This window comes from Kitasatospora sp. NPDC058478, assembly GCF_042720345.1.
In the GTDB taxonomy this organism is placed as follows: Bacteria; Actinomycetota; Actinomycetes; order Streptomycetales; family Streptomycetaceae; genus Kitasatospora.
In genome coordinates this window covers 1-56,214 of the sequence record NZ_JBHXML010000031.1, presented here as the reverse complement: position 1 = coordinate 56,214, position 56,214 = coordinate 1, and the positions used below count along the sequence as shown (strand labels likewise).

Here is a 56,214-nt window from a genome sequence, read left to right as displayed (position 1 = left end):
GGACGCGCCCCCGTGGGCCGGTGCCGGGCAGGGCCTACGGCACGCCCAGCTCGAAGATGACGTACCCCGCGTACCAGCCGGAGGCGACCGCGCCGAACCCCAGCACCGCGGCCAGCACCGGCCAGCTGAGCTTGCGCATCGCCACCGCGAGCGCGATCAGCAGCGGGAACGCCGGCAGCAGGTAGCGCGAGACGTTGCCGAAGATGCCGAGGCTCCCCAGCACCGAGACGATCGTGGCCAGCGTGTAGGCGGTGAGCACCAGCGGCGGGCGCAGCCGGATCAGCAGCACGATCAGCACGGGCAGGGTGAGCACGATCAGGGTGGCGAAGAGGTCCGGCACCGGGAACGCGAACGGGTAGTCGTTGCGGCCCAGCAGTACGCCGCGGATCGCGTGCCAGGTGCCCTGGCCCCAGTCGAAGTAGTGCAGCCAGGCGTCGTGCTGGAGCCGGAAGTAGCCGCCCCACTCGCCCATCCGCCAGCCCACCCAGGCCACGTAGCCGAGCAGGCCGACCGGGGCCAGCAGCATCGCGGTCAGCGGGCGCAGGACGCCGCTCTCGCGCCGGTACAGCTCCACCAGCGCGGCCAGGCCGACCGCGCCTATCAGCGCCGCGGCGGTCGGCCGGTTGAGCCCGGTGACCAGGGTGATCACCCCGGCGGCGACCCACTGCTTGGTCATCACGCAGTAGCAGGCCCAGGCGGCCAGCGCGACGAAGGTGGAGTCCGAGTAGACCGCCCACTCGGCGCCCGAGCCCGGGGCGATCGCCCAGATCCCGGCCGCGATCACGCCCGCCCTGGGGCCGGCCATCCGGTCCACCACGGCGTAGATCCCGGCGGCGGCGAACAGCGAGGCCACCACCGACACCAGCATCCCGGCGCCGTACAGGCCGAGGCCGGTGACGTCCGAGGTCATCCGCATCAGGCCCGGGTAGAGCGGGAAGAACGCGGCGGAGTTCTGCTCGACGGAGAAGCCGACCGGGCCGTTGGGGATCGTGACCAGCGCCGGGTGGTAGCCGAACTGGGCCACCTGCTGGTACCACCAGCCGTCCCAGGTGGCCAGCACGTCCCAGGGGTTGGCGCCGCCGCCGAACCGGGCCGGCTTCTTGAGGTAGTCGCCGGAGAAGGAGAGCAGCTTCATGAAGACGGTGAAGCCGATCAGCTTCAGCACCGCGTAGCACCACACCGCCGGCCCGAACCGGACCACCAGGGCGCGGGCGCCTTCCCGCCAGCCGCTGCCGGGCACGCCCCCCGGATCATCGCTGCGCTGCTCGGGCACGTCGGAGGCGACGGCCGGTATTGCGTTCATTCGGACTGGACCCCACCCTGCTGGACGTGGACGATCGTCCGCCGAGTCTAGGGCCTGCGCATCGGGGCCTGGTGTGGACCAACCGACCCGATCGCGTACGGCGCGGGGCGGCCGGGGATACTCGGAGGATGGCCGATCACAGCACGCGTACCGCCTACACCGTGGAGTCACTGCTCGCGGTGACCGTCGACGTGTTCAACGAGCGCGGCTACGACGGCACCTCGATGGAGGACCTGTCCCGGGCGGCCGGGATCTCCAAGTCGTCCATCTACCACCACGTCCGCGGCAAGGAGGAGCTGCTGCGGCTGGCCGTCGGGCGGGCGCTGGACGGGCTGTTCGCGATCCTGGCCGAGCCGGCGGCGGTGCGGGGCCCGGCGGTGGAGCGGTTGGAGCACGTGGTGCGCCGCACCGCCGAGGTGCTGCTCGCGGAACTGCCGTACGTGACACTGCTGCTGCGGGTGCGCGGGAACACGGTGACCGAGCAGTGGGCGCTGGAGCGGCGCCGGGAGTTCGACCACCAGGTCGCCGAGCTGCTGCGGGCGGCGGTCGCGGACGGTGCGCTGCGCGCGGACGTCGAGCCGCGGTTGGCCACCCGGCTGCTGTTCGGGATGATCAACTCGATCGTGGAGTGGTACCGGCCGGGCCTCAAGGGCACCGACGGCGTCGCGGACGCGGTCGTCCACCTGGCCTTCGACGGGCTGCGCGCGCGGTAGCCGCCACCGGCCGGCCGGTGGCCCGGCCGTCAGTCCGGGGGGACCTGGTCGGTCTCCTCGAAGATCAGCATGGTCCGGGTGCCGAGCACCTGGGGGATGGACTGGATGCTGCCCAGCACCAGCTCCCGCAGCGCGTGGTTGTCCGCGGTGTGCACCAGCAGCAGGACGTCGAAGTCTCCGCCGACCAGGGCGATGTGGGCGACCCCGGGGAGCTCCAGCAGCTGCCCCCGGACCGTGCGCCAGGAGTTCTGGACGATCTTCAGGGTGATGTACGCGGACGCGCCCTGACCTGCCCGTTCGTGGTCGACGCGGGCGGTGAAGCCGCGAATGATGCCGTCCTCGACCATCCTGGAGATCCGGGCGTAGGCGTTCGCCCGGGACACGTGCACCCGCTCGGCCACCGAGCGGATCGAGGCGCGGCCGTCCTGCTGCAGCAGCCGCAGGATCGAACGGTCGACCCGGTCGAGTCTGGACATCTGTTCAGCCGACATGACCCCCCACCCTCGCCGATTGGACACACTGCCACCAGTCGACCGCCGCTCAGGCCGAATGTCCACCACCTTGTCACGCTTCTGGTCAAGATGAACAGACGACCGAACAATCGGTAGGGAGCCCCCGCCACCCCAGGAGGTGCCCCGAGATGACCGTTCTCGACCACAGACACCACACGGCGGTGCCCGGCTGGACCCCCGGGGCCACCGCCCCGCGGACCGACCCGGCCCCCCTGCTCCCGGACGCCTCACCGGTCCGGGTGCTCGGCACCCCCGCGCTGGAGAAGTACGACCCCGCACTGCTGCGCGAGCTGTACCGCCGCCTGGTGGTCGGCCGCCGCTTCAACCAGCAGGCCACCACCCTGACCAAGCAGGGCCGGCTGGCCGTCTACCCGGCGTCCACCGGCCAGGAGGCCTGCCAGGTCGCCGCCGCGCTGGTGCTCGGCGAGGCCGACTGGCTGTTCCCCAGCTACCGCGACACCCTCGCGGTGGTCTCCCGGGGCGTCGACCCGCTGGAGGCGCTGACCCTGCTGCGCGGCACCGCCCACACCGGCTACGACCCGCGCGCCACCCGCACCGCCCCGCTCTGCACCCCGCTCGCCACCCAGGCCCCGCACGCCGTCGGGCTGGCGCACGCCGCCCGGCTGGCCGGCGAGCCGGTGGTCGCACTGGCCATGCTCGGCGACGGCGGCACCAGCGAGGGCGACTTCCACGAGGCGCTGAACTTCGCCGCGGTGCTCCAGGCACCGGTGGTCTTCCTGGTGCAGAACAACGGCTACGCGATATCCGTCCCGCTCAGCGCGCAGTCCGCCGCGCCCACCCTCGCCCACAAGGCCGTCGGCTACGGCATGCCGGGCCGGCTGGTGGACGGCAACGACGCGCCCGCCGTGCACGGCGTCCTGACCGAGGCGGTCGAGCGGGCCAGGACCGGCGGCGGCCCGACCCTGGTCGAGGCGCTCACCTACCGGGTCGAGGCGCACACCAACGCCGACGACGCCACCCGCTACCGCACCGATCCGGAGGTGGCCGCCTGGCGGGAGTACGACCCGATCCTGCTGATGGACCGCTCGCTGCGCGAACTCGGCGTCCTGGACGACGCGCTGGTGCAGTCGGCGGCCGACGAGGCGGAGGCGCTGGCGGCCCGGATGCGGGCAGAGTTCCACGCCGACCCCGAGCTGGACCCGATGGCGCTGTTCACCCATGTCTTCGCCGAGCCGACCCCGCAACTGCGGGAACAGGCCGCCCAGTTGTCCGCCGAGCTGGCCGCCGAGGCCGAGGTGCAGCACTGATGAACCAGACGGCCACACCGACCCGTACGGCGACCATGGCGCAGGCGCTCAACGCGGCGCTGCGCGACGCCCTGCGCGAGGACCCGGCGGTGCACGTGCTCGGCGAGGACGTCGGCGCGCTCGGCGGCGTCTTCCGGATCACCGACGGGCTGACCGCCGAGTTCGGCCCCGACCGCTGCCTGGACACCCCGCTGGCCGAGGCCGGCATCCTCGGCACCGCGATCGGCATGGCGATGTACGGGCTGCGCCCGGTCGTCGAGATGCAGTTCGACGCCTTCGCCTACCCGGCGCTGGAGCAACTGTTCTCGCACGTCGCCAAGATGCGCAACCGCACGGCCGGGCGGCTCCCGCTGCCGATCACCGTCCGCATCCCGTACGGCGGCGGCATCGGCGGGGTCGAGCACCACAGCGACGCCTCCGAGGCGTACTACGCGGCCACCCCCGGCCTGCACGTGGTCACCCCGGCGACGGTCGCCGACGCGTACGGGCTGCTGCGGGCCTCGATCGCCTCCGACGACCCGGTGGTCTTCCTGGAGCCCAAGCGGCTCTACTGGGGCAAGGACGGGTTCGACCCGGCCGCGCCGGTCGAGCCGATCGGCCGGGCCGTGCTGCGGCGGGCCGGCACCTCCGCCGTGCTGATCACCTACGGGCCCTCGCTGCCGGTCTGCCTGGAGGCGGCCGAGACGGCGAAGGCCGAGGGCTGGGACCTCGCGGTGCTGGACCTGCGCACCCTGGTGCCGTTCGACGACGAGACGGTCTGCCGGGTGGTGCGCTCGCTCGGCCGGGCCGTGGTGGTGCACGAGGCGAGCGGCTTCGGCGGCACCGGTGCGGAGATCGCCGCCCGGGTCACCGAGCGCTGCTTCCACCACCTGGCCGCGCCCGTGCTGCGGGTGACCGGCTTCGACATCCCGTACCCGCCGCCGATGCTGGAGCACCACCACCTGCCCGGGGTGGACCGGATCCTGGACGCGGTCGCCCGGCTGCAGTGGGAGGACCGAGGATGATGCCCGTCGTGCGCGAGTTCCGGCTGCCCGACCTCGGTGAGGGACTCACCGGGGCCGAGGTGGTGCGGTGGCTGGTCGAGGTCGGCGAGGTGATCGCGGTCGACCAGCCGGTGGTGGAGGTGGAGACCGCCAAGGCCGTGGTGGAGGTGCCCTGCCCGTACGGCGGGGTGGTCACCGCCCGGTACGGCGAGGAGGGCGAGGAGATCGCCGTGGGCGCGCCGCTGGTGACGGTCGCGGTGGCTCCGGCGGACGGGGCCTCGCTGCTGGCCGAGGCGGCGGCCGGGATGCTGGCCGAGGCGGCGGCGGAGGTGGAGCGGCCGCTGGTCGGGTACGGGGTCGCCGAGCCGGGGAAGGGCGGGCGGCGGCGCCGGGTGGGGGGTGCTGTTCCTGTTGCTGTTCCGGTTGTTGTTGCTGCTCCCGCGCTGGTGGTGCGGACCGTTCCGGGCGTGGTGCCGGTGATCTCGCCGCTGGTGCGGCGGCTGGCCCGGGAGCAGGGGGTCGACCTGGCCGCGCTCTCCGGCAGCGGCCCGGACGGGCTGATCATGCGTGCGGACGTCGAACGGGCGGTCGCGGTGAAGGCGGCGGCCCCGACGGCTCCGGCGCCGGTGGCGCGGGAGGGCGTCGTCCCGCTGCGCGGGCTGCGCAAGGCGGTGGCCGAGAAGCTCAGCCGCAGCCACCGGGAGATCCCCGCCGTGACCTGCTGGGTGGACACCGATGCCACCGAACTGATGTTGCTGCGGCGGCAGTTGAATGCCGACCCGGGCCCGAAGGTGAGCGTGCTGGCGCTGCTCGCCCGGATCTGTACGGTCGCGCTGGCCCGCTTCCCGGAACTCAACTCCATTATGACGGAGGACGGTTCGGGCATCATCCGGCACTCGGCGGTGCACCTGGGCTTCGCCGCGCAGGGCGAGCGGGGTCTGGTCGTCCCGGTGGTGCGGGACGCCCACGCCCGCACCACCGAGCAACTCGGCGAGGAGCTGGGCCGGTTGACCGAGGCGGCGCGCGACGGCTCGCTCACCCCGGCCGAACTGACCGGCGGCACCTTCACGTTGAACAACTACGGGGTGTTCGGCGTGGACGGCTCCACCCCGATCCTGAACCACCCCGAGGCGGCGATGCTCGGGGTCGGCCGGATCGTCGCCAAACCCTGGGTGCACGAGGGGGAGTTGGCGGTGCGCGAGGTCGTGCAGCTGTCGTTCACCTTCGACCACCGGGTCTGCGACGGCGGGACGGCGGGCGGCTTCCTGCGGTTCGTCGCGGACTGCGTGGAGCGGCCGGGGACGCTGCTGCGGCAGCTCTGAGCACGGCTCGGTCGCCCTGGGTGGCGTGCTCCGCACCCAGGGCGACGGGGCGCGAATCGAGGGAGAGTAGCGCGTCCCGGGCCCGGGTGTCCGGGCTTCGCGTGATTTGTCGGATGAGCAGGTCGGGCGTGCCACGCTGCCTAGGCGTCAGCAGAGACAAGCCAGGTGGCGACGCAGGCCGGCCGGAGGCGAAACGATTCTCTTGGGTACTCGAAACGTTGCGGTGAAGTCCCGCAGAACACTTCTGGTCCGCACCGGGCACGGCTCGGCGGGCGCCGCCTCCGTCCCGGGCCTGCCGGAGCTCCCGGCGGACATGGCGGCGGACCCGACGGCAGACCCGATGGCGCACGTGACGGCTGAGGTGACGGTGGCCGGGATGGCAGCCGCGATGGCGTCCGGGGCGGGGCCCGAACGGCCGCCGATGCCGCTGGACCCGCCGGACCTCCCGCCGCAGATCCCGGCCGAGGCGCCGACGGCCGTCCTCCCGGCGGTGCCCGCCCTCCCGTGGGTGCCCGCCCCGCCGGTGCAGCCGCCGGCCGTCCCCGCGCCCGGCTACCCGGAGCCGCCTGCCGAGCCGCCTGCCGTCCCCGCGTTCCGGCCGCTGTTCACCGATGCTCCCGGCCTCAACTGGGCTGGACCCGGCGACAGTTGGACCAGGGCCTGGGCCGCGCAGGAGCCCGCCGAGGGCCGGCCGACCCAACTGTCGGCCCCGCTGCCCGCCCCGCTGCCCGCCCCCGACCGCAGCGCCCCCGACCGCGGCGCCTCCGCCGTCGAACAGCCGCTCACCGTACGGGACGTGGAGCTGATCCGGGCCAGCCTGGCGGTCGTCGAGCCGGTCGCCGACCGCGCCACCGCGCACTTCTACGCGCTGATCTTCCTGCACCACCCCGAGGTCCGGGCGCTCTTCCCCGCCGCCATGGACGTCCAGCGGGACCGCCTGTTCCGCGCGCTGCTGGCCGCCGCCCGCAGCGCCGACGACCCGGCCGGCCTGCGCGTCCACCTCGGCGCGCTCGGCCGCGGCCACCGCCGGTACGGCACGCTGACCGGCCACTACGGCCCGGTGGGCGAGTGCCTGGTGCAGGCGCTGGCCAGGTACGCGGGCAGCCGGTGGGACGCCGAGACCGAGCTGGCCTGGCGCCGGGTCTACCGGCTGGTCTCCTCGATCATGATCGAGGCCGCCGAGGACGCCGCCCGCACCTCGCCGCCCTGGTGGCAGGGCGAGGTGGTCCGGCACGAGCGCCGCACCCGGGACGTCGCGGTGATCACCGTCCGGCCGGACCAGGCGTACCCGTACCGGGCCGGGCAGTACACCAGTCTGGAGACGCCCTGGTGGCCGCGGGTCTGGCGGCACTTCTCGTTCGCCTCGGCCCCCCGGCCGGACGGGCTGCTGACCTTCCACGTGAAGGCCGTCCAGGCGGGCTGGGTGAGCAACGCGCTCGTCCACCGGGCCGCGCCCGGGGACGTCCTGCGGCTGGGCCCGGCGGCCGGCACGATGACCGCCGACCACGTCGCCGGCGCGGACCTGCTCTGCCTCGGCGGCGGCACCGGCATCGCGCCGATCCGCGCGCTGGTCGAGGAGGTGGCCGAGCGCGGCACGCCGGTCGGCGCCGTCGACGTGTTCTACGGGGCCCGCCGCGCCGCCGATCTGTACGAGCTGGACGGGCTGGACGAGTTGGCCCGGCGGCTGCCGTGGCTCACGGTGCGGCCGGTGCTCTCCGGCACCGGGCCGGCCGAGGGTGCGCTGACCGGCGAACTCCCTGAGGTGGTAGGGCGGTTCGGGCCGTGGGCCGGGCGGGAGGCGTTCCTCAGCGGGCCGCCCGCGATGGTCCGCCGGGGCGTCGGGGTGCTGCTGCGCTCGGGCGTGCCGGCCGAGCGGATCCGGCACGACCTGGTGGGCGACCTCGCGGCGGGGTGAGTGGGCGGCGGGGTGAGTGGGCGGCGGGGTGATCGGTCGGTCAGCCGAGGTCCGGGGCGAGCAGCGCGCGGACGCCCTCGATGTTGGCCGCCAGGTACGCCCGCAGCCGGGGCGGGACGACGTTGACGGAGGTCACCCCCTCGCGGGTGAACGGCAACCGGACCACCTGGTACTCGCCGTTGGGCTCGTCCACCTCGGGGCCGTGCCGCCGGCTGAGGTCCATCGAGGCGAGCCGGCAGGCGAAGAAGTGCTGCACCTTGACCCCGTGCGGGTGGAGCAGGGTGCCGTCGTCATGGTGCGTGTGGCTGATGGTGTCGACGAAGGCGGGCACCACGTCGACGATCTTGCCGCCGAGTTCCTCGTCCACCTCGCGGTGCAGCGCCTCGACCACGGTGCGGTCGCCGCGTTCGACCCCGCCGCCGGGAGTGATCCAGTACGGCTGGGGCGAGCCGGGCCGGACCCGCCGGATCAGCACGATCGAGGCCGGGCCGTACGGGTCGTCCGGGTCGAGCTCCAGCAGGATCGCCCGCGCGGTGCGCTTCACCACCGGGCGGGGCGGCGGGGTTCGGTTGTCGGGGCCCATGGCGACCTCCGGGGCTGGAGCGTTGTGCGGGAGTCTCCCGCGGGACGGTCCGGCCGAAACCCGCCCGAACCGGTGCGTCCGTTCGGGGGCGGGGAGTAACTGCGGATAGATCTTGGATAGCGAAGGTGAATCTTGAACTGATCTTCCAAATGTCGATCGATTCTGATATTTACCTTCGAATCGAAGGATTTTGCCGAGTGATCGCTGTAAGAGTGATTGCAGGGAGGTCATCCCTGTGCTGCAATGAGCCACTATCGGGCAGATCGGAGGGCTTCGCTCCGGATGCCCTTTCTGTGCATTGACTCGGGCTGGGGGATGGACGTGGCCATGGATCAGATCGCAGAGCCGTCCAGGACGGTCCGCACCGGGCGCGTCGCCAGGTCGCCGACGCCCACCTCGCCGCCCGGCAGCCCGCCGACGCCCACCTCGCCGTCCACCTCGCCGTCCACCTCGCCGGGCAAAGGCCGCGGCCCCACCCTGATCGGCTCCGTCCAGCGGGCGCTGCGGCTGCTGGAGGCAGTCGGGGGATTCCGGCAGGGCGCCACCGCCAAGCAACTGGCCCGCGCCGCCGGACTGCCGCTCGGCACCGCCTACCACCTGCTGCGCACCCTCACCCACGAGGGCTACCTCCGGCGCTCCGACGGCCGGTTCTTCTACGGGGAGTCGGTCAACGGCATAGGCCGGGCCGACGACCGGCAGTCCGACCGGCACGACCTGCGCACGCGGATGCAGCGGTTACGGGACGAACTCGGGGCCCCGGTCTACTTCGCGCTCTACCGGGACGGCGAGATCCACGTGGTGGACGTCGCCGACGACCCCGGCCGCCCCGCCGTCCAGCCCTGGGCCGACCTCCGTGCCACCGGCCACGCGCACGCCATCGGCCAGTGCCTGCTCGGCCAACTGTCCGAGGAGGAGCGCCGTGACCACCTCGCCCGCCACCCGCCGGTCGGGCTCACCCCCTCCACCGTCACCGGCGAGGCCGCCGTCCTGCGCCGGCTCGCCTCGCTGCGGCCGACCATGCCCGTCCTGGAACGTCAGGAGTACGCGCTCGGCACCGTCTGCGCGGCCGTCCCCATCACCGTCGGGCCGATGGTCGCCACCATGGCCCTGTCGCTGCCGGTCGAACAGGCCGACCGGCTGACCGTCGTCGCCGGCCAACTGCGGCGCAGCGTGGGCGCGATGGGCCCGTCGTTCGTCCTCTGACGCTCCTCGCGCCGGTACGGATCCCGTCCGTTCACCATTTGAAAAAGCACACCTTGTCCACTACGTCCCCAAACGTGGACGATGGTGATCTAACAGGGATTGGTTGCACAAAACCGTCAGAAACCGCCACCCACCCAGCAATTGACGATCCCGGTCCCGCGCCCGAAGCCCCCCGCATCCGAAGCCCCCCGCCCCCACCGCACGGCCCACCCGGCCGCCCCCCACGCCCCACGAGAGGTACTGGCGCCATGCAGCACAGCACAGTCCAGGGACACCTGGTGATGAACCTCGTGGTCTCGCACGAGCTCTCCTTCCGCATCGTGGTGGACCTGGAGTACGAGCCCGGCGACCCGTACGCCGTCCGGTTCACCTTCCACCTGCCCGGCGACGAACCCGTCACCTGGGTGTTCGCGCGCGAGCTGCTGCTCGACGGCATCAGCCGGCCCTCCGGCGAGGGCGACGTGCACATCCACCCGATCGGCGAGGAGCTCACCGAGGTCTGCATCGTGCTGCACTCCCCCGAGGGGGACGCCCTGCTGCGGGCCTCGGCGCCGCCGCTGGTCGCCTTCCTGGCGCGCACCGACCGGCTGGTGCCGATGGGCCAGGAGATCACCGGGCAGGAACTCGACGCCCAGCTCGCGGACATCCTCCGGGGATGTGAGAACGCGGGGTGAGCGGTGGCCGCGCCGCCGCCACCGACGAAGGGGCCCGCGCCGGGTGAACCACCCGGGCGCGGGCCCCTCTCGTGTTCGGCCGGTCGGTGACCGGCCAGGTCGGGTTCGGCCAGTCGGTGCCCGGCCACGGCCGAGGTCAGTCGTCGTCCAGGGCCAGGTGCAGCCCCCACGAGACCAGGCTGATGATCAGCGAGCCGAGCAGCGCCGGCACGAAGCCCGTGACGTTGAAGTCCAGGTGCAGCTTCCCCGCGGCCCAGGAGGTCAGCCACAGCATCAGGGCGTTGATCACGAAGGTGATCAGCCCCAGGGTGAGGATGAACAGCGGGAACGAGAACAGCTTGACCAGCGGCTTGATCAGGAAGTTGACCAGGCCGAAGACCACGGCGACGGCGACCACCGTCAGGGCCTTGTGTCCCAGGTCGGCCTTGCCGCTCGCGAGTTGGATACCGTTGACGATCCAGGCGGCGACCCAGATGGCCACCGCGTTGATCACTGTCTTGATGAGGAAACCCTTCATGACGCCCAAGCCTGGCAGGCCCCGCCGCCCCGGGGGAAGCTCTCCTCGGACATGTTGGCGCTCCCGCCGGACATCTTGGCGCCCCCGGTCCGGCGCCCGTGGTGTTGAATGCCCGTGGCCCGCACGGTGGATGGACGAAGGAGGGGAGCAGCGGTGAAGCTGTTCCGGTTGGACGAACTGGACGTCGAACGCGCGGCGAACGACGGCGCGTACCTGCGCTTCCTGCGCGAACCGCGGATGTCCGCCGGGCTCTACGCGCTCTCCCCCGGCGACACCGACCCGCAGACCGCGCACGACCAGGACGAGATCTACCAGGTGATCAGCGGCCGCGCCGAACTGACCGTCGGCGCCGAGACCGCCACGGTCGGGCGCGGCACCGTCGTCTACGTCCCGGCCGGCACCGAGCACCGCTTCCACCACGTCACCGAGGAACTGCGGGTCCTGGTGGTGTTCTCCCCGCCCGAGGGCTGACCGTCTGCGGACCGACCGGGAACCGGCCGGGGACCTGCCGGGGACTGACCGTCCGTGGGCCGGCCGCGGCCGACCGTCTAGGGTCCTGGGCATGAGCAAGAGCCTGACGGAAGAACTCTGGGCGGCCATCGAGCCGGTGTACGCCGAGATCCTCGCCCACCCCTTCATCGGCGGCCTCACCGACGGCACCCTGCCGCGTGCGGCCTTCCGCCACTTCGTCGTCCAGGACTCGCACTACCTGCGCGACTACGCCCGCGCGCTCGCCGTCTGCGCCGCCAAGGCGCCCGGCGAGGAGGACGTGCGGGCCTTCGCCGACGACGCGGTCGGCGCGCTGGCCGCCGAACAGGGCATGCACGCCGAGTTCCTGACCGCCTTCGGCGGCAGCGCCGAGCAGGCCGCCGCCGAACCGGTGCTGCCCACCACCCGGGCCTACACCAGCTACCTGCTGGCCACCGTCTATGGCGGCTCCTTCGCCGAGGCCGTCGGCGCGGTGCTGCCCTGCTACTGGATCTACGCCCGGGTCGGCGAGGCGCTGCTCGCCCAGGGCTCCCCCGACCCGCTGTACGCCAAGTGGATCGCCACCTACGGCGACGAGGCGTTCCAGTCCGTCGTCCGCCGGGTGCTGGCGCTCACCGACCGCCTCGGCGAGGAGATCTCCCCGGCCGAACGGCGCCGGGTCGTCGAGCACTTCACGACCACCTCGCGCTACGAGTGGATGTTCTGGGACGCCGCCTGGCGCGGCGAGCGCTGGCCGGTCTGACCGCTGGTCGCATGGGGTGCGGGGCCCTTTCCGGGGGTCGTCCCCGATGCCCGTACCCGGGTCTCCCCGGGGCCCCGGGTCGGGGTGATCTAGGGGTTCTCTCCGGGCCATCGGGCCTCGTTCCGGCACTCGTGTCCCCGTACGATCGAAGTACCGAAAGCAAGCGGGATGCGGCACCGGACGGCAGCCGACCCCACGGGGAGAGAAGGAACGGTCATGGCTGAGCTCTGGAAGTCGCTGCCCTCCTGGGTGCGGAACATCGTCATCCCGGTGCTGGTCCTGGTGCTGCTCTGGAACATCGTGGGATTCGTCTTCGGTGTCGTCGGCGCCCTGCTGAGCATTCTGATCAAGGTGCTGGTCGTCGCCGGCATCGCCGCCGCCGTGGTGGTCCTGGTGAAGAAGGCCGCCAAGGGCTGAGCAACCGCCCGAGGCCCGGCCCCCTGGACGGGGGCCGGGCCTTCGGCGTTCCCGGCGCGGCGTCCGGCCGGCCGGAGGCGTGCTGGACCTGCGGCGATCGGCTCGCTACGGTGTTGGGCGTCATGTGCAGGCAACACCGCCTGCCGACGCGGGAGCTCGGAGCACCGGGCTGAGAGGGCGCTGACCGGGACGTCGACGGACGGACCGACGGCTGCGTCGACCGCAGGAACCTGACCGGGTAATGCCGGCGTAGGGAGTTTGAGGTCAGATGACCACGTTCGAAGCACAGCCGCAGCCTGCCCGCAGCACCGGGAACAGCGGCACCGAGGCCGGCGGCAGCGAGACCGGCGAGGCCGCCACCGCCACCGCCTCCGTCACCAGCGCCGGCACCGGCTACCCCACCCCGGCCTGGCGCAAGGCCTACCGCGAAGGGTCCCGGCCCGACCTGCGGGTCCCGTACCGCGAGGTGCAGCTCACCAACGGCAGGACCGTCCCGCTGTACGACACCTCCGGCCCGTACACCGACCAGGCCTACGAACCCGACGTGCGGCGCGGCCTGCCCGCCCTGCGCGACGCCTGGATCCGCCTGCGCGGCGACGTCGAGGAGTACGACGGCCGCGAGGCGCGCCCCGAGGACGACGGGATCAAGCACACCTCGCCGCGCGGCGGGAACCTGCGCAACCTGGACGCCGTCTTCCCGGGCCGCCCGCGCCGCCCGCTGCGCGGCCGCGGCGGTGCCGCCGTCACCCAACTCGCCTACGCCAAGCGGGGCGTGGTCACCCCCGAGATGGAGTTCGTGGCGCTGCGCGAGGGCCTCGCCCCCGAGTACGTGCGGGCCGAGGTGGCCCGCGGCCGGGCCGTCATCCCGGTCAACGTGAACCACCCCGAGGTGGAGCCGGCGATCATCGGCACCAACTTCCTGGTGAAGATCAACGCCAACATCGGCAACTCCGCCGTCACCTCCTCGATCGAGGAGGAGGTGGAGAAGATGACCTGGGCCACCCGTTGGGGCGCCGACACCGTCATGGACCTCTCCACCGGCCGCAACATCCACACCACCCGCGAGTGGATCCTGCGCAACTCCCCCGTGCCGATCGGCACCGTGCCGCTCTACCAGGCCCTGGAGAAGGTCGACGGCAAGGCCGAGGACCTGAGCTGGGAGGTGTACCGGGACACCGTCATCGAGCAGTGCGAGCAGGGCGTCGACTACATGACCGTCCACGCCGGCGTCCTGCTCCGGTACGTCCCGCTGACCGCCCGCCGCAAGACCGGCATCGTCTCGCGCGGCGGCTCGATCATGGCCGCCTGGTGCCTGGCGCACCACCAGGAGAACTTCCTCTACAGCAACTTCGAGGAGCTCTGCGACATCCTCGCGCGCTACGACGTCACCTTCTCGCTCGGCGACGGCCTGCGCCCCGGCTCCATCGCGGACGCCAACGACGAGGCGCAGTTCGCCGAACTGCGCACCCTCGGCGAGCTCGGCCGGATCGCCCGCGAGCGCGACGTCCAGGTGATGATCGAGGGCCCGGGCCACGTCCCGATGCACAAGATCAAGGAGAACATGGATCTCCAGCAGGAGATCTGCGACGAGGCGCCGTTCTACACCCTCGGCCCGCTCACCACCGACGTCGCCCCCGGCTACGACCACATCACCTCGGGCATCGGCGCCGCGATGATCGCCTGGTGGGGCACCGCGATGCTCTGCTACGTCACGCCCAAGGAGCACCTGGGCCTGCCCAACCGCGACGACGTCAAGACCGGCGTGATCACCTACAAGATCGCCGCCCACGCCGCCGACCTCGCCAAGGGCCACCCCGGCGCCCAGGACTGGGACGACGCCCTCTCCGACGCCCGCTTCGAGTTCCGCTGGGAGGACCAGTTCAACCTGGCCCTCGACCCGGAGACCGCCCGCGCCTTCCACGACGAGACCCTCCCCGCCGAACCCGCCAAGACGGCCCACTTCTGCTCCATGTGCGGCCCGAAGTTCTGCTCGATGAAGATCAGTCAGAAGATCCGCGCCGAGCACGGCGAGGGTTCCAGTGCCGTGGAGACCGAGTTCGACGCCGAGGCCCTGGCAGGCATGGCGGAGAAGTCCGCCGAGTTCGCCGCCCAGGGCAACCGGGTCTACCTCCCCCTCGCCGACTGACGTCGTTCTGTCGAAGCGCTGCTCCGGGTGTCTCGCTGTTCCTGTGGCAGCGCTTCGGCATGCCTGGGCCACGGCGCCGCACTTGGGCCACTGGGGGATCCGGTCGCCGAGCTAGTATTACGTGGTAGTGGTAATACGTGCTACTTCGGAGGCGGGAGATGCGGCTCAACAGCAAGGGGCAGGTCACGATCCCTGCGGATCTTCGCGAGAAGTGCGGCCTGCGTCCCGGGGATGAGGTGGACGTCATCGAGGAGGACGGCGTCCTGCGGATAGTGCGTCGGGCAGGCCACGGCACCAGGGGGCAGCGGGCGGCCCGCCGGATGAGGGGAAGCGCCGCGGGCGGCATGTCCACTGACGAGATCATGGAGCTGTTGCGTGGCGAGTAGCCGGTTGAGGCTGGTCGAACCGGGCCGGGCGCGGCCGGTGACGCTGGTGGACTCCTGCGTGCTGCTGGATCTGATGACGGACGACGAGACCTGGGCCGATTGGTCGGAGGCCGCGCTGTCCAAGGCCCAGGACGAGGGCGAAGTGGTGATCAACCCGATCGTCTACGCGGAGGTCTCGGTGGCATACGCCGCGATCGAGGACCTTGACGCCGTCCTTCCGGCCGAGGACTTCGGGCGGGAGCCGCTCCCCTACGAGGCGGGGTTCCTGGCCGGCAAGGCATTTCTGCTGTACCGCAAGCGCGGCGGGCAGAAGACCGCACCGTTGCCGGACTTCTACATCGGTGCGCATGCGGCGGTGCGCGGCTACCGGTTGTTGACCCGTGATGCCACGCGCTACCGCACGTACTTCCCGACCATCGAGTTGATCTGCCCCTAGTCGGGCTGCCACTGGCCGACTGAGGCTGCCGTGCACGGCGAGCCCTCCCCCGGGTGCGGGGGAGGGCTCGCCGCGCGAACCGCGCGGGCTTGACTGTCTGCATTGTGCAGGCATCGGCGCTAGAATGCAGATATGACAGCGCTCACCATCCGGGACGTCCCGGACGACCAGATCCAGACCCTGAAGGTCCGCGCCGCCCAGGCCGGCAAGTCGCTGCAGGCGTTCATGCAGGACCTGATCGCCAGGGAGGCGTCCAGGCCCACGATGGCGGAGATGATGGCGCGGTTGGACCGCGAGACCACCGCCCGTGTCAGTGCCGCCGACGTCGTCGCGGCCATCGACGAGGGGCGAGCCGGGCGTTGATCGTCATCGACTGTTCCGCCCTGGTCCTGGTCCTCACGGCGCACGGCCCGGACGGGGAACTCGTCCGGGGCCGGGTGGCCACGGCGGGGGACGTCTACGCCCCCACCCTCCTGGACTACGAGATCCAGTCGGCCCTCCTCGGCATGCAGCGGGGCGGCAAGCTGACCGAGCGGGAAGTGGAACGAGCGGTCGCCGCCTACCGGATGCTTCCCATTGCCAAGCGGGAGACGCTGGCGTTCTGGGACAGGGTGAAGAAGCTGCATGCCAACCTCAGCGCCTACGACGCCCAGTACGTCGCCCTGGCGGAGGCCCTCGGCGTACCGCTGATCACCAGTGACGCGAGGATCAGGCGCAGCGGCGCGGCGAAGTGCGACATCGAGGTCTTCGCCTCGACCGGCCCCTAGCCGGAGCAGCGCGCCTCAGCGGTGCCCGGCGGGGCGGTGCGGGTCAGGCGAGGGCGGGGGCGGGTTCGAGGAGGCCGGTGGCGCGGTCGGCGGTGAGGATGCCGAGGATGTAGCCGTCGTCGTCGACGACGGGCCAGACCGCCATGCGCTTGACCCGCATCGCGATCGCGGCCAGGGCCAGGCCCAGGCCCGGCCAGGCGAACGGGCCGCGCTGGTGCGCGGTGGTGCTGATCGAGGTCCGCTCGGTGGTCCGGGGGTGCTCCAGGAAGGGGTGGAGCCCGGTGCGGGTGACCAGCCCCTCGCACCGGCCGTCGTGGCCGCGGACGAGCAGGTACTCGACGTGGGCGCCGCGCAGGATGTCGTTGGCCTGGTCGACGGTGCTGTCGTCGGCTATCTGGTACTCGCAGGGCTCCATCGCGTCGGCGACCGTGAGGCCGTGACCGGTGCGTGCCGCCTGCGGGGCGTGAGTGGTCACGGTGGTCACCGCTTCCCGTCCCCGGGTGCCCGGCCGGAACGGCCCGGACGACCCTTCACCCAGAACGAAGCCGGAACGGGTACCGGGATGCGGAATGCCCTGGATGTCTTCGAGCGTACTCCCGTGACGGGAGGCCCGTCGGAGGGTGCCGCGGAGTACCGTTGGGAGACAACCGAGGACATTCCGTATACCGGTACCGGCGCTGGTGTCGCCCTAGGTCATGACAGGTCCCTGCGGACCGGACGGGCGGCTTCTGATGCTGCCGATCCCCCTCCCTGTTCCCGCCACCCCCGGGCCGTGGTCCGTGCCCGGTGTCCCGCTGCTGCCACGTCTGGTGCTGGAGCCGACGATGTCGCGGGGCGGGGTCTTCGACGGCGCCTGGTGGCCGCGTTCGAACCGGGTGCTGGCCGAACTGCCGGACTTGGTCACCGCGCTCGGCGCCCACCTGGGGCGCATCATCCGGGTGGGCCTCGACACCTCGGCCTGGGACGGCGTGCCCCGGTCCGTCGTGGTGAACGGCCTCCTGATCAGGGTCAACTGGCTCACCAGCAGCCACGCGACCATCAGCGTCACCCGCGGCTTCCAGGACCACTTCCTCCTCCTGGTGGTGCCGCCCCGTACCGACCCGGAGAAGGCCTCCACGGCGATGGCGGGGGCGTCCGCGACCGGGAACCACACCCCGGCGGCCGAACTGCTGACCTCCTGACGGCTGTTGCCCACCGGCACCCGGTGAACCGAGCCGGAAGACGACGGTCTGCACCCGGGGGGAACCGGCTCCCCCGTGCGGGGGAGCAGCGGCGCACCACCGGACGTCGTACCGGGGTATGACGGTTGATCCGGCCCCGTGGTGTGACGACCGCCCGGTCGGTGTCACGGGAGGGTGAGGCCAACAGCCGAACGAGGGTGAGGAGCCCGAAGATGTCCGCGATCCGCCGTCAGACCAGCACCGCCGCCCGGGCCTTCCTGGCGTTGCCGGCCGGGGTGGTGGGGGCGGCGCTGGTGCTCGCCGGCCGGCCCGGTCGGGCCGCGCGGTGGCAGGCGTGGGTGTCCGGGGGCCGGGGCTGGACCGGTGGCCGGGTGCTGGGGCGGGCGGCGCTCGGGTTGCCGTTGGACGCGGCGGCGTTCCTGCTGGTGGGGTACTCGCTCTTCAACTCGGTGCGGAACTTCGGGTACCCGGTCTGGTACCTGGACACGGACTACCACCAGGCCTGGGGCGGCCCGACCATGGCCGGGGTGTGGGCGGTGCATGCGGCCGGCTGGGGGCTCTGCCTGTACGTGCTGCTGCGCTGGCCGGTGGGGTGGCTCGCGCGCGGCCAGCGGGCGCTGGGCGAGCGGCTGCTGGGCGGACGGCCGCCGGTGTCCGGTGTTCAGGTGACGTCGTCGGGGCTGGTGAAGGCGGGGCTGGTGTAGCCGGGGGCGGTGAAGTCGGGGGCCGGGGTGGGGACGGTGCCGGGGCTGGTGAAGTCGGGTGAGGTGTAGTCGGCGGTGGGGACGGGGCCCGGGCTGGAGAAGTCGGGTGAGGTGTACCCCGGGCTGGTGAAGTCGGGGGCGCCGGCGGGGACGGCGGGCAGGTGGGTGTGCAGGTAGGGGAGCAGGCCGTGGTCGCGCAGCGCGGTGCGCCATTCGCGGCGGGCGTCGGCGAGTTCGGCGGCGAGTTCGGGGTCGGTGCCGGCCGGGGCGGCGGCGCCGCCGTCGCGTATGGCGGTGAGGACGAGTCCGATGATGCCGATGGCCATCGCGGCGACTCCGGCGGCGAGGGCGACCCAGCCGGCGGTGACGAGGCTGCGGGCGAGGGTGAGGTCGGGGTTGGCGGCGCGCAGCAGGTAGCCGATGAGCAGCAGGACGAGGGCGGCGGTCCAGGCGAGGACCGGGGTGAGCACGGTGAGGACGGGGAAGAGCCCGGCGCCGCCGTTGGCGGAGCGCAGTTGGGTGAGCAGTCCGGGGGCGATGGGTTCGGCGCCCGGGGGCGGCGGGGGTGTGGTGCGCAGGGTCTCGCGCAGCCGGGTGTAGTGCGCGTACTCGGTGGCGGCCGCGGCGGCGATGGCGTCGGCGTCGCGCAGGGCGCGGATGCGCAGCTGGTCGGTGGTGAGCGCGCCGGGTGCGCGTAGGGCGGTGAGGACGGTGCGGTCGCGCAGGGCTTCGGCGAGGAGGCGCTCGTATTCAGGGCGGTCCTCGGCGAGCAGCGGCGGGGGGTTGGTCATGGGGACCCCGTTCATGCGGACCCCGGTTCGCTCCGCCCCAGGGGCCGCGGGGCCCTCAGGGGCGCCGAAACGGGCGCGGAGGCGGGCCGCCGGACGGGCGGCCGGGTGTGGTGTGCCTCATGGTAGGGGCGGGCGCGGCCGTGCTGACAGTCGGTTTCCGGAATTTCGCGCCCCGGCCCGCGCGCGTGCGGTGGCCCGGGCGCCGGGAACGCCCGTTCGACCGGCCCCGGTTCGCGGGCCTCAGTTGACGGGGAGTCGGGCGACGAGCAGGCGCCCTTCCATGGTGACACCGCCGTCCATGGCCACCGCGAGGTCGTCGGCGTAGACGTAGGGGCCGGGGATGTGCGGCGGCTGGCCGTCGTCGGCGTGCACCGCGCCGGTGAGGTACGGGATGGGGCTGTGCCCGTGCACGATGCGGGTGCCGCCGTAGGTGTCGAGGAGTTCGTGGACGGCCGTCGGGCCGGCGTCGCCGCGGAAGGCGAAGCGCTTGGTGAAGCGGCGGAAGCAGTCCCACCACTCGTCGACGCCCTCGTCGGCGAGCAGGCTGTGGACGGCGTCGTTGACGTCGGGGATGGACTCGCCGTACTCCAGGTACGCGGTGGTGTCGGAGTGCAGCAGCAGGTGGCCGTCCTCCAGCGCGATGGCGGGCAGCCGGGAGAGCCAGCTGATGTGGTGGCCCTCCAGGCGGTCCAGGTCGTGCTGCTGGCCGCCGTTGAGCCGCCAGGCGGCGAGGAAGGAGGCGGTGCCGGCGGTGGACTGGACGGGTTCGTCGCCGTACCGGGCGGCGCCGAGGAAGAGCAGTTCGTGATTGCCCATCAGGGCGCGGCAGTAGCCGCCGGCGGCGGCGGCTTCGGCGGCGAGCTGCATCACGAGGTCGATGACGCCGATGCCGTCGGGGCCGCGGTCGGTGAAGTCGCCGAGGAACCAGATCCGGGAGCGGCCGGCGGACCAGTGGCCTTCGGCGTCGATCAGGCCCTGGTGGCGCAGCTCGGCGCGCAGTTCCTCCAGGTAGCCGTGCACGTCGCCGACGACGTAGAGCGGGCCGGGGGGCTCGCCGGGGCCGGGGGCGGGGTACGGGTAGCTGGGTGCGGAGGGGTCGGGCAGCGGCGGGCCGAGTTCGATGGTCGGCGGGTCGTCGCGGCCGGGGGCCTGGTGGGCGGGGGCCTGGTGGCCTGGGGACTGCTGGTCGGGCAGGGTCGGCTCGTAGCCGGGGTGGTCCTGGTGGGAACCGGGGTGGTCCTGGTGGAAGACCGGGGCGTTCTCCGGGGCGTGCACGGTGTGGTCCTGCCCGTCGGCGGGCCAGTGCTGCTCCAGGTAGCGGGCTCCGCCGTAGCCGCTGTAGGTCTCCGCTTCGTACGGCGTGCCGGGGTAGCCGGTGGCGGGCTCCGGTTCGTAGTAGGTGCCGTACGGCAGCACGTCGAGGTCCGGCTGGTGGCGGGGGCCTGAGTCGGGGTGTTCAGGCCCGGGGAAGCGGTCCTCGGGTGTCATTCGCCCATCATAGGAAGACCACTCTCCCGGCGTCGTCACCTGGTGGGTATCCAATCCTCCGGAGCGTCAGCCGGGCCGTCCCGCAAGGTCCGTTTTGTCCCGGCTCGGTATGGTCTAGACCTCGCCCGGGGGTCGGGGAGGGCTGACGGTGGTGCGCGGGCTCCGGCGCTGGGAGGACGCGCGGACGATCAGCTCGGTCGGCATCAGGGTGCCCGGTGGCGGGCCGGTGCCGGCGGTGCGGAAGCGCGGCGGGAAGAGCCGGGCGATGTCGACGCCCGTCCCGGAGTCGACGCCCTCGATGGCGTCGATGAGCAGGTTGACCACGGTGGTGCCGATCCGGCGGGGCTTGAGGGAGAGCGTGGTGATCGGCGGTTCGGTGGTGGCGTAGACGTCGCTCTCGCTGCAGCAGACCAGCAGCAGGTCGTCGGGGACCCGCAGGCCGTAGCGGCGGGCGGCGGCGAGCAGGTCGGTGCCGTTGGGGTCGAACAGGCCGTAGACGGCGTCGGGCCGGTCGGGGCGGGCGAGCAGCCGGTCGGCGGCGACGGCGCCGGCGGCCGGGTCGTGCGCGGGGTAGGCCTCGTAGACCGGCTCCTGGCCGACCTTGGCGCACCAGCCGAGGTAGGCCTCGGTGGAGAGCCGGGTGTAGGTGTCGGTGCTGGTGCCGGTGAGCAGGCCGATGCGGCGGGCGCCGGCCTCGGAGAGGTGGTCGAGGATGCCGAGCACGGCGGCCTCGTGGTCGTTGTCGACCCAGGCGGTGACCGGGCAGTTGCCGGGCTTGCCGTCGCTGACGACCGGGACGCCGGACCGGTACAGCTCGCTGACCAGGGGGTCCTGGTCGGGCGGGTCGATCACCACGGTGCCGTCCAGGGCGATGTTGCCCCAGACGTCGTGGCGGGAGGAGGCGGGCAGCACCACCAGCGCGTAGCCGCGGCCGAGGGCGGCGCTGGTGGCGGCCCGGGCCATCTCGGCGAAGTACGCGAACTCCGTGAAGGTGAACGGTTCTTCGCCGTAGGTCGTGACGGTCAGCCCGATCAGGCCGGACCGTCCGGTGCGCAGGGTGCGGGCGGCCGCGGAGGGCCGGTAGCCGAGGCGTTCGGCGACCTCGCGCACCCGGCTGCGGGTCTCGTCGGGCAGGCGGCCCTTTCCGTTCAGCGCGTCGGAGACGGTGGTGATCGACACTCCGGCGGCTGCTGCCACATCCCGGATGCCGGCCCGCTCCAGACGCCGTGAGGTGGTGGGACGCCGACCGCTCTGGTTGGCTGCTGCTGTCATGGCGGACCGATCGTATGGCTCCTGACAAGGGTCTGTGACCGGCGCATCGGGAGCCCTTGGAGATACGTTTCTCCAAGAGTGAGCCGGGGTGCGCTCCTTCGATACCCGCACGAAACCAGCCGTCTTACCTCTGACATGTGCCAAAGGAACCCGGCAGAATGGCTGATCTGCGCCTGTCACCCGACCGGGCATCTCACCCCTACGGGTGAGCGCGGTCGGTATCGTTCAAGGCACCCGACCGGGGTGCCCCGGACGCGTTCCGAGATCCCGGGCACGGTGGCGATCCCACAGGTGGCGGGGGCGACCGCACCGGAGAACACGCGCCGAACACGCGCCGAACGCGTGCCGAACGCGCGCGGACAGCATCGAGAAGGAGTAGGACCGTGACGAGTACGTCAGCGCAGGGCCCGCGGCTGCGGCCGACCCTGGACGGCATCCCCACCTACAAGCCCGGCAAGCCGGCCGGCGCCGACGCGTACAAGCTGTCCTCCAACGAGAACCCGTACGACCCGCTGCCCGGCGTGCTGGAGGCGGCGGTCGCGGCGGCCGGCTCGCTCAACCGCTACCCCGACATGGCCGTCGGCGAGCTCAGCGAGGTGCTGGCCGAGCGCTTCGGCGTGCCCGTCGAGCACATCGCCACCGGCACCGGCTCGGTCGGCGTCGCCCAGTCGCTGATCCTCGCCACGGCGGGCCCCGGCGACGAGGTGGTCTTCGCCTGGCGCTCCTTCGAGGCGTACCCGATCATCACCCAGGTCGCCGGCGCGACCCCCGTCCCGGTGCCGATCACCGAGGCCGGCGACCACGACCTGGACGCGATGCTCGCCGCGATCACCCCGAAGACCCGGCTGGTGTTCGTCTGCAACCCCAACAACCCCACCGGCAACGTGATCCACCGCGCCGAGCTGGAGCGCTTCCTGGACGCCGTCCCGTCCGACGTCCTGGTGGTCGTCGACGAGGCGTACATCGAGTTCATCCGCGACCCCGAGGTGCCCAACGGCATCGACCTCTACCGGGACCGCCCCAACGTCTGCGTGCTGCGCACCTTCTCCAAGGCGTACGGCCTCGCGGGCATGCGGGTCGGCTTCGCGATCGCGCACGAGCCGGTGGCCAACGCGCTGCGCAAGACCGCCGTCCCGTTCGGCGTCAGCCAGCTCGCCCAGAACGCCGCCGTCGCCTCGGTGCGCGCCGAGCAGGCGCTGCTGGAGCGGGTGGACGCGCTGGTCGAGGAGCGCACCCGGGTGGTGGCCGCGCTGCGCGCCCAGGGCTGGGAGATCCCGGACTCGCAGGCCAACTTCGTCTGGCTGGGCCTCGGCGAGCGCTCGCAGGAGTTCGCCGTCGCGTGCGCCGAGGCCGGGGTGATCGTCCGGCCGTTCCCGGAGGGCGTCCGGATCTCGATCGGCGAGACCGAGGGCAACTCGATCTTCCTCTCGGTGGCCGAGGCGTTCCGCAAGACGCTCTGATCCCTCTCCTCTCCGTAGGGTCTTCATCCGTAGGGGCGCGCCGTTCGCGGTGCGCCCCTACGGCGTTCCCGGGGGCCTGGGCCGGTCGGCGTCGGGACCCGGGGCGCTGCCGGATGGCTGGAGATCACCGGAACTCACCGGAACTCGCTGGGAGCCCGCTGGGAGTTCGGCCAACGAAGGCCCACGGCACGGCCAAGGCGCCCGCGCGAACCGGGCGGTGTGACCGGAATGCCCGGATCCGCACGGTCAGTCTTCTCCCAGCCCGCGCCCAGGGCTCCGCAAGAGCGCCCAGGAAAGCTGTCCGGCATGAAGGTGCTCCCGCGACGGCGAGGCGTCGTCCTCGTCAACTCCGCGCTCGGCGTGGCGCTCCTGGGCGGTGCCGCCCTGGTGTACGCCACAGTGAACAGCGGCACCAGTGCCGCCGCCGGCAAGACCCAGATCCGTACGGCGACCGTGGCCAAGGGAACGGTCCTGGCCACCGTGTCCGGAACCGGCACCCTGGTCTCACCGACCGACGCGGCCCAGGACTTCGCGACCGGCGGCCGGCTCACCTCGGTCAAGGTCGCGGTGGGGGACGCCGTCAAGAAGGGCCAGCTGCTCGCCACCGTCGACACCACGGCCGCCCAGCAGCAGGTGGACGCCGCTCAGGCGTCCCTCACCACGGCCAACGCCAACCTCACCAAGGCGCAGGCCGGTGTCACCACCACGACCACCCAGCCGCTGCCGGGTGCGACCTCCGGCGCCGGCGGCAACGGCGGCGGTGGTGGGGACCGCGGAGCGGGCGCGAACAGCACGCCCGCTCCGCAGACCACCACCATCACCACCACCAAGGTCGACGACGCGGCCGTCGCCCAGGCCCAGCAGCAGGTCGCCACCGCGCAGACCACCCTCGCCAACGCCCAGGCGGCGCTGACCGGCACCACCCTGACCGCCTCGGTGGACGGGACGGTCGCGTCCGTCTCGGCGAAGGTCGGCGACACCGTGGGCGCGAGCTCCGGCGGCTCGTCCGGCTCGTCCGGCTCCTCCGGGTCGGCCGGGTCGTCCGGGTCGACCGGCAAGTCGTCCACCGGCAGCACCGCTTCGGGCGGCGCGCCGAGCGGCTTCATCGTGCTGACCAACCCGACCGGGATGCAGGTCACCGCCAACTTCTCCGAGCTGGACTCGCTCAAGCTCAAGAAGGGCGAGGCGGCCACCGTCACCCTGAACGCGCAGTCCGACACCAAGCTCAACGCCAGTGTCCTGTCCGTCAGTTCGCTGCCCAGCAGCGGCGGCGGCAGCGCCGGCTCGACGGCCGTCCAGTACGCCGCCACGCTCCAGCTCAGCGGCGACACCAGCGCGCTGCGCACCGGCCTCAGCGCCACCGTCCAGGTGATCACCGGCGAGGCGGACAGCGCGCTGTCGCTGCCCACCTCCGCGCTCTCCGGCACCGGCACCAGCCGCACCGCGACCGTGGTGCACCCGGACGGCTCCAGCGAGCGGGTCAGCGTCGGGGTCGGCGTCGAGGGCGACAGCACGGTGCAGGTGGTCTCCGGGCTGAAGGAGGGCGACAAGGTCGAACTCCCCACCACCAGCGGCGGCAACGGCTTCCCGAACGCCTCCTTCCCGGGGGTCGGCGGCGGCCAGGGCCGTGGCGGTCAGGGCGGCGCTGCCGGCCTGGCGGGCGTCGGCGGTGGCGGCAACGGCGGCGGCGGGGCCGGCCGGGGCGGTAAGGGCTGAGCATGCGTCACGTCATCGACAAGCGCGTCCCGGCGGCGCCCCCGCCCGTCATCCAGCTGCGCCGGATCACCAAGGCGTACGGGCACGGCGACGCCGTCGTGCACGCGCTGCACGGCCCGGAGAACCCGGACACCGGCGGCCCGCTCGGCGTCAGCCTGAACATCCACCAGGGCGACTTCGTCGCGGTGATGGGCAGCTCCGGCTCCGGCAAGTCCACCATGATGAACATCCTCGGCTGCCTGGACGTCCCGACCGCCGGCCGCTACCTGCTGGACGGCATCGACGTCGGCCACCTCGACGAGGGGCAGCTCGCGCTGGTCCGCAACCGCAAGATCGGCTTCGTCTTCCAGTCCTTCAACCTGATCCCGCGCACCACCGCGCTCGCCCAGGTCGAGCTGCCGCTCGCCTACGCGGGCGTCCGGGCCTCGGAACGGCGCCGCCGGGCCCTGGCCGCGCTCTCCCTGGTCGGCCTCGCCGAGCGCGCCGGGCACCGGCCCAACCAGCTCTCCGGCGGCCAGCAGCAGCGCGTCGCGGTCGCCCGGGCACTGGTCACCGCGCCCGCGATGCTGCTCGCCGACGAGCCCACCGGCAACCTGGACAGCCGCTCCACCGAGGAGGTCCTCGACCTCGTCGACGCGCTCAACGCCACCGGCCGCACCGTCGTCCTGATCACCCACGAGGACGAAGTCGCGCGGCACGCCAAGCGGGTGCTCCGGCTGGTCGACGGCCGGATCGTCAGCGACGTCCGGCAGGCCCCGGTGGACGGGCCGCCGCCGCTGCTGCGCGAGCTGGGGGTGTCGGCGTGATCCTCTGGCAGATGCTCCGCTTCGCGGTCGGCGGCCTGGCCGCCAACAAGGTGCGCTCGGCGCTCACCATGCTCGGGGTGCTGATCGGCGTCGCCTCGGTGATCCTGCTGCTGGCCGTCGGCAACGGCTCGTCGGTCGCGGTGAAGGAGTCGATCACCTCGCTCGGCACCAACTCGCTCACGGTCAGCTCCGGTTCGGCCAGCGGCGGCTCCCGTGCCACCTCCTCGGTGAAGAAGCTGACGGTCGCCGACGCCAAGGCGCTGGCCGCCGACACCGACTCGACCGCGATCAAGTCGGTCGCCCCGGTGGTCACCACCAGCGGGACGGCGCTGTACGGGGACATCTCGTACAGCCCCGGCTCGATCGTCGGCACCTACCCGGCGTACTTCGAGACCGCCAACCAGAAGGTCGCGCACGGCGAGTACTTCACCGACGACGACGTGCTCGGCTCGCGCAAGGTCGCGGTGCTCGGCGCCACGACGGCCAAGCAGCTGTTCGACACCGTGGACCCGGTCGGCAAGAAGATCGTCCTCGGCGGCACCCCGTTCACCGTGGTCGGCGTGCTCCAGGCCAAGGGCGGCAGCGGCTTCACCGACCCGGACGACGTGGTGATCGCCCCGCTGCCGACCGTGCAGAACGCCTTCACCGGCTTCGGATCGGTCAACCAGATCCTGGTGCAGGCCGGTTCGGCCGACAGCACGACCGCGGCCCAGGCCGAGATCACCCGGGTGCTGCTCGGCACCCACGCCATCGCCGACCCGACCAAGGCCGACTTCCGGATCACCAGCCAGTCCTCGCTGCTCACGGCGAGGGAGAGCACCACGAAGACCTTCACCGTGCTGCTCGGCGCGGTGGCGGCGATCTCGCTGCTCGTCGGCGGGATCGGGATCACCAACATCATGCTGGTGACGGTCACCGAGCGGACCAGGGAGATCGGCATCCGCAAGGCGCTCGGCGCCCCGCGCGCGGTGATCCTCGGGCAGTTCCTGACCGAGTCGACCCTGCTCTCGGTGCTCGGCGCCGGGCTCGGGGTGGCCGCCGGGATCGCCGGCTCGCACTTCAGCATCGTCGGCATCAAACCGGTGGTGATCCCCGAATCCGTGATCGGCGCGTTCGGCATCGCCGTCGCCATCGGGCTGTTCTTCGGCAGCTACCCCGCCAACCGGGCCGCCTCGCTGCGGCCGATCGACGCCCTCCGGCACGAGTAGGACTCCCATGAGCAACGAGATCGCCACGGTCAGCAGCAGCACGCCGGCCGAGCAGGTCGCCCTGCTCGCCACCCCGCCGGACGCCCGCGACGTCACCGCCGAACTCGCCGCCCCGCCGCGGCGCAAGCTGCCCTGGCTCAGCCTGGTGCTGGCGGGGGGCGTCATCGCCAGTGGGGCGTTCGCGGGCGGGGTCTGGTACCAGCAGAACCACGGGACGAACAGCGGTGCCTCGCACGCGACGGCTTCCGCCGCCGGGCAGCAGCGGGCGGCCGGGGCGGGTGGTGGTGGCGGGGGGTACGGGCAGAGCGGGTCTCGCCGGGGTGGGCAGGGTGGTGCCCAGGGTTCCGGCCAGGGCGCTGGGCAGGGCGGCCAGGGCGGGTTCACCCGGGGCACGGTCAAGGCCGTCGACGGCAACACCGTCTACCTGACCGACGCCAACGGCAACACCGTCAAGGTCACCACCGGCGACGCGACGAAGGTCCAGCTCAACAAGGAGGGCAAGGTCGCCGACCTCCAGCCCGGCCAGAGCGTGACCGTCGTCGGCACCCCCGACGCCAACGGCGGCTACGCGGCCAGCCAGCTCGTCGAGGGCGCGGCGGCCGGTGCGGGTGGCGCGGGCGGCTTCGGCGGTGGAGGTGCTCCCAAGAACCCGTCCGGGGGCTGACCCCGTAGCTCCCGGACGCCGCGAGGCCCTCGCCCAATCCCTGGGGTGAGGGCCTTCGCGTGTGTTCAGCGCCGGTTGTTGCGGTCGTCGCGGTCGTCGGGGCGCGGAATTCTGAGGGGAACGGCTCCGACGAAGAAGTCCATCACCCCCACGCCTCGTCCCGTTCCACGTCGCGGAGGAGGTGGAGGAGGTTGAGCAGAGTGCTCACGGGGGCGTTGCCGAAGTCGACGAGGATGCGGCCGTCGAGGGTGGTCTCGTGGGGGAAGGCGGAGCCCCAGAGGAGACCGTAGGAGCGCCTGCGCTGGTGCACCTCGCCGAGCAGGGCGACGATCTGGGGCTGGGTGTAGTCGCGCATCCGGGGGTCGTCCGGCGCGACGGGTTCGCGGGCGGCGCTCACGCGGCGAAGTCCAGCTCGTACCAGACGGTTTTGCCGCGCTCCTGGGAGTCCACGCCCCAGCGGTGCGTGAGCCCTTCGATGAGCTGGAGCCCCCGGCCGGTCGTGGCCAGGGCGGGGAGCTGGCGTCGTTCGGGGAAGACGTCGCTCTCGTCCGAGACGGAGACCCGGAGGGTGCCGTCGAGGAGGGAGAGGAGGACGACGGGGGAGGCGGTCTTGCCGTGCCGCCAGGCGTTGACGACCAGTTCGGCCAGGGCGAGTTCGGCGAAGAAGATGGTCTCGGCGTCCCACCCGGAGCGGGTCAGGGCGTCCCGCAGGGACTGCCGGGCGAGCGCGAGCGAGGGGGTGTTGAGGGTGCACACGGGAACCTCCGCGAGGCTGCTGGTGTGGGGAGGGGGGATGCCTTCAGCGCGCGGGCAGCAGGCGCCTACTGCCCGACGAGCAGGCATTGCTGACGATCCATCGGATCGATCTGAGGTTGACGATAGCGCACCGGAACTTAAATTTAGGTAGTTGCGAGGAAGATCCCTCTCCCGGGGGACGGATGGTCCTTGCCGCAGCCGACGCGGCACACTGATCCCACAGGATGTTGAGAGGACGCCATGCCAGGTCGCCACAACCCAACCCTTCGTCAGCGTCGCCTGGGCGCTGAACTGCGAAAGATGAGAGAGCAAGCAGGCCTCGGAGGCAGCCAACTTGCTCGCGTGCTCGGAGTGAGCCCTGCCCAGGTGACGCAGATGGAGAGCGGGAAGACCAGCGTCAGCGTGGACCGGCTCCGGACAGTCGCCGATGCCTGCGAGTGCTACAACCAGCCGCTCATCGACGCCCTCAACGGCATCATCACAGTGCGAGACAAGGGTTGGTGGGAGCAGTACCGCAACCACATCCCCGACGTCTTCCTCGAATCCGCCGAGCACGAGGACTTCGCGGCAACGAAGATCAGGGTTTGCGCGTCGACGTTCCTTCCGGGGCTTCTGCAGACAGACGACTACACACGAGGAATCTTCAGTCGACGGATCCCTCGACTTCCTGCCGACGAACTCGATCTGCATGCCGCGTTCCGATCGGAGCGCAGAACGAGGGTCCTTCAGAGCCCTCGGAAGAAGCTCGAAGCCTATCTACATGAGTCCAGTTTGCTCACGCGCTTCGGTGGCACCGACGTGCTGCGAGGGCAGCTTCACAGCCTGATCGATGACTCCCTCAGGGATGACATAAGCATCCGCGTCATTCCCTTCACCGCCCACACCTATCCCGGACCGGTCGAGAGCCTCATCTACACCTCCGGGGAGGTGCCCGAGCTTGATACGGCCGAGGTGGAGTCATCGCAGGGCCCGATTTTCTTCGATGCCCCGAGTGAGCTTGAGTCCTATCGTGAAGTCTTCAACCGCATCGAGAAGGCTGCCCTCAGCGGCGAGGATTCGCGAGATCTAATCCATCGCACGGGCAAGAACCTGAAAGGCTGAGATGTCTCAAGACCAATGGCAGAAGTCGTCCTTCAGTAGCTCCAGCGAAAACTGTGTCGAGGTCCGTGCGGTCGCCGGGCTGATCGAACTCCGGGAGTCCGACGAGGGCGAGGTCATCGTCCGCACCACCGCCCTCAAGTTCGCTTCGTTCCTCCAGGGGGCGAAGGCGGGCGAGTTCGACCACCTCACCGCCGACGTCTGAGCGAAACGATCCGGCGGCCCCTTGCTGCTCGCAAGGGGCCGCCGGTGTAACTGCTGTCAGTGCTGCTGGTCGGGCTGGTTGGTGGCCGGGGCGCCCGTGCCGGTGCCGGTGTTGTTCGGGTCGGTCTTGGGGGCCGGGTCGGGGATGTCGGCCATCGGCAGGGACTGCTTGGGCGTGCCGCGCAGGGCCTGGTTCATGGCGTCGCGCCAGATCGGGCCGGGGCCGTCGGCGCCGAACACCTCGGTGCGGTACTTCCCGTTGATGGTGAGGTTGCGCATTTCGACGCCGCCGTTGGGGCCGCCGAGCCAGACGGCGGTGGCGAGCTGCGGGGTGTAGCCGTTGAACCAGGCGGCCCGCTTGCGGTCCGAGGTGCCGGTCTTGCCGGCGATCTGGCGGTTGTCGTCGAGGTTGAGCGCCGCGCCGGTGCCCTTGTTCTCGGTCACGCCGTTCAGGACGGTGTTCATCGCCCGCGCCGTGTCATCGGAGAACGCCTTCTCGCACTGGCCGGCCGGGACGGGGACGTCCTTGCCGTCCACGGTGGTGATCTTGTTGATGGCGATCGGGGCGCAGTGCTTGCCCTGGGCGGCGAAGGTCGCGTAGATGTTGGCCATGGTCAGCGGGCTCATCTCCTCCACTCCCAGGGCCATCGCGGGCACCTCCTCCAGCGGCTTGCCGCTGGCCTTGCTGGTGACGCCCAGCTTGTTGGCCATCTGCTTGACCGCGCAGAGGCCGATCTCCTGCTCCATCTGCACGAAGTAGGTGTTGACCGAGAGGGCCATCGCCTGCTTCAGCTGGTAGGGGCCCTTCTCGTTCTCGGACTCGTTGGGCACCACGGTCTTGGGCCGGCCCTGGTTCTTCCAGGTGCCCTCGCAGGTCTTCATCGTCGGGTACTCGAGCTTGTTCGGGGCCGAGTACTCCTGGGTCGCCGGCAGGCCCGCCTCCAGGGCCGCGGCCGCGACGACCGGCTTGAACGTGGAACCGGGCTGGAAGCCGTTGCCGCCGCCCATCGCCGCGTCGACGTTGAGGTTGACGACGGTCTGGTTCTTGTTGGCGTCCAGGCCGTACGGGCGAGTCTGGGCCATGGCGAGGATCTTGCCGGTGCCGGGTTCGACCATGGTGGCGGCGGCCGAGACGCTGTCCGTGACCTTCACGTTGGCGGTCACCGCGTTCTGGGCGGCGGCCTGCTTGTCCGGGTCCAGCGTGGTGTAGATGTTGAGGCCGCCGGTGTCCCAGAACTTCTTGCGGTCGGCGGCGCTCTGGCCGAACGCCGGGTCCTGCTTGACCACGTGCCGGACGTAGTCGCAGAAGAAGCCCATGCCGCCCTGGGCGGTGGCGGTGATGCAACCGTTCTGCGGATCCTTGAAGTTGAGACCCAGCGGGGCGGCCTTGGCCTCCTTGGCCTGGTCCGCGGTGATGTGCTTGTTCTCCAGCATCTTGTCGATGACCGTGTCCCGGCGCTTCTGCGCGGCCACCGGGTGCAGCTTCGGGTCGTACTGGGACGGGTTCTGCACCAGCCCGGCCAGCATGGCGGCCTCGGCGATGGTCAGGTCCTTGTTGCTCTTGCTGAAGTAGCGCTGGGAGGCGGCCTCCACGCCGTAGGCGCCGTTCCCGTAGTACGTGATGTTGAGGTAGTTGGTGAGGATCTGGTCCTTCGACAGGTCCTCCTCCAGCTTGATCGCGACCTTGAGCTCCTGGATCTTGCGACCCAGGGTCTTGCGCTGCGCCTCCAGCACCGCGGCCTGATCCTCGCCCGCCTTCTCGACGTTGACGTTCTTCACGTACTGCTGGGTCAGCGTCGAGGCACCCTGCGAGGCGGTGCCGCTCTCGGCGTTCTTGCCGATCGCCCGGAGCACGCCCTTGAGGTCGACGGCGCCGTGCTCGTAGAAGCGGGCGTCCTCGATGTCGACCTGGGCGTGCCGCATGAACGGCGACATCTGGTCAGGGGCGAGGACGGTACGGTCGCGCTCGTACACCTTGGCGATCAGGCCGCCCTTGGCGTCGAAGATCTGCGTCGCCTGGGTGAGCGGCGGGGTCTTGAAGTCGCTGGGGATGTCTTCGAAGCCCTCCGCCGTGCCCTTGGCAGTCAGCCCGAAACCGCCGGCGGCGGGCAGGGCGAGGCCCGCCAGCAGCACACCGGACACCACGCTCGCCGCCAGGAAGATCCCACCGAAGCGGGCCAGCCGAAGCGGCGCCTTGCGGGGCGGGGGGAGAGCCGCGCTGTCGGAGGAATTCCATATCGGAGGGAGATTCGATTCCATCCAGGAATGCTAGCCCGCACACCTCGCTGGTCGAACGATTTTTCGCATGTGGCTGTCACGGCTGTGCAACAGATACCGGAATTCGACTTCAAAACATCAAGTCGCATACGCACTAAATAAGCGCAATAAGAAATTTAGGCCACCCGCAACCAATTCAGCCCCCCCTCGGTGGCACGACCACGGACCACACCTGCCCGCCTACCGCGCCCTCCCCCTCTCGCAGCCCCGACACCACTTAGATGCCGCGAGCGGCCCAAAAGGTTGCCTACGCCCGGGAGCCTCGACGCCGACTTGCGCGACCTGCCCCCGCCCGGCCCCACCGACAGTGCCCCGACGCGCCCCGCGCCCAGTCGCTGACGGTACGTCACGGCACTGCCCGAGTCCCCTCAGCACAGGAAGTCGGCCAAACCGACTTCCTGCGCCGAAGCCGCCGCCCCCTCGTGCCGAGTTGGTCGTGACTGACCCTCGCGACGTTGAGGTCTATGTCCGAAAGTTCGACGGGTTCGTGGGCGCGGCCTTGTTCGGTGACGAGATGCGCAGCCTGATCGAAAGCATCAGGGACGAGTTCTTGAGGGAACAGGAAATCGTCTTCTAGCGCGCCTCGCTGCCCTATATATGTTGGTGCTCGCCCGCCACGGGTCAGGCGGCGGCCCAGCGTACGAGTCATGCCTCGGATTCATCTGACAAATGCCGGAGTTGGTGGCGTGGCCCAGGTGCAGGACCACCCCGACGGCTCGTCGACCGTCGCCGTCAGCGGCCCCCGGGACCTGTGGCAGGCCATCGAGACCGCGCACCGAACCTGGCTCGACCGCAACCGGCCCCGTCGGGAGTGGTTCACCGTCGAGACGGGGCCTGAGGGCAGTCCGTGGGCTACACGGGCCCGGACGGATCTTCGATCCAGTGGAAGCTCTGAGGAGGGTCACTTCGGCTTCACCAGGGCGATGTCGGAGACCGGGCCGAGGTGGGTGAGTTTGTCGGGGTTGGACACCGAGTGGACGGCCCGGATGGCGCCGTCGGCGATGTCGAGTTCCAGCACGCCGGCGATGCGGCCCTCGGTGTCATAAAAGGCGGCGCCGGGGCGGCCGTTGACGGTGGCGGGTGTCAGTGTGACGCCGAGTTTGCGGTTGCGGCGGAGGCCGCCTATGAGGAGTTGGGCGACGCGGCGTAGGCCGGTGAGGGTCTTGCCGAGGGCGCGGGCCTTGCCGCCGCCGTCGCCGTGGAAGGCGATGTCGGGGGAGAGGATTTGGAGCAGGGCGTCCAGGTCGCCGCCTTCGGTGGCGTCGAAGAACCTGCGGGCGAGTTCGTCGGCCTCGGCCTTGCGCGCCCGGGTGTCGACGGGCTGGGGGGAGGGGGTGAGGCGCTTGCGGGCGCGGGTGAGGATCTGGCGGCAGTTGGCCTCGGACTTGCCGACGGCGTCGGCGATTTCCGGGTAGCCGTACCCGAAGGCCTCGCGGAGCATGAACACCGCCCGCTCGGTGGGGGAGAGGGCTTCGAGTAGGACGAGGAACGCCATCGACAACGCGTCGGCCAGCTCGGTGTGTTCGGCGGGCCCCGGGTGGTCGGCGGTCACCACGACGGGTTCGGGCAGCCACTCGCCCATGTACGTCTCCCGGCGGACCCTCGCCGACGTCAGGTGGTTGATGCCCAGCCTGGTCACCGACGTGGTCAGGTACGCCTTGAGGTTGGTGATCGTGGTCCCGGCCCGGTCGGCCCGGGTCAGGCCGAGGAGGGCGTCCTGGACGATGTCCTCGTCGTCGCCGACGGAGCCCGTCATCCCGTAGGCGATGGAGAACAGCAGCGGTCGGTAGCCGGCCGCATCCGTCGCAACTGCCGATTCCGCCATGGAGCTCCTCCCCCGGTTGGCCGAGCAGGGTATCCGCAGGCTACCCAACGGCGCGGCGAAGATGGTGATGCAGGTCACATCCACGCCTGTCACGACTCGCCGGGGTGTCCTGTCTCAGAGGGCACCAGCGGACGACGACAAGGGAGCACACGATGGAAGCCCGACTGAACCCCTTCGCCAGCCAGACCATGTCCAAGGTCCTCAAGCACCTCATCGCGGCCAACAAGGCGATCGTGGACTCGGCTCTGCCGTTCGCGACGCAGGAGATGGTGAAGCTGCGCGCCAGCCAGATCAACGGCTGCGGCTACTGCGTCGACATGCACTTCAAGGACGCCGTGCACGGCGGGGAGGAGGCGACCCGCCTCAACCTGGTCGCGGCCTGGCGGGAGGCGACGGTGTTCACGGACGCCGAGCGTGCCGCCCTGGAGCTGGCGGAGCAGGGCACCCGCCTGGCCGACGCGGCGGGCGGGGTCACGGACGAGGCCTGGGCGAACGCCGCGAAGTACTACGACGAGGAGCAGCTCGCGGCCCTGGTGGCCCTCATCGCGATCATCAACGCCTTCAACCGCGGCAACGTGATCACCCGGATGCCCGCCGGCGGGTACCGGCCCGGTCAGCACGCCTGACCGGAGCCCCTTCCGCGGCCGGGGAGTGGTCTCCCCGGCCGCAGGCGTCGGGCTCTCGGCCGTCGGGTTCTCGGCTGTCGGTGCTTGCGGGGCGTTACCGTCCGTGCGCATACCACCCAGCCTGTGCTGGGGGCCTTGTGCTTAAAAAACCGACCGATAAGGTGTTAATCCAACATTCATCGATGCCGCATAGCCTCCGGGGGCTAGCCTCATGCTGAACGCCATCGTCCGACCAGGAGGCGAAAGCCCCGTGCAAGGCACAGTCACCACACCAGGCGGGTCCGCGGTGGCCGGCGGCCCTGGCGAGGCCTTCCTCCTCGTCGTCGACGACGAACCCAACATCCGCGAACTGCTCGCCGCCTCGCTGCGCTTCTCCGGTTTCCGGGTCGCCTCCGCCGCCAGCGGCACCGAGGCCCTCGACCTGATAGCCGTCGAACGCCCCGACCTCGTCGTCCTCGACGTGATGCTCCCGGACCTCGACGGCTTCACCGTCGTCGAGAAGCTGCGCGAGCGGACCAACCGCGGCCAGATCGCCGGGCCCGTGCACGGCCACCCCGGCGACCACCTCCCGGTGCTCTTCCTCACCGCCAAGGACGGCGTCGGCGACAAGGTCCAGGGCCTCGCCGCGGGCGCCGACGACTACGTCACCAAGCCGTTCAGCCTGGAGGAGCTGATCGCCCGGATCCGCGCCATCCTGCGCCGCTCCGGCGGGCCCGCCGAGGACGGCCGGCTCATCGTCGCCGACCTCAGCCTCGACCCGGTCGCCCACGAGGTCACCCGGGCCGGCACCCCCGTCGCGCTCTCCCCGACCGAGTTCAAGCTGCTGCACTACCTGATGGCCAACGTCGGCCGGGTGGTCTCCAAGGCGCAGATCCTCGACCACGTCTGGGCCTACGACTTCGGCGGCGACCTCTCCATCGTCGAGTCGTACATCTCCTACCTGCGCCGCAAGCTCGACTCCGGCCCGGCCCACGGCCCCAAGCTGATCCACACCGTGCGCGGCATCGGCTACGCGCTGCGCCGCCCCCCGCAGGGCTGACCGGTCCGCTCCGTGTCCGCCCGGCTCTCCACCCGGCTGTCGGTGTTCCGGCGGCCGCTCTCCCGGCTGCCCCTGCCCCGGCGGCCGCTCTCCCGGCTGTCGAGGCTGTCCGGGCTGTCCCGGTTGTCAAGGCTGTCCCTGCGCGCCCGGCTGCTGGTGCTCGCGCTGGTGCTGGTCACCACCGGCCTGGCGGTCAGCGACGCCGTCGTCCTCGGCACCGTCCGGGTGCAGCTGGTCGACCAACTCGACGAGCAGCTCCAGCGGTACGGGCTGCCGCTGTCCCACAAGGGCCCGGTCCGGGTCGGCACCCCGGAGGCCGGGCGCCCCGCCGTCACCGGCAAGCGCAGCACCCTGCCCAGCCAGTACCTGGTCCAGTACCTCTCCTCGGACGGCAAGGTGCAGGCCGTCATGCGCCAGCCCGTCTCCGACAGCGACCCGGCGCCCCAACTGGCCGGCCTCGACCCGACCCGCACCGAACCCGACGTCCCCTTCGACCTGCCCGACCAGCGCGGCCACTACAACTGGCGGGTGCTCGTGCTGCCGATCCAGACCCCCCGGGCCCCGGCCGCCGCCAGCCCCAGCGACTACGCCTCGCCCGCCGTCACCGCGACCTACGTCATGGTGGCCGTCTCCCGCGCGGACATCGACGCCACCGTCGGCAAGCTGCGCAGCTCCTTCCTCGCGATCGGCGGCGCCGTCCTGGTGCTGATCGCCGCACTCGGCTTCTTCGCCGTCCGGGCCGGGCTGCGGCCACTGCGCCGGATCGAGGCCGGCGCCGCCCGGATCGCCGACGGCGAACTCTCCCACCGGATGCCGGAACTCTCCCCCGGCACCGAGGTCGGGCGGCTCTCCATCGCGCTCAACGGCATGCTCACCCAGATCGAGGCCGCCTTCGCCGCCCGCGCCGAATCCGAGGCCCGGATGCGGCGGTTCGTCGCCGACGCCTCGCACGAACTGCGTACCCCGCTCGCCGGGATCCGCGGCTTCACCGAGCTCTACCGGATGGGCGCGCTGCCCACCGACGGGGACGTCAAGCGGACCATGACCCGGATCGAGAGCGAGGCCGTCCGGATGGGCGCCCTGGTCGAGGACCTGCTGGTGCTCGCCCGGCTCGACGAGGAACGCCCGCTCGACCTCGCCCCGATGGACCTGCGCACCCTCGCCGCGGACGCGCTGCACGACCTCACCGCCCTCGACCCGACCCGGCCCGTCTCCCTCACCGGCCCGTCCGGCACCGGCGCCCCCGGCGCGGCCCCCGTCCTCGGCGACGAGGCCCGGCTGCGGCAGGTGGTCACCAACCTGGTCGGCAACGCGGTCAAGCACACCCCGCCCGGCACCCCGGTGCGGATCGGGGTCGGCGGCGCGGGCGGCGTCTGCCTGCTGGAGGTCGCCGACGCCGGGCCGGGGCTCACCGACGGCCAGGCCCAGCGGGTCTTCGACCGCTTCTACCGGGTCGACGCCTCCCGCAGCCGGCACGGCGGCGGCGGCGCCGGACTCGGCCTCGCCATCGCCACCGCGCTCACCCACGCGCACGGCGGCACCCTCACCCTGGACACCGCCCCCGGCGCCGGCGCCACGTTCCGGGTCGAACTGCCCACCAACGGTGACCGGACTTCCTGACGGCATTGTCGACACGTCAATTCCCTTGCTGACCAGGCAATGGCGGGCCGTTTTCGTTGCCGGAATTCGGCATGGAGCGTAAAGAATCCGTGTGCCTATGATCAACGCTGTCGGGGCGTCAATAACGGCCCGGCACACGGCTTTTGCTTTCTTTCCGACCCGAAAGGGGTCATTGTGAAACTCCGCCGTACGCTGGTCTCGGCCGCCCTCGTCGCTGCCGTGATCTCGCCCGCAGCCATGCTCTCCGCGGCGCCCGCCTTCGCGGAGTCGGCTTCGACGGCGCAGACCCGGAACGACACCGGCTCGATCGCGGAGCTGGAGAAGGCCGCCGCCGGCGCGGCCAAGGCCCACCAGGCCGCCGTCGCCGCCGAGGCCGCCGGGCAGGCCGAGACCACGGCCTTCATGAACAACCCGCAGCCCTACCTCGGCAAGCTCCAGGAGGCCCAGGCCGCCGCCAAGACGGCCGCCGCGGCCCACGACAAGACCTACAACGAAGCCGTGGAGGCCTCGGCCGCGTACCGCTCCGCGAAGCCGGAGGAACTGGAAGCGGCCAGGGTGCGGATGCTGGCGGCGTTCGACGCGGCCAACGCCGCCACCGACGCGGACACCAACGCCAAGGCCGCCGTGACTGCCGCCGGCACGGCGCTGGACGACGCCAAGGTCGCGGCGATGCGCAAGCTCCACGGGCTGCAGGAGGCCACCAAGACCGCGGCCGCCGCCCAGGCCACTGCGGACAAGGCCCTCGCCGACGCCAAGGCCGCCGCCGAGAAGCCGGCCGACAAGCCCGCGGACAAGCCGAGCGACAAGCCGAGCGACAAGCCGAGCGAGAAGCCGGTCGAGCAGCCTGCCCCGGCCCCGGCGGAGCAGCCGGCCCAGCAGCCCGCCGCCGTCACCCCGGTCTCGGACACCACCGCGACCACCACCAACGGCACCGGCGCCGGCACCAAGGCGACCGCGGCGAGCAGCCAGGCCAAGTCGACGACCGCTGCCACGGCCAAGGCGACCACCGGTTCGACCACCGAGCTCGCCGAGACCGGTTCCAACCCGGCCACCCCGTACCTGGCGCTGGGTTCCGGCCTGGCCCTCAGCCTGGGTGCGGCGGCCCTCTACGTCTCCCGCCGCAAGCCGGCCCGCTCCTCCTCCTGATCCACCCGGTTCGCGCCCGCTCGGGAGGAGGGCGCGAACCCCACAGCACCCCGCACCGCAGGGCAGGCCCCCTCCCGGCCCGCCCTGCGGTTTCGCGTTTCCCGGCCCCGAAACGCCCCGATCGGGTGAACCCCCGCCGTTCACCCGACTGGCCCCCCGGTCGTGTGCGACGGTCCAGGTGCTCACTCACGCACCGGGAGATCGCTATGGACCCTGATCAGAGGTTGTGGAAGGCCTGGAAGGCCATGGCCGTCCCGGAGATCGCACGCGCAGAGATCGACGAAGACAGCATCACCATCTCGGTCATCGGTGACCTCCGTCATGCAGCGGTGGGAGGTGGCCTCAGGAAGGCGCTGACGAAGCACCTGCGCGGGACGGGGTACACGGCGACGCAAGGCCGGTATGTGACCGCCGGTTTGAAGGCGATGAAACCTGACCTCGCCGTGGCGCCGGACGACACGAAGGCGACCGAACACCCGGAGGGTATGGGGCTGTTGGCGTCCGGGATTCCCCTTGTCGCCGAGGTCGTGTGGCCCGACTGCTACGAACGCCGTGACCAGGAGTTCAAGCCGCGCGCCTACGCTTCCGCAGACATTCCGGTGTACGTGATCATCGATGACTACGATCACGGCGGTACCGTGACCGTACTTTCCCGTCCCGACGCCGAACGTCGTGCGTACGCGTCCTCGACCCGGATCCCGTACGGCGAGGAGGCCGTGATCCCCGAGGGCCCCGCGAAGGGGTTCGTGATCGGGCCGGAGATCACCGGTGAGCGTCGTGGCTGATCCCGTGGCTGATCCTGGGGTGTCGTTCCGGCGGGATCTGTCCGAGTGGCGGGTCGCGCTGGTCGCGTGGCGGTTGCTGGTGTTGCAGGCGGCGGATCCGGTGGTGGGGGCCGGGATGGCCGAGCACTCGACGTACCAGGCGCATCCGTGGCGGCGGGTGGAGCACACGCTGGGGAGCGGGCGGCGGCTGTTCTACCAGGACGGGGAGGCGCTGCGGCGGGAGGTCGCGCGGCTGGACCGGGCGCACAAGCGGATCCGCGGGACGGCGCCGGACGGGCGGGCGTACGACGCCGAGGACGCGGCGACCCGGGCGTGGGTGCTGCTGACGCTGTTCGAGTGCGTGGTGGCGATGCGGCGGCTGGGCGGGGATCCGTACGACGCCGGCCAACTGGAGGCGGCGTACCAGGAGTTCACCGGATCGGTGGCGGCCTTCGGACTGCCTGAGGGTGAACTCCCCGCCAGTGCCGCCGAGTTGCCCGCGTACTTCGCCCGGGCGGCGCGCGAGCGGCTGGAGCTCACCGAGGCGACCCGCTACCTGCTGGAGGACATGCTGCGCGGGGCCCCGCGGCCGCGCCGGCTGTGGTTCCTCGGGGACGCCGGGTGGCGGGTGCTGCGGGTGGTGGTGGCGCGGGCGATCACGGCGCTGACGGTGGCGGATCTGCCGCCGGCGGTGCGGGAGCGGTTCGGGCTGGTGCGGACGCGGCGGGCCGCGCTGTTGTCCTGGCTGCTGCACCGGGGCGTCGGCGCGGTCGTCCCGCTGCTGCCGGACCGGGTGCGCTACCGCTCTCCGGAGCAGGGCGGTGCTCCGGCCCGGTGGCGTCCGCCGCGTCAGGGCCGGCGCCGGGACGCGCGCGGGTCCCGGGTGGACCGGTTCTTCTGTGAGGTGCTGGACCAGACCGGCGACGGCTTCCTCACCGTCCACGACCTGCGGGCGATGGCGCACAACGTGTGCTGGCAGCTGGAGTTGGACGAGGCCGCCGAGGCGCGGGTGTACCAGGCCTTCGACGGCTGGTGGGAGCAGCTGCGCGCGGCGATGGACGCGAACGGCGACGGCAAGGTGAGCCGGGAGGAGTTCGTGGCGGCCACCGTCGCGGGCTGCGACCGGGATCCGGCCTATCTGGAGCAGGGGCTGCTGCCCGCGCTGCGGGCCGTGTTCACCGCCGCCGACACCGACGGCAGCGGCTTCCTGGAGGCGGACGAGTACCGGGCGGTGTTCGGCGGACCGCGCGTCCATCCGGCCGAACTGTCGCACGGGTTCCGCCAGTTGGACGTGGACGGGGACGGCCGGATCACCGTGGAGGAGTTCCTGCACGGCTTCACCGAGTTCTTCACCGCCCGCGCCGACTCCACCCCGGGCACCCAGCTCCTCGGCCGGGCGTAGCGGAGAAGCGAGGACGGGACCAGGGGTCGCTGGTCCCGCCAGGCGCCCGCGCCGCCGTGTCAAGCGCCGGATCGGCCAAGACCGCTCCGCCGGCTGCCCGGCCGTTCGTTGTCAGGGCCGTGGGCGGCTCCGCAGACTGTCCCCACCGCCACTGCGTTCACCACTGCACCGCCGCCGCACGGCCACACACGGTCACACGCGGCCACGCCCCGCTACGTACGGCTACGCACCGTTCCGAAGGTGTCAACCCCACCCCGCCTGCGATTCCTTCGTAAGGATGATGGATACTGCTCCTTGTGAACGTGTTCACGTTCACAAGCGGACAAGCTTGCGTAGTCGGGCAGCGGTCTACAGCTATAGATGAAGTTTGTCCGAAACATGCCCTTCGACAGGGCCGGTCGGTTGGAGAGAGGGCGACGTGGAGCTGGCAATCGCTCACGAGACCATCGCGCGATGGCAATTCGGCATCACCACCGTTTACCACTTCCTCTTCGTCCCGCTCACCATCAGCCTCGCCGCCATCGTGGCCGGGCTGGAGACCGCCTGGGTGAGGACGAACAAGGAGAAGTACTTCCACGCCACGAAGTTCTGGGGGAAGCTCTTCCTGATCAACATCGCGATGGGCGTGGTCACCGGCATCGTCCAGGAATTCCAGTTCGGCATGAACTGGTCCGACTACTCCCGTTTCGTCGGCGACGTCTTCGGCGCCCCGCTCGCGATGGAGGCGTTGATCGCCTTCTTCTTCGAGTCCACCTTCATCGGCCTGTGGATCTTCGGCTGGGACAAGCTGCCGAAGAAGATCCACTGCGCCTGCATGTGGATGGTCGCCCTGGGCACCGTGCTCTCCGCCTACTTCATCCTGGCGGCCAACTCCTGGATGCAGCACCCGGTCGGCTACTCGATCGACCCGGCCACCGGCAAGGCCCAGCTCACCGACATCGCCAAGGTGCTGTTCCAGAACACCACCCTCACCGTGGTGGCGCACACCCTGACCGCCGCCTTCCTCACCGGCGCGGCCTTCATGGTCGGCATCGCCTCCTTCCACCTCTGGAAGGCCAAGCGCAAGCCGGAGAACGCCGACCCCAAGAAGACCGCCGTGATGCGCACTTCGCTGCGGCTCGGCCTCGTCCTCGCCGTGGTCTTCGGCGCCGGCACCGCGCTCAGCGGCGACTCGCTCGCCAAGGTCATGTTCGAGCAGCAACCGATGAAGATGGCCGCCGCCGAGGCCCTGTGGGACACCCAGTCGCCCGCGCCGTTCTCGATCTTCGCGGTCGGCGACGTCAGCAAGGGCCACAACTCGGTCGAGCTGGAGATCCCCGGGATACTCTCCTTCCTCGCCCACAGCGACTTCAACTCCTCCGTCCCCGGCATCAACGACACCGCGGCCGCCGAGGCCGCCAAGTACGGCGGCGACCCCAAGGACTACATCCCGAGCATCTTCGTCACCTACTGGGGCTTCCGCCTCATGATCGGTTTCGGGATGACCTCCTTCGTGGCCGGCCTGATCGGGCTCTGGACCACCCGGCGCAAGAAGTTCCTGCGCCCCGAGTTCCGCACCGGCGAGACCGAGGTGCCCCGGTTGATGCTCACCCCCGGGCGGGAGATGGGTCCGTTCCTCACCAAGTGGAGCTGGCGGATCGGCATCCTGACCATGGGATTCCCGCTGATCGCCAACAGCTTCGGCTGGATCTTCACCGAGATGGGCCGCCAGCCCTGGGCCGTCTTCGGCCTGATGACCACGGCGAGCGCGGTCTCCCCCAACGTGAGCGTCGGCACCCAGATCGGCGCCCTCACCACCTTCACCCTGCTGTACGCGATCCTCGCCGTCGTCGAGGTCCGGCTGCTGGTGAAGTACGCCAAGGCCGGCCCGGTGGTGACCGAGCAGCCCCCCGCCAAGGACCCGACGCTGCGCGGACCGTCCTCGGACGACGACGCCGACAAGCCTCTCGCCTTCGCCTACTGAGGACCACAGGGGATCTGACATGCAACTCCACGACGTCTGGTTCGTACTGATCGCGGTCCTGTGGATCGGCTACTTCTTCCTGGAGGGCTTCGACTTCGGGATCGGCATCCTCACCAAGCCGCTCGCCCGCAACACCGCCGAACGGCGCGTCCTGATCAACACCATCGGCCCGGTCTGGGACGGCAACGAGGTCTGGCTGCTGACCGCCGGCGGCGCCACCTTCGCGGCCTTCCCGGACTGGTACGCGACCCTGTTCAGCGGCTTCTACATCCCGCTGCTGATCATCCTGGTCTGCCTCATCGTGCGCGGCGTGGCCTTCGAGTACCGGGCCAAGCGCGACGACGCGCGCTGGCAGCGCAACTGGGAGGAGGCCATCTTCTGGACCTCGCTGCTCCCGGCCTTCCTGTGGGGCGTGGCCTTCGCCAACATCGTGCGCGGCGTCGACATCGACGCGCAGAAGAACTACGTCGGCACCTTCTGGGACCTGCTCAACCCGTACGCCATCCTCGGCGGCCTGGTGACGCTCAGCCTGTTCACCTTCCACGGCGCGGTGTTCGCGGCGCTCAAGACGGTCGGCGAGATCCGCGACCGGGCCCGGGCCACCGCCCTGCGGGTGGGCGTGGTGGCGGCGGTGCTGGCGCTGGCCTTCCTGCTCTGGACGCAGGCCGACAACGGCAACGGCCGCAGCCTGGCCGCCCTGATCATCGCCGTGCTGGCCCTGGTCGGCGCCCTGGCGGCCAACCAACTCGGCCGCGAGGGATGGGCGTTCATCCTCTCCGGGGCGACCATCGTGGCCGCCGTCGCGATGCTCTTCCTGGCGCTCTTCCCGAACGTCATGCCCTCCACCCTCAACGACGGCTGGAGCCTGACCGTCAGCAACGCGGCCTCCTCGCCGTACACGCTGAAGCTGATGACCATCGTGGCCGCGGTGTTCACCCCGCTCGTGCTGCTCTACCAGGGCTGGACGTACTGGGTGTTCCGCAAGCGCATCGGCGTCCAGCACATCCCCGGGCACAACCCGGCCGCCGCGCTCGACCAGGCCTGACGCCGTGAAGCCGGTCGACCCCCGACTCCTCGGGTACGCCCGCACCACCCGTGCCTTCCTCGCCGGATCCGTGCTCCTCGGCGGGGCGGGCGCGGCCCTGGTGGTCGCCCAGGCGAGTCTGATCGCCGAGATCGTCGTCCGCGCCTTCCAGCGCCAGGCGACCCTCGGCGAACTGACCACGCCGCTGCTGCTGCTCGCCCTGACGGCCGTCGGGCGCGGGCTGGTCGGCTGGCTCACCGAACTCACCGCGCACCGGTCCGTCGCCCGGGTGAAGTCCACCCTGCGGCGCCGGCTGCTCGACCACGCCACCGCGCTCGGCCCGGCCTACCTGGCGGGCCGGCGCACCGGCGAACTCACCACCCTCGCCACCCGCGGCGTCGACGCGCTGGACGACTACTTCGCCCGCTACCTGCCGCAGTTGGCGCTCGCCGTCGTCGTCCCGGTGATCGTGCTGCTGCGGATCGTCGGCGCCGACTTCACCTCGGCCGCGATCATCGCCGGGACGCTCCCGCTGATCCCGCTGTTCATGGTGCTGATCGGGATGGCCACCCAGAGTCGGATGGACCGGCAGTGGGGCACCCTGGCCCGGCTCTCGCACCACTTCCTCGACGTGGTGGCCGGACTGCCCACCCTCAAGGTGTTCAACCGGGCCCGCGCCCAGGCCGCCACCATCGCCCGGATCACCGCCGACTACCGCCGCGCCACCCTGCGCACCCTGCGGATCGCCTTCATCTCCTCCTTCGCGCTGGAACTGCTCTCCACCCTGTCGGTCGCACTGGTCGCGGTCACCGTCGGCTTCCGGCTGGTGGACGGCACGCTCGACCTGGAGACCGGGCTGCTGATCCTGATCCTCGCCCCCGAGGTGTACTTCCCGATCCGCCAGGTCGGCGCGCTCTACCACTCCAGCGTGGAGGGCCTGACCGCCGCCGACGAGATCTTCCAGGTGCTGGAGACCCCGCTGCCCGCCGCCGGCACGGTGCCCGCACCCGCCCTCACCGGGGCCGTCGTCGCCGTCTCCGACCTGGTCGTACGCCACCCCGGCCGGACCGAGCCCGCCCTGGACGGCGCCGCGCTGACCCTGCGCCCGGGCACCACCACCGCCCTCACCGGCCCGAGCGGGGCCGGCAAGTCCACCCTGCTCGCCGTCCTGCTCGGCCTCGTCGCCCCGGACGCCGGCACCGTCCGGATCACCGCCGCCGACGGGCGGACCCACGACCTGGCCGCACTGGAACCGGCGAGCTGGCGGCGGCAGATCGCCTGGGTGCCGCAGCACCCGCACCTGTTCGCCGGGACGGTCGCCGACAACCTGCGGCTCTACCGCCCGGAGGCCACCGACGAGCAGCTGTGGACGGCGCTGCGGGCCGCGCACGCGCTCGACTTCGTGACCAGGCTGGACGCCCCGCTCGGCGAGGACGGCGCCGGGCTCTCCGCCGGGCAGCGCCAGCGGCTCGCGCTCGCCCGCGTCCTGCTCGCCGACGACCGGCCGCTGGTCCTCCTCGACGAGCCGACCGCCAACCTGGACGGCGCCTCCGAGGCCGCCGTCGTGGACGCCGTCCGGACGCTCGCCGAGGACCCGGCGCGCACCGTGCTGATCGTCGCCCACCGGCCGGCGCTGCTGGCCGTCGCCGACCGGCGGGTCCGGCTGGCGGGGGCGCCCGCCCCGGCCGCCGGCCCGGCTGCGGCGGTGGCCTCCGCTGCGGTCTCCGCTGCGGTCGGGCGGCCCGCGCACAGCGGGCGGCCGACGCCCGCCCCCGCCACGGCGCAGGACGAGCCCGAAGCCGACGCCGCCACCCCGAGGCTGGCGCTGTCCGTCCTGCTCGGCGCGCTCGCCCTCGGCTGCGCCGTCGCGCTGATGGCCACCTCCGGCTACCTGATCTCCCGGGCCTCCGAGATGCCGCCGGTGCTCTACCTGATGATGGCCGTCACCTCCGTACGGGCCTTCGGCATCGGCCGCAGCGTCTTCCGCTACGCCGAACGGCTGGTCTCGCACGACGCCGTGCTGCGCACCCTCGGCACCCTGCGGGCCGCCGTCTACCGGCGGCTCACCGCGCTCGCCCCGGCCGGACTGCCCGCCTTCCGGCGCGGCGACCTGCTCTCCCGGCTGGTCGCCGACGTCGACGCGATCCAGGACCACCACCTGCGCTGGCGGCTGCCGGCCGCCGTGGCGGGCGTGGTCTCGCTGGCCGCGGCGGCGGCGATGGGCGCCTTCCTGCCCGCCGCCGGGGTCGTGCTCGGGATCGGGCTGCTGCTCGCGGGCGCGGTGGTGCCCGCCCTGGCCGCCCGCTGGTCGGCCGGTGCCGAACGGCGGCAGGCCCCGGAGCGCGGGCGGCTCGCCACCACCGTCGTCGACGCCTTCACCGGCACCGCCGAACTCACCGTGGCCGGCGCGCTGCCCGGCCGGCTCGCCGCCGTCCACGGCGCCGACGCCGCGCTCACCCGGCTGGCCGCCCGCTCAGCGGCCACCACCGCGCTCGGCACCGGGCTGATCGCGCTGCTCACCGGGCTGACCGTGACCGCCGCGGCGGCCGTCGGCGTCCAGGGGGTGCACGGCGGCGCGCTGGCGCCGGTCTGCCTGGCCGTGGTCGTGCTCACCCCGCTGGCCGCGTTCGAGGCCGTCACCGGGATGCCGCTGGCCGTCCAGGCGCGCCAGCGCAGCCGGGCCGCGCGGGCCCGGCTGGACGAGGTGCTGGAGGCCGAGGCCGCCGTCCCGGAGCCGGCCGCGCCCGCCACGCTGCCCGAACAGCCGCTGCCGGTCGCCGTGCGCGGACTGACCGTCCGGCACCCCGGGCAGGCCGTGGACGCGCTCACCGGCGTCGACCTCGACCTCGCGGCCGGCCGCCGGATCGCCGTGGTCGGCCCGTCCGGCTCCGGCAAGACCACGCTGGCCCAGGCGCTGCTGCGGTTCCTGGAGCCGAGCGCGGGCGCCGTCACCTTCGCCGACGGCCGCCCACAGGCAGTGGACAGCCGCGCGCTCGCGGGCGAGGACGTCCGCCGGGTGATCGGACTGTGTGCCCAGGACGCCCACGTCTTCGACAGCTCGCTACGGGAGAACCTGCGGCTGGCCCGGCCGGGCGCCACCGAGGGCGACCTGCGCGCCGCGCTCGCCGCCGCCCGGCTGCTGGACTGGACGCTGACCCTGCCCGACGGCCTGGACACCATGGTCGGCGAGCACGGCGCCCGGCTCTCCGGCGGCCAGCGGCAGCGCCTCGCACTGGCCCGGGCCCTGCTCGCCGACTTCCCGGTGCTCGTCCTGGACGAGCCCGCCGAACACCTCGACCTGCCCACCGCCGACGCGCTCACCACCGACCTGCTGGCCGCCACCGAGGGCCGCACCACCGTGCTGATCACGCACCGGCTGGCCGGCCTGGACGACACCACCGTCGACGAGGTGCTGGTGCTGGACGGCGGCCGGGTCGCCGAGCGCGGCCGCTGGTCGGAGCTGATCGCGGACCGGGACGGGCGGCTGCACGCCATGTGGCGGCGGGAGCAGGAGGCGGACGGGCTGGTGGAGCGGGAGGCGGACGGGCTGCTGGAGCGGGAGGCGGACGGGCTGGTGGAGCCGGTCGGGGCCACCCGTTAGGACCGGTCGGGGCCACCTGCCAGGCCCGGTCAAGGCGCGGTTCCCGAGCAGCGCCGTCCTTCGGATGAAAAGCGTACAAACTAGGCTTTCTGCATGGACCCCACGCCAGAGCCCTCCGCCGCCGCGCCCGAGCCGACACCCCATCGGGTGCCGGAGATCGCTTCGCTCGGGCTGGACACCCTGGTCACCGAGGTCGCGGAGCGGCTGCAGTCGGCCGCCGCGGTCACCGACCGGATGCAGCGGCTGCTGGAGGCGGTGGTCTCGATCGGCGCCGGGCTCGACCTGCACGCCACCCTGCACCGGATCGCCACCGGCGCCGCCGAACTCGTCGACGCCCGGTACGCGGCCCTCGGTGTGATCGCCCCCGGCGGCACCGGCCTGGCCGACTTCATCCACGTCGGCGTCGACGACGAGACCGCCGCCGAGATCGGCGAACTGCCCGCCGGACGCGGCATCCTCGGCGCGCTGATCGACCGCCCCGAGCCGCTGCGGCTCGCCGACCTCGGTGCCGACCCGCGCTCCTCCGGATTCCCGCCGCACCACCCGGAGATGAAGACCTTCCTCGGCGAGCCGATCCGGGTCCGCGACGAGGTCTTCGGCAACCTCTACCTCACCGAGAAGAAGGGCGGCGGCGCCTTCACCCCCGAGGACGAACAGGTGGTGCACGCGCTCGCCGCGGCGGCCGGCGTCGCCATCGAGAACTCCCGGCTGTACGAGGAGGGGCGGCGCCGGGAACGCTGGATCGCCGGCGCCTCCGCCGTCACCACGGCGCTGCTCTCCACCGACCAGGCCGAGACCGCGCTCACCGTCGCGGCCGAGCAGGTCCGGGAGCTGGCGGACGCCGCGCTCGGCATGATCCTGCTCCCGACCGAACCGGCGGAGGACGGCGACGGGCAGATGCGGGTCGCCCACGCCTCCGGCGAGGCCGCCGAGTTCGTCCGGGGCGAGCTGCTGCCCAGGAAGAGCTTTGCGGCCCGACTGCTCGCCGGGGAGAGCGTCTACCTGGACGACATGTCCAGCGACCCGACCGTGGAGATCCGGCTCGCCCGCGCCTTCGGCCCGTCCATGGCCGTCCCGATGGTCGCCGCCGGGCGGGTGCTCGGCGGGCTCTGCGTCTGGCGCCCGCGCGGCGCCCTGTCGTTCACCGACACCGAGAAGCAGCTCGCCGAGACCTTCGCCTCGCAGGCCGCACTGGCCCTGCGGCTCGCCGAGGGCCAGCGCGACCAGCAGCGCCTGGCCGTCTTCCAGGACCGCGACCGGATCGCCCGCGACCTGCACGACCTGGTGATCCAGCGGCTGTTCGCCACCGGGATGATGCTGGAGAGCGCGGCCCGGCGGTCCGTGGTGCCCGAGGTGAAGGTCGGCATCGGCAAGGCGGTGGACGAGCTGGATGCCACCATCCAGGAGGTCCGCACCACCATCTACGCCCTCCAGCACGACAACCACGGCGACGCGCCGGACACCCTGCGCACCCGGGTGCTGCGGGAGGCCAGCCAGGCCGCGGCCGCGCTCGGCTTCAAGCCCTCGGTGAGCTTCGTCGGGCCGGTGGAGAGTCTGGTCGAGGAGAAGAACGGCCGCCAACTGCTCGCCGCGCTCAGGGAGATGCTCTCCAACACGGCCCGGCACGCGCGGGCCTCCCGGGTCGGCGTCGAGATCGACGCGACCGCCCACCTGGACGACACCGGCCGGCCGGTGAGCGGTGACCCGGAGTCGTTGGACCGGGGCGGGCGCCCGGGCGTGCTGCTGACGGTGACCGACGACGGCGTCGGCATCCCGGCGGGCGGGCGCCGCAGCGGCCTGCTCAACCTGACCCGGCGGGCCGAGGCGCTCGGCGGCGCCGCCTGGCACGAGGCCGGGCCGTACGGGAAGGGCACCAGGGTCCGCTGGACGGCCCGGCTCTGAACCCGGCCCGATCCTCCTCGGCGGTTGGCCGGTGAAAGTTAAACGAGGGAGAACTTCCCGACCAACAGCGCAAGTTGTGAACGTTCTGGGCTTTCCGTGGGTCCGTGTGCACACATAGCTTTGCACCGGTCTCGGAGGGGTAACCGGACGGGGGAGCAGTGGACGCGTCTGGCCGCGGGAACACCGCAGCAGGGGCAAGTCGAGGCGGGTTCAGGACGGAGCGCGCCCCGGACGGGCGGTACCGCTGGCAGCTGAAGGCGCCGAACGGCCGGGTGGTGGCCATCACCGCCGCCATGTTCGAGACGCCCGGCGAGGCCGAGCGCGGCTTCGACGGATTACGCGTCGGGGCCGCCGAACTCACCGCGCGGATCACCCACGTCCGGGACGGCATCGGCTGGATCTGGGTCGTCCCCGGGTCGCGCAGCCTGCCCGAGGTGCGCTCCAGCCGCGCGTACGAGCGGTACGCGACCTGCCAGAACGCCTTCCGGCGCTTCGTCGTGCTGCTGGCCAAACAGCCCGCGCGGGACCTGCCCGTCCGGGAGCTGCCCGTTCGTGAGCTGCCCGCTCGGGACCGGCCCGTTCGCGACCAGTCCGTTCGTGAGCGGCCCGCTCGGGAGCGGCCGGTTCGTGACCTGCCGGGCCGTGAACTTCCCCGGAACACCGTCTCGTTGAGACGCCCCGATGGCCGCTGAGGGGCGCGGCCCCCGTCTGCTGATCGTCCCCGCACCCGAACGCTGCCTGGGCTGGGCGCTGCGCGCCGCCAACGGGCGGCCGCTCGGCATGGGCGTGCGCACCTACCGCAGCGAGGAGGAACTCGCCGAGGCGGTCCGGGTGTTGCTGATCGAGCGGGCGGCCCTGCGATGTTCGGTGGCCCAGTCCGAGGGCCGGCAGTGGGTGTGGTCCGCCTACCTGCCGGTGCGCAGCACCCGGCGGACGGCGGTCGAGCCCGCGCCGGTGGCGCGCAGCGCCCGCGGCTACCTGCGGCGCGACCAGTGCCAGGCCGGCGCCGAGGGCTTCCTGTCCGGACTCCAGTGGGTGGGGCAGGAGTTGCGGCGGGGCGGTCGGGACGGCCGCTGGCCGCTGTGAGGCGGCCGGGGCCCACGTGCAGTTCCGGTGAAGCGCAGGTTTCCGGCAACACCCCGAGTCGCCACCTGGAGAAGAACGTCATCGGGCTCTGACCACCCCCTTTCCCCTCCGCCGCGCCCGCGCTGACCAGTCGCTAAACCTCGTTGAACCGATGAGTCGACAATCCCGACCCGCCCTCGACCTCCCTTCCGGCGGAACCACCGGGCCGGACAGGATCTGCACTGCCGGAGCGGCCGCAGCGGACGCGGCCACCGGCCCCGGGCTCCCAACCAGAGCACGGGTCCACGCGATGGACGTCTCTCCCACCGGAGGAAGAGAAACATGCGTAAGACCGCTGCCAAGCTGCTCACCATTGCCGCCCTGGCGACCTCCCTGGCCACCGTCGCCAGCGGCACCGCCCTGGCCGACCCGGCATCGCTCCCGGCCGCCAAGGACATCGTGGGCGTCGGCTCCGACACCACCCAGGCCGTCCTGAACCAGTTCTCGGCGGACTACAACGCCACCATTCCGAGCAGCAACACCACCACCCCGCGCCTGTACAGCTGGGACGCGACCGGCACCTCGCCGATCACCACCAAGACCGGCGCCACCTCCATCGCCCGCCCGAACGGCTCCGGCGCCGGCATCACCGCGCTGAAGAACAACACCAGCGCCACCGTGGACTTCGCCCGCTCCTCGCGCGGCCCGGCGTCGACCGACCCGAACACCTTCGACTTCGTGGCGTACGCCACGGACGCGGTGTCCTGGGCGGCCCAGAACGGCGGCAACGCGCCGGCCAACCTGACCACGCAGAACCTCAAGGACATCTACACCTGCAACGTCACCACCTGGGACCAGATCGACCCCAGCCTGCCCAGCACCACCATCAAGCCGTTCCTGCCGCAGTCCGGCTCCGGCACCCGCTCCTTCTTCCTCTCCACCATCGGCGTCTCGGCCTTCGGCCTCTGCGTCACCGAGGGCGTGCAGGAGAACGAGGGCAGCGACGCCCAGCTGAACGACCCCGACGCGCTGGTCCCCTACTCCGTCGCCCACTACGTCGGCCAGGTGTACTACGGCAAGGGCAGCGGCGCCGACGTCCAGGGCCCGCTGACCATCCGCAACGTGAACGGCGTCGCCCCGGTCGACACCGTCAACAAGGTGATCACCAACGCCTTCGCCGGTACCTCCTACGCCCGCAGCGTCTACAACGTGGTCCGTCACTCCGACTGGATCGCCACCGACACCCACGGCACCGCGCTGCGCGCCATCTTCGGCACCAGCGGCTGGGTCTGCACCAACGCCACCGCGTCCGCCGACCTGAAGAGCTTCGGCTTCCTGCCGCTGCCGGCCGGCGCCTGCGGCAGCGTCACCCACTCCTGATCCACCCCGCACCATCCGGCGGCCACGGGCGCAGCGCCCGTGGCCGCCGGCCATCGGAGGAGCCGTCGAAGGGGCCCGGGACCATGCGTGGAACGACGAAGAAGCTGCTCGCCGCCGCCGCTCTGGCGACGGCGGTCGTCACCGCGACCGGCGGCACGGGGGCCGCCGATCCGACGTCGCTGCCGGCCGCACGGGACATCGTGGGGGTGGGGGACGGCGTCACGCAGCTGGTGATGAACCAGCTCTCCGCGGACTACAACGCCACCATCCCGAGCACCGACACCACCACGCCGCGCCTGTACAGCTGGGACGCGACGGGCACCTCGCCGATCACCACCAAGACCGGCGCCACGTCGATCGCCCGCCCGAACGGGGCCGACGCCGGCATCCAGGCCTTGAAGAACAACACCAGTACCACCGTGGACTTCGCCCGCTCCTCACGTGGTCCGGCACTGACCGACCCGAACACCTTCGAATTCGTGGCGTTCGCATCGGACGCGGTGTCCTGGGCGGCCAAATCCGGTGGTAACGCGCCGGCCAACCTGACCACGCAGAACCTCAAGGACATCTACACCTGCAACGTCACCACCTGGGACCAGATCGACCCCAGCCTGCCCAGCACCACCATCAAGCCGTTCCTGCCGCAGCCCGGCTCAGCCCTCCGCACGAACTTCCTGTGGAAGATCGGCGTCTCGGCCTTCGGCCTCTGTGTGACCGAGGGTGTGCAGGAGAACGAGGGCAGCGACGCCCAGTTGAACGACCCCGACGCGCTGGTCCCCTACTCCGTGGGGCACTACGTCGGGCAGATGTACTACGGCCGGGGCAGCGGTTCGGATGTGCAGGGCCCGCTGACCATCCGCAACGTCAACGGCGACGCGCCGGTCGACACCGCGAAGAAGGCCATCAACAAGAACTTCGTCGGCGGTAGCTACGTCCTCTCCCTCTACCACGTGCTCCGCCGCTCCGACTGGAACGCCGCTGACGCCCACGCTGCCGCACTGCGCTCCGTCTTCGGCGCCGACGGTTGGATCTGCACCAATCCGACCGCCCTCGCGGACATCACCGGGTTCGGCTTCCTTCCGCTGCCGCCCCACGCCTGCGGGAGCATCACGCACAGCTGACCACTGCTCCACCCGCACCATCCCACCTCTCCCAAGGAGTTCAGCATGGCAAGAACCGGCATCCGCCTCGCCACCACCGGTGCCGCCGTCGTCCTGGCGGTCACCGGTGTCGGCGGTGTGGCCGTGGCCGACACCACCGCCACCGCGCCCACCGGCAGCGCCGTGATCACCGTCGACGGCGCGTTCCTGGCCAAGTCGGTGCTCAAGGGCATCGTCGTCGTCCCGCTGACGCCGGCCACCGCGGCCGCCGCCAACAACGCCATCACCGCGACCTTCCCGGTGACCGGCGGAGCGGCCAACATCCCGTCCTTCTCCGGGGACGTGCAGTTCGGCGGCAGCCTGCTCTTCTTCAACGCCACGAACGGCAAGAGCGTCGTCTTCAAGCAGCTCGACTTCGGCGTCCGCAGCTGGAAGATCACGGCCGTCCCGGACGGCGGCACCAACCCGGTGGCGCTGCTGGACCCGCTGGGCGACACCCAGGTCGGCCGCACCGGCACCACGCAGAGCCTCACCGCTTCCAGCCTCCAGGTGGACGCGGAGGGCGCGCAGTACCTGGACAAGGCCCTCGGCACCACGTACTTCACCGGCGGCCAGTCGGTCGGCTCGCTCGCCCTGTCCTTCACCCCGGGCAGCTGACCCCCGGTCCGCGATGACCGCGGGGTGATCTGCGGGCCCGCACCCCGGTGCGGGCCCGTACGCATTCGGACGACGCAACTCCGTTCCATGGGTGCCGCGTTGGGGTCTCGTACACCCTGTCGACCGGATCCGGCCATATCCGGCTGGCGCAATGGTCAGGTACCGGAACCGTCCGGTCGTCCGCATGCCTGATCCCCCTTGCGCCGCGTGCTGGGCGGCGCGGATTCGCACGGAGGTGCCCGCCATGAGAGTCCGACTACCCGACCGGAGGGATCCGGGGTGGTGGCGTCGCCGATGGCCGGCGATCGCGATGGTGTGGTCGGTGGTGGTGGCCCTCGGGGTGGTGCCGATCGGCCTGGGGGCGGTGCCACAGGCGGTGGCGGCGTCGTCCGCGGTGACGGTGAAGGGGCCGAAGCTCTGGAATCCGAGCACCGGGACGTACGGCAAGCAGGGGAGCATCACGCTCTCGCAGTCGAAGGACCTCACCAACCAGGTGGTCCAGCTCTCCTGGAGCGGCTTCACCCCGACCACGGACGGCAACGGCCAGCCGAGGACGATCGTGAAGCCCGGCGACGCCTACTCCTTCTTCGCCGTCCGGATCTACGAGTGCCGCGGCACCGATCCAAAGGTCACCGACTGTTACGGCAGCACCATGTACGGGCTGGATCCGGCTGCCGGGTTCCAGCAGCGGAAGACCGACGTGCCTGCGCCGGACTTCCCGAGCAACATGGTGATCTCCCCCACCAGTATGGACGGTTCGGGAGCCGCGACCATCGAGTTGTACACGGGGCTGCAGAGCCCGACCCTGGCCTGCGATGCCACCCACCCGTGTTCCCTGGTGGTGGAGGCCAACTACGGCGGTGACAGCCTCGGCCAGACGAATCCGCAGCAGACCGTGGACTGCACGAACCACACCCTCGATCTCACCACCGGATACAAGCTCGCGTCGGACGAGGTGTTCGGCAAGGACGCGGCCAACGGCATGTCGAGCGGCGAGCAGTGCGCCTGGGAGAACCGGGCCGTGGTGCCGCTGGCCTTCGCGCCCTCGCCGGCCGCCTGCGAGGCGCAGACGTCGGCGTTCCGTGCCGCGGGCCTGGAGGCGGCCAACCGGGCCGTGCAACTGTGGCGTTCCGGCCTGTGCCTGGGCGACAACCCGCTGTCCTTCCAGTACCTTCCCGCCGGCGGTGAGCCGCAGGCCCGGGCCGACTTCCTCGGCGGAGCGACGGACGTCGCGCTGACGGTCCGACCGGATACGTCGACGCCGCAACGCCCGTACGTCTACGCGCCGTTGTCGGCCTCGGGCGTGTCGGTGGCCTTCGTGGTCGACGACCCGTCGACCGGTCGGCAGATCAGGGACATGAAGCTCAACGCCCGGCTGCTGGCCAAGCTCCTCACCCAGTCGTACTCGCCCGCCGGAGGCGTGATCGCCTCCGTGAAGGGCAACCCGACCTGCATCTTCCGGGACCAGGAGTTCCTGAAGTTGAACCCGCTGCCGCCGGAGAGCGGGCTGAAGTGGCCGACGTCCTGCGCGGTCTCGCAGTCCAGCCCCATCGTGGTCGGCGGCACGACGGACCTGGTGTACCAGCTGACCTCGTGGATCGCCTCCGACCCGGACGCCGCGCGCTTCCTGGACGGCGAGCCGGACCCGTGGGGCATGCGGGTGGACACGTACTACCTGCGGCCGGCCTTCTCCGGCTACCCGACCGACTCCTTCGCCCGGCAGGACTCCTCCGGGCTGGTCGGGGCGACGACGCAGCCGCGCAGCAACTGGCGCGAGTACGAGTGGAATCCGGTCACCACGGGGCTCGGTGACGTGGCGCGGAAGCTGCTGCAGAACAAGCCGACCTGCATCGATCCGACCATCCAGCCCGACGGCGGCCACAACCAGTGCGCGCCGATGGACCCGGGCAGCCGGACGCTGTTCTCGATCATGGACGCCGGCCAGGCGAAGGCCTACGCGCTCCCCGAGGCCCAACTCCTCAACCCGGCGGGCGGGTTCGCCGCGCCCAGCACGTCCAGCTTCCAGTCCGCGGTGGCGGACATGACGGTGGACGCGTCGACGGGTGTCCAGCAACTGCCGTACGGCGTCGCCGACACGGCGTACGCCCACGACCAGTTCGCCTACCCGCTGACCAGCGTGCAGTACGCGATGGTGCCGACCAAGGGCGTGCCCGACGCCAAGGCGGCGGCGATCACCAAGTTCCTGAAGACGGTGACGACCAGCGGCCAGGTGTACGGCACCGAGCCCGGCCGGCTGGCGCAGGGCTTCCTCGCCCTGACCAACGCCCAGCGCGCGCAGGCGGCGGACGCCGCCTCGCACGTGGAGACGCAGGACGGCAAGCTGCCCGGCAACCAGGCCGCGCCGCCGAACCCGCCCCCCGTCACTCCCGACCCGGGGACGACCGGCGGTACCGGGGGCACCCCGGCGGGCGGATCGGGCGCCACGGACGGCGCCGCTCCCGGCACCGCGCCCGCGCCCGTGAGCGACGGCGGCACGGCGGCCGGCGGGACCGGGGACACCTCGGCCGACGGCAACACCTTCGGCACGACCGGCGGGACCAGCGGCACCGGCGGCACCGGCTCCATCGGATCCACCGGTTCCACCGGGACGACCGGCGGCACGGCCGGCACCGGCGGATCCGCCGCCGTCCCGGCCGCCGCAACGGCCGGCGGGGCGAAGGCCGCCGCTGCCCCCTCCGCGTCCGGCAAGCCGATCACTGTGGCGCCCGTCGCGGCCGGCACGCCGGCGGCGGACCGCTCCGGCATGGCCCGCCTGTTGCTCCCGATCGCGCTGATCGGCGGCCTGGTGCTGCTGGTCGGCGGACCGGCGACGCTGCTGCTGGGCGGCACTCCGGCCGGGCAGAAGGCGCTGACCGGGCTGCGCGAGGGCTGGTCGCGGGTGCGTCGCCGCCGCTGGGGCCGCTGACGCCCGGGGCTGACGCCCGCGCCGGTTGACGCCGGCGCACCTCGGACGAGTCGGCGGGGGCGCCCCGACCGCCCCCCCCCCACCAGCCCCCCGGGCCCGGTCCCGCAGCCCCCCGCCCCCAGACCCCGCCCCCCGCCCCCCCCCCGCCCCCCGCGCGGCGGCGACCCACCCCC

General features: G+C 72.0%; 52 protein-coding genes and 1 riboswitch. Of the genes, 40 read left to right on the top strand and 12 right to left on the bottom strand.

Annotated features, from left to right (window positions below; translation table 11 throughout):
• Nucleotides 1–34: 34 nt before the first annotated feature.
• Entirely contained in the window at nt 35–1,303 is a 1,269-nt protein-coding gene (locus ACFWPT_RS18955) for a hypothetical protein (RefSeq protein ID WP_363368170.1), read from the bottom strand.
• 128 nt (nt 1,304–1,431) lie between these two features.
• Here ACFWPT_RS18955 and ACFWPT_RS18950 point away from each other — a divergent pair, with 128 nt between their 5' ends.
• A complete protein-coding gene (locus ACFWPT_RS18950; RefSeq protein WP_063348430.1) occupies nt 1,432–2,016 on the top strand; it encodes a TetR/AcrR family transcriptional regulator in 585 nt (194 codons plus the stop codon).
• A gap of 29 nt (nt 2,017–2,045) precedes the next feature.
• Here ACFWPT_RS18950 and ACFWPT_RS18945 read toward each other — a convergent pair whose 3' ends face one another.
• Nucleotides 2,046–2,492 carry an Lrp/AsnC family transcriptional regulator gene (locus ACFWPT_RS18945; RefSeq protein ID WP_380371340.1) on the bottom strand — a complete coding sequence of 149 codons (447 nt, stop codon included), beginning with the start codon at nt 2,490–2,492 and terminating at the stop codon, nt 2,046–2,048.
• A gap of 164 nt (nt 2,493–2,656) precedes the next feature.
• On the opposite strand from ACFWPT_RS18945, the gene pdhA reads away from it, so the two are divergent.
• The 4 genes from pdhA (at nt 2,657) to ACFWPT_RS18925 (ending at nt 8,016) form a co-directional block, all read left to right on the top strand.
• Nucleotides 2,657–3,796 (top strand): pyruvate dehydrogenase (acetyl-transferring) E1 component subunit alpha, encoded by a 1,140-nt coding sequence (pdhA, locus tag ACFWPT_RS18940; RefSeq protein ID WP_063348428.1) that lies wholly within the window; start codon nt 2,657–2,659, stop codon nt 3,794–3,796.
• Entirely contained in the window at nt 3,796–4,800 is a 1,005-nt protein-coding gene (locus tag ACFWPT_RS18935; RefSeq protein ID WP_380482902.1) for an alpha-ketoacid dehydrogenase subunit beta, read from the top strand. Before pdhA ends, ACFWPT_RS18935 begins: the two co-directional genes overlap by 1 nt.
• Entirely contained in the window at nt 4,800–6,101 is a 1,302-nt protein-coding gene (locus ACFWPT_RS18930; RefSeq protein WP_380482937.1) for a dihydrolipoamide acetyltransferase family protein, read from the top strand. Before ACFWPT_RS18935 ends, ACFWPT_RS18930 begins: the two co-directional genes overlap by 1 nt.
• 223 nt (nt 6,102–6,324) lie before the next feature.
• The gene (locus ACFWPT_RS18925) at nt 6,325–8,016 is read left to right on the top strand and encodes a globin domain-containing protein (protein WP_380482900.1); all 1,692 of its coding nucleotides are present in this window, start codon (nt 6,325–6,327) and stop codon (nt 8,014–8,016) included.
• Nucleotides 8,017–8,056: 40 nt separating this feature from the next.
• Here the strand turns inward: ACFWPT_RS18925 and ACFWPT_RS18920 are convergent, their stop codons facing one another.
• On the bottom strand, nt 8,057–8,599 hold the full coding sequence (locus ACFWPT_RS18920; RefSeq protein ID WP_063348425.1) for an NUDIX domain-containing protein: 543 nt from the start codon (nt 8,597–8,599) through the stop codon (nt 8,057–8,059).
• 327 nt (nt 8,600–8,926) lie between these two features.
• Here ACFWPT_RS18920 and ACFWPT_RS18915 point away from each other — a divergent pair, with 327 nt between their 5' ends.
• Both ACFWPT_RS18915 and ACFWPT_RS18910 read left to right on the top strand, forming a co-directional pair.
• The gene (locus ACFWPT_RS18915; protein ID WP_380371348.1) at nt 8,927–9,802 is read left to right on the top strand and encodes an IclR family transcriptional regulator; all 876 of its coding nucleotides are present in this window, start codon (nt 8,927–8,929) and stop codon (nt 9,800–9,802) included.
• A gap of 248 nt (nt 9,803–10,050) precedes the next feature.
• Complete coding sequence (locus tag ACFWPT_RS18910; RefSeq protein ID WP_380482898.1) at nt 10,051–10,476, top strand: SsgA family sporulation/cell division regulator; 426 nt, start codon at nt 10,051–10,053, stop codon at nt 10,474–10,476.
• Between the two features lie 136 nt (nt 10,477–10,612).
• Here ACFWPT_RS18910 and ACFWPT_RS18905 read toward each other — a convergent pair whose 3' ends face one another.
• On the bottom strand, nt 10,613–10,993 hold the full coding sequence (locus ACFWPT_RS18905) for a phage holin family protein (protein WP_063351244.1): 381 nt from the start codon (nt 10,991–10,993) through the stop codon (nt 10,613–10,615).
• Nucleotides 10,994–11,146: 153 nt separating this feature from the next.
• On the opposite strand from ACFWPT_RS18905, the gene ACFWPT_RS18900 reads away from it, so the two are divergent.
• From ACFWPT_RS18900 to ACFWPT_RS18865, 8 genes are all read left to right on the top strand, one after another.
• Nucleotides 11,147–11,464, top strand: a complete 318-nt coding sequence (locus tag ACFWPT_RS18900) for a cupin domain-containing protein (protein ID WP_063348423.1) — start codon at nt 11,147–11,149, stop codon at nt 11,462–11,464.
• 91 nt (nt 11,465–11,555) lie between these two features.
• Entirely contained in the window at nt 11,556–12,224 is a 669-nt protein-coding gene (gene tenA / locus ACFWPT_RS18895; RefSeq protein WP_063348422.1) for a thiaminase II, read from the top strand.
• 216 nt (nt 12,225–12,440) lie between these two features.
• Entirely contained in the window at nt 12,441–12,641 is a 201-nt protein-coding gene (locus tag ACFWPT_RS18890; protein WP_380482896.1) for a DUF5326 family protein, read from the top strand.
• Nucleotides 12,642–12,779: 138 nt separating this feature from the next.
• Nucleotides 12,780–12,914: riboswitch (TPP riboswitch) on the top strand.
• Entirely contained in the window at nt 12,910–14,787 is a 1,878-nt protein-coding gene (thiC, locus tag ACFWPT_RS18885) for a phosphomethylpyrimidine synthase ThiC (protein ID WP_380482894.1), read from the top strand. Its footprint overlaps the riboswitch before it by 5 nt.
• A 158-nt stretch (nt 14,788–14,945) precedes the next feature.
• Nucleotides 14,946–15,173: an AbrB/MazE/SpoVT family DNA-binding domain-containing protein gene (locus ACFWPT_RS18880; protein ID WP_380482892.1), complete on the top strand. Its 228-nt coding sequence runs from the start codon at nt 14,946–14,948 to the stop codon at nt 15,171–15,173.
• Nucleotides 15,163–15,609 (top strand): type II toxin-antitoxin system VapC family toxin, encoded by a 447-nt coding sequence (locus ACFWPT_RS18875; RefSeq protein ID WP_380482890.1) that lies wholly within the window; start codon nt 15,163–15,165, stop codon nt 15,607–15,609. The genes ACFWPT_RS18880 and ACFWPT_RS18875 overlap by 11 nt, the downstream gene beginning before the upstream one ends.
• A gap of 132 nt (nt 15,610–15,741) precedes the next feature.
• Nucleotides 15,742–15,972, top strand: coding sequence for a hypothetical protein (locus ACFWPT_RS18870; RefSeq protein ID WP_043915407.1), 231 nt, complete (start codon nt 15,742–15,744; stop codon nt 15,970–15,972).
• The gene (locus ACFWPT_RS18865; protein WP_380482888.1) at nt 15,969–16,376 is read left to right on the top strand and encodes a type II toxin-antitoxin system VapC family toxin; all 408 of its coding nucleotides are present in this window, start codon (nt 15,969–15,971) and stop codon (nt 16,374–16,376) included. The genes ACFWPT_RS18870 and ACFWPT_RS18865 overlap by 4 nt, the downstream gene beginning before the upstream one ends.
• Nucleotides 16,377–16,419: 43 nt before the next feature.
• Here ACFWPT_RS18865 and ACFWPT_RS18860 read toward each other — a convergent pair whose 3' ends face one another.
• Entirely contained in the window at nt 16,420–16,851 is a 432-nt protein-coding gene (locus ACFWPT_RS18860) for a CBS domain-containing protein (RefSeq protein ID WP_380482886.1), read from the bottom strand.
• A 256-nt stretch (nt 16,852–17,107) separates the two neighbouring features.
• Between ACFWPT_RS18860 and ACFWPT_RS18855 the strand changes: the two genes are divergently transcribed.
• Nucleotides 17,108–17,557: a DUF5994 family protein gene (locus ACFWPT_RS18855; protein ID WP_063348418.1), complete on the top strand. Its 450-nt coding sequence runs from the start codon at nt 17,108–17,110 to the stop codon at nt 17,555–17,557.
• A 212-nt stretch (nt 17,558–17,769) separates the two neighbouring features.
• A complete protein-coding gene (locus ACFWPT_RS18850) occupies nt 17,770–18,261 on the top strand; it encodes a hypothetical protein (RefSeq protein ID WP_063348417.1) in 492 nt (163 codons plus the stop codon).
• Here ACFWPT_RS18850 and ACFWPT_RS18845 read toward each other — a convergent pair.
• The 3 genes from ACFWPT_RS18845 to ACFWPT_RS18835 form a co-directional block, all read right to left on the bottom strand.
• Nucleotides 18,219–19,052, bottom strand: a complete 834-nt coding sequence (locus ACFWPT_RS18845; protein ID WP_380371370.1) for a hypothetical protein — start codon at nt 19,050–19,052, stop codon at nt 18,219–18,221. The genes ACFWPT_RS18850 and ACFWPT_RS18845 overlap by 43 nt on opposite strands.
• 240 nt (nt 19,053–19,292) lie before the next feature.
• Entirely contained in the window at nt 19,293–20,540 is a 1,248-nt protein-coding gene (locus ACFWPT_RS18840) for a metallophosphoesterase (protein WP_159398468.1), read from the bottom strand.
• A 114-nt stretch (nt 20,541–20,654) separates the two neighbouring features.
• Nucleotides 20,655–21,812 (bottom strand): LacI family DNA-binding transcriptional regulator, encoded by a 1,158-nt coding sequence (locus ACFWPT_RS18835; RefSeq protein WP_051838156.1) that lies wholly within the window; start codon nt 21,810–21,812, stop codon nt 20,655–20,657.
• A gap of 383 nt (nt 21,813–22,195) precedes the next feature.
• Here ACFWPT_RS18835 and hisC point away from each other — a divergent pair, with 383 nt between their 5' ends.
• The 5 genes from hisC to ACFWPT_RS18810 all read left to right on the top strand — a co-directional run bounded on the left by hisC (nt 22,196) and on the right by ACFWPT_RS18810 (nt 27,666).
• Nucleotides 22,196–23,272, top strand: a complete 1,077-nt coding sequence (gene hisC / locus ACFWPT_RS18830; protein WP_063348414.1) for a histidinol-phosphate transaminase — start codon at nt 22,196–22,198, stop codon at nt 23,270–23,272.
• A 306-nt stretch (nt 23,273–23,578) separates the two neighbouring features.
• Complete coding sequence (locus tag ACFWPT_RS18825; RefSeq protein ID WP_380482883.1) at nt 23,579–24,988, top strand: efflux RND transporter periplasmic adaptor subunit; 1,410 nt, start codon at nt 23,579–23,581, stop codon at nt 24,986–24,988.
• A 2-nt stretch (nt 24,989–24,990) separates the two neighbouring features.
• Nucleotides 24,991–25,794, top strand: a complete 804-nt coding sequence (locus ACFWPT_RS18820; RefSeq protein ID WP_380482881.1) for an ABC transporter ATP-binding protein — start codon at nt 24,991–24,993, stop codon at nt 25,792–25,794.
• Nucleotides 25,791–27,002, top strand: a complete 1,212-nt coding sequence (locus ACFWPT_RS18815) for an ABC transporter permease (RefSeq protein WP_063348411.1) — start codon at nt 25,791–25,793, stop codon at nt 27,000–27,002. The genes ACFWPT_RS18820 and ACFWPT_RS18815 overlap by 4 nt, the downstream gene beginning before the upstream one ends.
• Nucleotides 27,003–27,009: 7 nt before the next feature.
• The gene (locus ACFWPT_RS18810; RefSeq protein WP_380482878.1) at nt 27,010–27,666 is read left to right on the top strand and encodes a hypothetical protein; all 657 of its coding nucleotides are present in this window, start codon (nt 27,010–27,012) and stop codon (nt 27,664–27,666) included.
• 142 nt (nt 27,667–27,808) lie between these two features.
• Here ACFWPT_RS18810 and ACFWPT_RS18805 read toward each other — a convergent pair whose 3' ends face one another.
• On the bottom strand, nt 27,809–28,063 hold the full coding sequence (locus ACFWPT_RS18805; protein WP_380482876.1) for a hypothetical protein: 255 nt from the start codon (nt 28,061–28,063) through the stop codon (nt 27,809–27,811).
• Nucleotides 28,060–28,422 (bottom strand): ATP-binding protein, encoded by a 363-nt coding sequence (locus tag ACFWPT_RS18800; RefSeq protein ID WP_371517817.1) that lies wholly within the window; start codon nt 28,420–28,422, stop codon nt 28,060–28,062. Before ACFWPT_RS18800 ends, ACFWPT_RS18805 begins: the two co-directional genes overlap by 4 nt.
• Nucleotides 28,423–28,662: 240 nt before the next feature.
• Between ACFWPT_RS18800 and ACFWPT_RS18795 the strand changes: the two genes are divergently transcribed.
• Together ACFWPT_RS18795 and ACFWPT_RS18790 are read left to right on the top strand one after the other, a co-directional pair.
• Nucleotides 28,663–29,523, top strand: a complete 861-nt coding sequence (locus ACFWPT_RS18795) for a Scr1 family TA system antitoxin-like transcriptional regulator (protein ID WP_380482874.1) — start codon at nt 28,663–28,665, stop codon at nt 29,521–29,523.
• A gap of 1 nt (nt 29,524) precedes the next feature.
• Nucleotides 29,525–29,725 (top strand): DUF397 domain-containing protein, encoded by a 201-nt coding sequence (locus ACFWPT_RS18790; RefSeq protein ID WP_380482872.1) that lies wholly within the window; start codon nt 29,525–29,527, stop codon nt 29,723–29,725.
• Between the two features lie 56 nt (nt 29,726–29,781).
• Here ACFWPT_RS18790 and ACFWPT_RS18785 read toward each other — a convergent pair whose 3' ends face one another.
• Both ACFWPT_RS18785 and sigJ read right to left on the bottom strand, forming a co-directional pair.
• Nucleotides 29,782–31,983, bottom strand: a complete 2,202-nt coding sequence (locus ACFWPT_RS18785) for a transglycosylase domain-containing protein (RefSeq protein ID WP_380482870.1) — start codon at nt 31,981–31,983, stop codon at nt 29,782–29,784.
• Between the two features lie 919 nt (nt 31,984–32,902).
• On the bottom strand, nt 32,903–33,826 hold the full coding sequence (sigJ, locus tag ACFWPT_RS18780; protein ID WP_380482868.1) for an RNA polymerase sigma factor SigJ: 924 nt from the start codon (nt 33,824–33,826) through the stop codon (nt 32,903–32,905).
• Nucleotides 33,827–33,978: 152 nt separating this feature from the next.
• Here sigJ and ACFWPT_RS18775 point away from each other — a divergent pair, with 152 nt between their 5' ends.
• From ACFWPT_RS18775 to ACFWPT_RS18700, 16 genes are all read left to right on the top strand, one after another.
• The gene (locus tag ACFWPT_RS18775; protein WP_063348403.1) at nt 33,979–34,452 is read left to right on the top strand and encodes a carboxymuconolactone decarboxylase family protein; all 474 of its coding nucleotides are present in this window, start codon (nt 33,979–33,981) and stop codon (nt 34,450–34,452) included.
• 250 nt (nt 34,453–34,702) lie between these two features.
• A complete protein-coding gene (locus ACFWPT_RS18770; protein ID WP_244293403.1) occupies nt 34,703–35,491 on the top strand; it encodes a response regulator transcription factor in 789 nt (262 codons plus the stop codon).
• Nucleotides 35,492–35,503: 12 nt separating this feature from the next.
• Nucleotides 35,504–37,111 (top strand): sensor histidine kinase, encoded by a 1,608-nt coding sequence (locus tag ACFWPT_RS18765; RefSeq protein WP_380371395.1) that lies wholly within the window; start codon nt 35,504–35,506, stop codon nt 37,109–37,111.
• 174 nt (nt 37,112–37,285) lie between these two features.
• Nucleotides 37,286–38,257, top strand: a complete 972-nt coding sequence (locus tag ACFWPT_RS18760) for an LAETG motif-containing sortase-dependent surface protein (RefSeq protein WP_380482866.1) — start codon at nt 37,286–37,288, stop codon at nt 38,255–38,257.
• 206 nt (nt 38,258–38,463) lie between these two features.
• The gene (locus ACFWPT_RS18755; RefSeq protein WP_380482864.1) at nt 38,464–39,042 is read left to right on the top strand and encodes a Uma2 family endonuclease; all 579 of its coding nucleotides are present in this window, start codon (nt 38,464–38,466) and stop codon (nt 39,040–39,042) included.
• Nucleotides 39,043–39,046: 4 nt separating this feature from the next.
• A complete protein-coding gene (locus tag ACFWPT_RS18750; protein ID WP_380482862.1) occupies nt 39,047–40,423 on the top strand; it encodes an oxygenase MpaB family protein in 1,377 nt (458 codons plus the stop codon).
• 418 nt (nt 40,424–40,841) lie between these two features.
• Nucleotides 40,842–42,386 carry a cytochrome ubiquinol oxidase subunit I gene (locus tag ACFWPT_RS18745; protein WP_063348399.1) on the top strand — a complete coding sequence of 515 codons (1,545 nt, stop codon included), beginning with the start codon at nt 40,842–40,844 and terminating at the stop codon, nt 42,384–42,386.
• 19 nt (nt 42,387–42,405) lie between these two features.
• On the top strand, nt 42,406–43,431 hold the full coding sequence (gene cydB, locus ACFWPT_RS18740) for a cytochrome d ubiquinol oxidase subunit II (RefSeq protein ID WP_380482860.1): 1,026 nt from the start codon (nt 42,406–42,408) through the stop codon (nt 43,429–43,431).
• Between the two features lie 4 nt (nt 43,432–43,435).
• Entirely contained in the window at nt 43,436–47,011 is a 3,576-nt protein-coding gene (cydD, locus tag ACFWPT_RS18735) for a thiol reductant ABC exporter subunit CydD (RefSeq protein WP_380482858.1), read from the top strand.
• 93 nt (nt 47,012–47,104) lie between these two features.
• Complete coding sequence (locus ACFWPT_RS18730; RefSeq protein ID WP_380335304.1) at nt 47,105–48,913, top strand: GAF domain-containing protein; 1,809 nt, start codon at nt 47,105–47,107, stop codon at nt 48,911–48,913.
• A 158-nt stretch (nt 48,914–49,071) separates the two neighbouring features.
• Nucleotides 49,072–49,605 carry a DUF1508 domain-containing protein gene (locus tag ACFWPT_RS18725; RefSeq protein WP_107452896.1) on the top strand — a complete coding sequence of 178 codons (534 nt, stop codon included), beginning with the start codon at nt 49,072–49,074 and terminating at the stop codon, nt 49,603–49,605.
• Nucleotides 49,595–49,999, top strand: coding sequence for a hypothetical protein (locus tag ACFWPT_RS18720; RefSeq protein WP_063348394.1), 405 nt, complete (start codon nt 49,595–49,597; stop codon nt 49,997–49,999). The genes ACFWPT_RS18725 and ACFWPT_RS18720 overlap by 11 nt, the downstream gene beginning before the upstream one ends.
• Nucleotides 50,000–50,320: 321 nt before the next feature.
• A complete protein-coding gene (locus ACFWPT_RS18715; RefSeq protein WP_063348393.1) occupies nt 50,321–51,358 on the top strand; it encodes a PstS family phosphate ABC transporter substrate-binding protein in 1,038 nt (345 codons plus the stop codon).
• Nucleotides 51,359–51,441: 83 nt separating this feature from the next.
• A complete protein-coding gene (locus tag ACFWPT_RS18710) occupies nt 51,442–52,479 on the top strand; it encodes a substrate-binding domain-containing protein (protein ID WP_380482855.1) in 1,038 nt (345 codons plus the stop codon).
• Between the two features lie 45 nt (nt 52,480–52,524).
• Nucleotides 52,525–53,115 carry a hypothetical protein gene (locus ACFWPT_RS18705; protein ID WP_063348391.1) on the top strand — a complete coding sequence of 197 codons (591 nt, stop codon included), beginning with the start codon at nt 52,525–52,527 and terminating at the stop codon, nt 53,113–53,115.
• Nucleotides 53,116–53,359: 244 nt separating this feature from the next.
• On the top strand, nt 53,360–56,041 hold the full coding sequence (locus ACFWPT_RS18700; protein ID WP_380482853.1) for a hypothetical protein: 2,682 nt from the start codon (nt 53,360–53,362) through the stop codon (nt 56,039–56,041).
• Nucleotides 56,042–56,214 lie beyond the last annotated feature (173 nt).

Bases quoted from the DNA above. Each gene is read 5' to 3' on its own strand.
- ACFWPT_RS18710 (WP_380482855.1), top strand. From the start codon at position 51,442: ATGCGTGGAACGACGAAGAAGCTGCTCGCCGCCGCCGCTCTGGCGACG.
- ACFWPT_RS18720 (WP_063348394.1), top strand. From the start codon at position 49,595: ATGGCCGCTGAGGGGCGCGGCCCCCGTCTGCTGATCGTCCCCGCACCC.
- ACFWPT_RS18825 (WP_380482883.1), top strand. From the start codon at position 23,579: ATGAAGGTGCTCCCGCGACGGCGAGGCGTCGTCCTCGTCAACTCCGCG.
- sigJ (WP_380482868.1), bottom strand. From the start codon at position 33,826: ATGGCGGAATCGGCAGTTGCGACGGATGCGGCCGGCTACCGACCGCTG.
- ACFWPT_RS18910 (WP_380482898.1), top strand. From the start codon at position 10,051: ATGCAGCACAGCACAGTCCAGGGACACCTGGTGATGAACCTCGTGGTC.
- ACFWPT_RS18845 (WP_380371370.1), bottom strand. From the start codon at position 19,052: ATGACCAACCCCCCGCCGCTGCTCGCCGAGGACCGCCCTGAATACGAG.
- ACFWPT_RS18755 (WP_380482864.1), top strand. From the start codon at position 38,464: ATGGACCCTGATCAGAGGTTGTGGAAGGCCTGGAAGGCCATGGCCGTC.
- thiC (WP_380482894.1), top strand. From the start codon at position 12,910: ATGACCACGTTCGAAGCACAGCCGCAGCCTGCCCGCAGCACCGGGAAC.
- ACFWPT_RS18870 (WP_043915407.1), top strand. From the start codon at position 15,742: ATGACAGCGCTCACCATCCGGGACGTCCCGGACGACCAGATCCAGACC.
- ACFWPT_RS18700 (WP_380482853.1), top strand. From the start codon at position 53,360: ATGAGAGTCCGACTACCCGACCGGAGGGATCCGGGGTGGTGGCGTCGC.
- ACFWPT_RS18930 (WP_380482937.1), top strand. From the start codon at position 4,800: ATGCCCGTCGTGCGCGAGTTCCGGCTGCCCGACCTCGGTGAGGGACTC.
- ACFWPT_RS18810 (WP_380482878.1), top strand. From the start codon at position 27,010: ATGAGCAACGAGATCGCCACGGTCAGCAGCAGCACGCCGGCCGAGCAG.
- ACFWPT_RS18855 (WP_063348418.1), top strand. From the start codon at position 17,108: ATGCTGCCGATCCCCCTCCCTGTTCCCGCCACCCCCGGGCCGTGGTCC.
- ACFWPT_RS18945 (WP_380371340.1), bottom strand. From the start codon at position 2,492: ATGTCCAGACTCGACCGGGTCGACCGTTCGATCCTGCGGCTGCTGCAG.
- ACFWPT_RS18775 (WP_063348403.1), top strand. From the start codon at position 33,979: ATGGAAGCCCGACTGAACCCCTTCGCCAGCCAGACCATGTCCAAGGTC.
- ACFWPT_RS18795 (WP_380482874.1), top strand. From the start codon at position 28,663: ATGCCAGGTCGCCACAACCCAACCCTTCGTCAGCGTCGCCTGGGCGCT.
- ACFWPT_RS18835 (WP_051838156.1), bottom strand. From the start codon at position 21,812: ATGACAGCAGCAGCCAACCAGAGCGGTCGGCGTCCCACCACCTCACGG.
- ACFWPT_RS18785 (WP_380482870.1), bottom strand. From the start codon at position 31,983: ATGGAATCGAATCTCCCTCCGATATGGAATTCCTCCGACAGCGCGGCT.
- ACFWPT_RS18705 (WP_063348391.1), top strand. From the start codon at position 52,525: ATGGCAAGAACCGGCATCCGCCTCGCCACCACCGGTGCCGCCGTCGTC.
- ACFWPT_RS18915 (WP_380371348.1), top strand. From the start codon at position 8,927: ATGGATCAGATCGCAGAGCCGTCCAGGACGGTCCGCACCGGGCGCGTC.
- ACFWPT_RS18850 (WP_063348417.1), top strand. From the start codon at position 17,770: ATGTCCGCGATCCGCCGTCAGACCAGCACCGCCGCCCGGGCCTTCCTG.
- ACFWPT_RS18890 (WP_380482896.1), top strand. From the start codon at position 12,441: ATGGCTGAGCTCTGGAAGTCGCTGCCCTCCTGGGTGCGGAACATCGTC.
- ACFWPT_RS18935 (WP_380482902.1), top strand. From the start codon at position 3,796: ATGAACCAGACGGCCACACCGACCCGTACGGCGACCATGGCGCAGGCG.
- cydB (WP_380482860.1), top strand. From the start codon at position 42,406: ATGCAACTCCACGACGTCTGGTTCGTACTGATCGCGGTCCTGTGGATC.
- ACFWPT_RS18880 (WP_380482892.1), top strand. From the start codon at position 14,946: ATGCGGCTCAACAGCAAGGGGCAGGTCACGATCCCTGCGGATCTTCGC.
- ACFWPT_RS18920 (WP_063348425.1), bottom strand. From the start codon at position 8,599: ATGGGCCCCGACAACCGAACCCCGCCGCCCCGCCCGGTGGTGAAGCGC.
- ACFWPT_RS18955 (WP_363368170.1), bottom strand. From the start codon at position 1,303: ATGAACGCAATACCGGCCGTCGCCTCCGACGTGCCCGAGCAGCGCAGC.
- ACFWPT_RS18840 (WP_159398468.1), bottom strand. From the start codon at position 20,540: ATGACACCCGAGGACCGCTTCCCCGGGCCTGAACACCCCGACTCAGGC.
- ACFWPT_RS18730 (WP_380335304.1), top strand. From the start codon at position 47,105: ATGGACCCCACGCCAGAGCCCTCCGCCGCCGCGCCCGAGCCGACACCC.
- ACFWPT_RS18950 (WP_063348430.1), top strand. From the start codon at position 1,432: ATGGCCGATCACAGCACGCGTACCGCCTACACCGTGGAGTCACTGCTC.
- ACFWPT_RS18820 (WP_380482881.1), top strand. From the start codon at position 24,991: ATGCGTCACGTCATCGACAAGCGCGTCCCGGCGGCGCCCCCGCCCGTC.
- tenA (WP_063348422.1), top strand. From the start codon at position 11,556: ATGAGCAAGAGCCTGACGGAAGAACTCTGGGCGGCCATCGAGCCGGTG.
- ACFWPT_RS18715 (WP_063348393.1), top strand. From the start codon at position 50,321: ATGCGTAAGACCGCTGCCAAGCTGCTCACCATTGCCGCCCTGGCGACC.
- ACFWPT_RS18790 (WP_380482872.1), top strand. From the start codon at position 29,525: ATGTCTCAAGACCAATGGCAGAAGTCGTCCTTCAGTAGCTCCAGCGAA.
- pdhA (WP_063348428.1), top strand. From the start codon at position 2,657: ATGACCGTTCTCGACCACAGACACCACACGGCGGTGCCCGGCTGGACC.
- ACFWPT_RS18905 (WP_063351244.1), bottom strand. From the start codon at position 10,993: ATGAAGGGTTTCCTCATCAAGACAGTGATCAACGCGGTGGCCATCTGG.